Annotated in this window: 39 protein-coding genes and 4 tRNA genes (2 of these 43 running past the window's edge); 19 read left to right on the top strand and 24 right to left on the bottom strand. The window is 43.8% G+C overall.

Annotation, left to right across the window (positions count from 1 at the left end):
- The 4 genes from ccoN to hemN all read right to left on the bottom strand — a co-directional run.
- Positions 1-777, bottom strand: partial view of a cytochrome-c oxidase, cbb3-type subunit I gene (ccoN, locus tag ABDW02_RS00705; RefSeq protein ID WP_343631133.1) — the 5' end (the start) only. 1410 nt of this gene lie to the left of the window's left edge; the window shows 777 of its 2187 coding nt (coding positions 1-777); its start codon is at positions 775-777; its stop codon lies beyond the left edge, outside the window.
- Complete coding sequence (gene ccoS, locus ABDW02_RS00710; protein ID WP_343631135.1) at positions 746-946, bottom strand: cbb3-type cytochrome oxidase assembly protein CcoS; 201 nt, start codon at positions 944-946, stop codon at positions 746-748. Before ccoS ends, ccoN begins: the two co-directional genes overlap by 32 nt.
- A 130-nt stretch (positions 947-1076) precedes the next feature.
- A complete protein-coding gene (locus ABDW02_RS00715) occupies positions 1077-3449 on the bottom strand; it encodes a heavy metal translocating P-type ATPase metal-binding domain-containing protein (protein WP_343631137.1) in 2373 nt (790 codons plus the stop codon).
- 22 nt (positions 3450-3471) lie between these two features.
- A complete protein-coding gene (hemN, locus tag ABDW02_RS00720) occupies positions 3472-4827 on the bottom strand; it encodes an oxygen-independent coproporphyrinogen III oxidase (RefSeq protein ID WP_343631139.1) in 1356 nt (451 codons plus the stop codon).
- A gap of 371 nt (positions 4828-5198) precedes the next feature.
- Here hemN and ABDW02_RS00725 point away from each other — a divergent pair, with 371 nt between their 5' ends.
- The 5 genes from ABDW02_RS00725 to ABDW02_RS00745 are packed head-to-tail and all read left to right on the top strand — an operon-like array spanning position 5199 to position 22994.
- The gene (locus ABDW02_RS00725; protein ID WP_343631141.1) at positions 5199-5600 is read left to right on the top strand and encodes a hypothetical protein; all 402 of its coding nucleotides are present in this window, start codon (positions 5199-5201) and stop codon (positions 5598-5600) included.
- Between the two features lie 28 nt (positions 5601-5628).
- Entirely contained in the window at positions 5629-7416 is a 1788-nt protein-coding gene (locus ABDW02_RS00730; protein WP_343631143.1) for a DNRLRE domain-containing protein, read from the top strand.
- Positions 7416-13832, top strand: a complete 6417-nt coding sequence (locus tag ABDW02_RS00735) for a hypothetical protein (RefSeq protein WP_343631145.1) — start codon at positions 7416-7418, stop codon at positions 13830-13832. The genes ABDW02_RS00730 and ABDW02_RS00735 overlap by 1 nt, the downstream gene beginning before the upstream one ends.
- A 9-nt stretch (positions 13833-13841) precedes the next feature.
- Entirely contained in the window at positions 13842-21905 is an 8064-nt protein-coding gene (locus tag ABDW02_RS00740) for an RHS repeat-associated core domain-containing protein (RefSeq protein ID WP_343631147.1), read from the top strand.
- 15 nt (positions 21906-21920) lie between these two features.
- Complete coding sequence (locus ABDW02_RS00745; protein WP_343631149.1) at positions 21921-22994, top strand: hypothetical protein; 1074 nt, start codon at positions 21921-21923, stop codon at positions 22992-22994.
- A gap of 130 nt (positions 22995-23124) precedes the next feature.
- Here the strand turns inward: ABDW02_RS00745 and ABDW02_RS00750 are convergent, their stop codons facing one another.
- The 7 genes from ABDW02_RS00750 to ABDW02_RS00780 form a co-directional block, all read right to left on the bottom strand.
- Complete coding sequence (locus ABDW02_RS00750; protein WP_343631151.1) at positions 23125-23796, bottom strand: hypothetical protein; 672 nt, start codon at positions 23794-23796, stop codon at positions 23125-23127.
- Complete coding sequence (locus ABDW02_RS00755; protein WP_343631153.1) at positions 23793-24830, bottom strand: hypothetical protein; 1038 nt, start codon at positions 24828-24830, stop codon at positions 23793-23795. The genes ABDW02_RS00750 and ABDW02_RS00755 overlap by 4 nt, the downstream gene beginning before the upstream one ends.
- 312 nt (positions 24831-25142) lie before the next feature.
- Positions 25143-26507 (bottom strand): T9SS type A sorting domain-containing protein, encoded by a 1365-nt coding sequence (locus ABDW02_RS00760; protein WP_343631155.1) that lies wholly within the window; start codon positions 26505-26507, stop codon positions 25143-25145.
- 12 nt (positions 26508-26519) lie between these two features.
- The gene (locus tag ABDW02_RS00765; protein ID WP_343631157.1) at positions 26520-27929 is read right to left on the bottom strand and encodes a hypothetical protein; all 1410 of its coding nucleotides are present in this window, start codon (positions 27927-27929) and stop codon (positions 26520-26522) included.
- A gap of 242 nt (positions 27930-28171) precedes the next feature.
- Entirely contained in the window at positions 28172-28591 is a 420-nt protein-coding gene (locus ABDW02_RS00770) for a hypothetical protein (RefSeq protein ID WP_343631159.1), read from the bottom strand.
- Between the two features lie 130 nt (positions 28592-28721).
- Positions 28722-29087: a hypothetical protein gene (locus ABDW02_RS00775; protein ID WP_343631161.1), complete on the bottom strand. Its 366-nt coding sequence runs from the start codon at positions 29085-29087 to the stop codon at positions 28722-28724.
- A 12-nt stretch (positions 29088-29099) separates the two neighbouring features.
- Positions 29100-29288: a DUF3606 domain-containing protein gene (locus tag ABDW02_RS00780; RefSeq protein ID WP_343631163.1), complete on the bottom strand. Its 189-nt coding sequence runs from the start codon at positions 29286-29288 to the stop codon at positions 29100-29102.
- A gap of 178 nt (positions 29289-29466) precedes the next feature.
- Between ABDW02_RS00780 and ABDW02_RS00785 the strand changes: the two genes are divergently transcribed.
- Together ABDW02_RS00785 and ABDW02_RS00790 are read left to right on the top strand one after the other, a co-directional pair.
- The gene (locus ABDW02_RS00785; protein ID WP_343631166.1) at positions 29467-29793 is read left to right on the top strand and encodes a hypothetical protein; all 327 of its coding nucleotides are present in this window, start codon (positions 29467-29469) and stop codon (positions 29791-29793) included.
- Between the two features lie 59 nt (positions 29794-29852).
- A complete protein-coding gene (locus ABDW02_RS00790) occupies positions 29853-30026 on the top strand; it encodes a DUF6496 domain-containing protein (RefSeq protein WP_343631167.1) in 174 nt (57 codons plus the stop codon).
- A gap of 207 nt (positions 30027-30233) precedes the next feature.
- Here the strand turns inward: ABDW02_RS00790 and ABDW02_RS00795 are convergent, their stop codons facing one another.
- Positions 30234-31529 carry an MFS transporter gene (locus ABDW02_RS00795; protein WP_343631168.1) on the bottom strand — a complete coding sequence of 432 codons (1296 nt, stop codon included), beginning with the start codon at positions 31527-31529 and terminating at the stop codon, positions 30234-30236.
- 130 nt (positions 31530-31659) lie between these two features.
- Between ABDW02_RS00795 and ABDW02_RS00800 the strand changes: the two genes are divergently transcribed.
- Entirely contained in the window at positions 31660-32115 is a 456-nt protein-coding gene (locus tag ABDW02_RS00800; RefSeq protein ID WP_343631169.1) for a YbjN domain-containing protein, read from the top strand.
- Between the two features lie 40 nt (positions 32116-32155).
- Here the strand turns inward: ABDW02_RS00800 and ABDW02_RS00805 are convergent, their stop codons facing one another.
- From ABDW02_RS00805 to ABDW02_RS00815, 3 genes are all read right to left on the bottom strand, one after another.
- Complete coding sequence (locus tag ABDW02_RS00805; protein WP_343631171.1) at positions 32156-32893, bottom strand: histidine kinase; 738 nt, start codon at positions 32891-32893, stop codon at positions 32156-32158.
- The gene (locus ABDW02_RS00810) at positions 32886-33560 is read right to left on the bottom strand and encodes a hypothetical protein (RefSeq protein ID WP_343631173.1); all 675 of its coding nucleotides are present in this window, start codon (positions 33558-33560) and stop codon (positions 32886-32888) included. The genes ABDW02_RS00805 and ABDW02_RS00810 overlap by 8 nt, the downstream gene beginning before the upstream one ends.
- 98 nt (positions 33561-33658) lie before the next feature.
- A complete protein-coding gene (locus tag ABDW02_RS00815; protein WP_343631175.1) occupies positions 33659-34531 on the bottom strand; it encodes an alpha/beta hydrolase in 873 nt (290 codons plus the stop codon).
- Between the two features lie 365 nt (positions 34532-34896).
- Here ABDW02_RS00815 and ABDW02_RS00820 point away from each other — a divergent pair, with 365 nt between their 5' ends.
- From ABDW02_RS00820 to ABDW02_RS00840, 5 genes are all read left to right on the top strand, one after another.
- Positions 34897-35544, top strand: a complete 648-nt coding sequence (locus ABDW02_RS00820; protein ID WP_343631177.1) for a response regulator transcription factor — start codon at positions 34897-34899, stop codon at positions 35542-35544.
- Between the two features lie 60 nt (positions 35545-35604).
- Complete coding sequence (locus ABDW02_RS00825) at positions 35605-36519, top strand: tetratricopeptide repeat protein (RefSeq protein ID WP_343631179.1); 915 nt, start codon at positions 35605-35607, stop codon at positions 36517-36519.
- 67 nt (positions 36520-36586) lie between these two features.
- Entirely contained in the window at positions 36587-37300 is a 714-nt protein-coding gene (locus tag ABDW02_RS00830) for a hypothetical protein (RefSeq protein ID WP_343631181.1), read from the top strand.
- Positions 37301-37575: 275 nt separating this feature from the next.
- Positions 37576-38604 (top strand): DUF4852 domain-containing protein, encoded by a 1029-nt coding sequence (locus tag ABDW02_RS00835; protein WP_343631183.1) that lies wholly within the window; start codon positions 37576-37578, stop codon positions 38602-38604.
- Positions 38605-38635: 31 nt separating this feature from the next.
- Entirely contained in the window at positions 38636-38923 is a 288-nt protein-coding gene (locus ABDW02_RS00840; RefSeq protein WP_343631185.1) for a hypothetical protein, read from the top strand.
- A 354-nt stretch (positions 38924-39277) separates the two neighbouring features.
- Here ABDW02_RS00840 and ABDW02_RS00845 read toward each other — a convergent pair whose 3' ends face one another.
- The gene (locus ABDW02_RS00845; RefSeq protein ID WP_343631187.1) at positions 39278-40315 is read right to left on the bottom strand and encodes a WYL domain-containing protein; all 1038 of its coding nucleotides are present in this window, start codon (positions 40313-40315) and stop codon (positions 39278-39280) included.
- 246 nt (positions 40316-40561) lie between these two features.
- Here ABDW02_RS00845 and ABDW02_RS00850 point away from each other — a divergent pair, with 246 nt between their 5' ends.
- The 6 genes from ABDW02_RS00850 (at position 40562) to ABDW02_RS00875 (ending at position 45982) form a co-directional block, all read left to right on the top strand.
- On the top strand, positions 40562-41980 hold the full coding sequence (locus ABDW02_RS00850; protein ID WP_343631189.1) for an RtcB family protein: 1419 nt from the start codon (positions 40562-40564) through the stop codon (positions 41978-41980).
- 917 nt (positions 41981-42897) lie between these two features.
- Positions 42898-42968, top strand: a tRNA-Gln gene (locus tag ABDW02_RS00855).
- A 14-nt stretch (positions 42969-42982) separates the two neighbouring features.
- Positions 42983-43056: transfer RNA gene (locus tag ABDW02_RS00860), tRNA-Pro, on the top strand.
- Positions 43057-43120: 64 nt separating this feature from the next.
- Positions 43121-43193 (top strand) — tRNA-Leu (locus ABDW02_RS00865).
- 262 nt (positions 43194-43455) lie between these two features.
- Positions 43456-43578: transfer RNA gene (locus tag ABDW02_RS00870), tRNA-OTHER, on the top strand.
- A 166-nt stretch (positions 43579-43744) separates the two neighbouring features.
- On the top strand, positions 43745-45982 hold the full coding sequence (locus tag ABDW02_RS00875) for a hypothetical protein (protein ID WP_343631191.1): 2238 nt from the start codon (positions 43745-43747) through the stop codon (positions 45980-45982).
- A 342-nt stretch (positions 45983-46324) separates the two neighbouring features.
- Here ABDW02_RS00875 and ABDW02_RS00880 read toward each other — a convergent pair whose 3' ends face one another.
- The 8 genes from ABDW02_RS00880 to ABDW02_RS00915 form a co-directional block, all read right to left on the bottom strand.
- The gene (locus ABDW02_RS00880) at positions 46325-47626 is read right to left on the bottom strand and encodes a hypothetical protein (protein WP_343631193.1); all 1302 of its coding nucleotides are present in this window, start codon (positions 47624-47626) and stop codon (positions 46325-46327) included.
- Positions 47627-47634: 8 nt separating this feature from the next.
- The gene (locus ABDW02_RS00885; protein WP_343631195.1) at positions 47635-48942 is read right to left on the bottom strand and encodes an ATP-binding protein; all 1308 of its coding nucleotides are present in this window, start codon (positions 48940-48942) and stop codon (positions 47635-47637) included.
- Between the two features lie 7 nt (positions 48943-48949).
- Complete coding sequence (locus ABDW02_RS00890) at positions 48950-49480, bottom strand: DUF4157 domain-containing protein (RefSeq protein WP_343631197.1); 531 nt, start codon at positions 49478-49480, stop codon at positions 48950-48952.
- 15 nt (positions 49481-49495) lie between these two features.
- Entirely contained in the window at positions 49496-50314 is an 819-nt protein-coding gene (locus ABDW02_RS00895) for an HNH endonuclease (RefSeq protein WP_343631199.1), read from the bottom strand.
- Between the two features lie 72 nt (positions 50315-50386).
- A complete protein-coding gene (locus ABDW02_RS00900; RefSeq protein ID WP_343631201.1) occupies positions 50387-53296 on the bottom strand; it encodes a contractile injection system tape measure protein in 2910 nt (969 codons plus the stop codon).
- On the bottom strand, positions 53293-55263 hold the full coding sequence (locus ABDW02_RS00905; protein WP_343631204.1) for a hypothetical protein: 1971 nt from the start codon (positions 55261-55263) through the stop codon (positions 53293-53295). The genes ABDW02_RS00900 and ABDW02_RS00905 overlap by 4 nt, the downstream gene beginning before the upstream one ends.
- A 3-nt stretch (positions 55264-55266) precedes the next feature.
- Complete coding sequence (locus ABDW02_RS00910) at positions 55267-55998, bottom strand: hypothetical protein (protein ID WP_343631206.1); 732 nt, start codon at positions 55996-55998, stop codon at positions 55267-55269.
- A 12-nt stretch (positions 55999-56010) separates the two neighbouring features.
- Positions 56011-57671, bottom strand: the final stretch of a protein-coding gene (locus ABDW02_RS00915) for a hypothetical protein (protein ID WP_343631208.1). The gene runs 1675 nt beyond the window's last position; 1661 of the gene's 3336 nt are visible here — the last part of the coding sequence; its start codon lies beyond the right edge, outside the window; the stop codon is at positions 56011-56013.

Here is a 57671-nt window from a genome sequence, read left to right on the forward strand (position 1 = left end):
ATGAGGTCCGGCCCAGATGTAAATGAAAATCAGCGCCCAAAAGTGAATAATGGATAAACGATAGGAATATACCGGGCGATTGGCTGCTTTCGGAACAAAGTAATACATCAGTCCCAGGTAAGGCGTTGTCAGGAAGAAAGCCACCGCATTGTGTCCGTACCACCATTGAACCAGGGCATCCTGAACTCCGGCATACCAGGAATAGCTTTTTAAGAAAGAGATCGGTAGTTCGAATGAATTAAAAATGTGCAACATGGCAACAGTCACAAAAGTGGCGATGTAAAACCAGATCGCTACGTATAAATGCTTTACGCGGCGATTCAGAATGGTGGCAAACAAGTTCCATCCGAACAGCACCCAGATGATGGCGATCAGGATATCAATCCACCATTCTAGTTCTGCATATTCTTTGCTGGAACTGATTCCAAAAGGCAAAGTTAAAACGGCACAAACAATGATAAATTGCCATCCCCAAAAATTCAAATAACTCAGTTTATCGCTCCACATACGTGTTTTCAACAAACGCTGGAGTGAATAGTAAACACCCATGAAAATACCGTTCCCCACAAAGGCAAAAATCACTGCGTTGGTATGCAGGGGTCTGATTCTGCCAAACGAAATGTACCGGAATCCCAGGTAATCATTGAAAAATTCTGGAAAAGCCAATTGCAGGGCGGCAATTAACCCCACAAGCATCCCGATAACGCCCCAAAGAATGGTGGCGAATGCGAAATTTTTGACAATCCTATTGTCGTACTTTACTGTTTCTATTTCCATCGTTGTTTTGATTTGTTTCATGAGCAGTCGAGTCGTCCTCGTAAAGAATGCGGACGCTCGGGGAATAATCGTCGTCATACTGTCCGGTTTTGGCGGCCCAAAGAAAGATGGCCAGGAAAAACACCGCCAGACAGAGGCTTACGATTAGCATAATGTAGATCATTCCCATACTGCAAAGAACACCACCAAACGCCGATTAAAATATGATCTATGTAACCGGAAAAACTGATTTATATCATGTTTAAGAAGTAACTGGCAGGAATGACCTGTTTCAAGCATTTTTTCCTGTTTTTTGCGGACTATAAACCAGCGGGAGGAAGCTTTTTCCGAAGAGTCAGGAAGGTTGCCAGTCCGACGACGGTTACGGAACTCATCGGCATAAGGATAGTGGCTACAAACGGAGTGAGCTGGCCGCTTACGGCGAAACCTATTCCGGTCAGGTTGTAGCATAACGAAAACGCAAAACAGATGCGCAGGAACGTTTTCCCACTTCCGATGTAGCGGAAATAGGACGCTAAATAAGGTAAGTTCCCTGCTTTCAAAATGGCATCGGAAGCAGGTGTGAAACGAACCAGGTCTTCCGAAAGGGCAATACCCACAAAAGCTTCCTTTAAAGCTCCGGCGTCATTTAACCCGTCGCCGATCATGAGGGTATAATTCCCGTTTGCCTGCAGCTGTTGAATGAATTCCTTTTTTTGAAGCGGTTGTTGTTCGAAAAGAAACGTTGTTTTCGCAGGGAAAATAGTTTGAAGTAAATCCAGGTCTTTGGGTTTGTCACCTGAAATGACCGCTAATTGATAATGCGACCCCAGGTTCGCGATCAGTTCTTTCAATTGCGCCCGCAATTTCGATTGAAATCTGAAGGTTCCCAATAATTTTCCTTCAGCAGCAAAATAAACAAGGGATTCGTCGCTGGTTTGTTGCTCCAGTCCGATAAAAGCAGCCGAACCTAATTGAAAACCATTCATTGAAATTCCTTTTCCGGGAACTTCAAGTGCGGTTTCAACGGCAGGTACTCCAGGAATTTGTTCTTGAAGTAATTCGTGAATGCCTTTTGCATAAGGATGAACCGCGTGTCTGGTCATCTGGAAAAGTGCCTGTTTTTCGAATTCCGACAGTGCTTTTCCGGTATATTGGATGTGTTTGTGATCTTGCTCCGTTAAAGTTCCGGTTTTATCGAAAACCAGGTAGTTGCATTGCTGGATCCGTTCGATGATGGCCGTATTTCGAAGATAAAACCCTTTTTTACCCAGCACGCGCAACATGTTTCCGTAAACAAAAGGTACGGATAAGGCCAGAGCACAAGGACAGGCTACGATCAGGATTGCAGTGACAATTTCAGGAATCTGAACCGGGTCGATGAATATCCAGGCAATGGAAGCCGCAATGGCCAATCCAATTACGGCAGCGATAAAGTATTTTGAAATGCGGTCCTGCCGGGTTTGAAAGAATAATTCAGTTTTTTTGGAATGCCCGTCATTCCACAATTGGGTAAGAACACTGCGTTCGGTGGTTTTGGAAACAACCAATTGAATGGTTTCTCCCATACATTTTCCCCCGGCATACAGCAGATCGCCTTTTTTCTTTTCAATCCAATCCGCTTCACCGCTCACAAAACTGTAATCCAATGTGGCTTTTCCGGAAAGCAGGATACAATCACAAGGAATGATTTCTTCGTTCCGGATGGAAATTTCGTCACCGACCTGTAATTCGTCTATGGGACAAAGCACCGTGGTGTCATTCATTTTTTTGATGACTGCAACCGGGAAATAAGACCTGAAGTCCCGTTCGAATGACAACCACTGGTAGGTTTTTCCCTGGAACCATTTACCGATCAGCAGGAAAAAGATAAACGCGGCAAAAGAATCCATATAGCCGGGGCCGTCATTGCTGAAAATAGCGACACAACTGCGGATGTAAAGTGCCAGGATACCGATTGCAATGGGAATATCCAGGTTCAGGCTGCGCATGCGGATTCCTGCAATGGCCGATTTGAAATAATCCTGTGCTGAAAACAGCAGTACAGGAATCGACACGGCAAACGAAAGGTAAGAACTCAGATTGCGAATTCCCGAATAAGTACGGTCAATGCCCAAGTATTCCGGGAAGCTCCAGAGCATAATACTCCCGAAAGCAAAACCGGCGATTCCCAATTGAAATAAAAGACGCTTGTTGAACGTACCGGTCGATTTATCTATAGCCTTGAAATTCGGTTCGTAACCGATCCGGGTTAATAATAAAGCCAGTTCTGAAAGCTTTATGAGTTCCAGGTTCACGGTAATGGTAGCGGTCTTTTTCGGAAAATGGATCGTGGAGCGCAGAATCCCCGCGTTTAACCGGTGCAAATGTTCCAGCAAAAAGATACAGCTTGCACAATGGATCTGAGGGAGATGGAGTGTAATCTTTACAATACTTCCCTCTTGAAAATCAATGTGTTTTTTGCGCAATTCTTCATCGTCCAAAACGGAGAAAACCTCCCGGGGCACCTGGTTCGGCCGGATTCCTGCCTGGTAATCCTGCTCATAATACCCGCCAAGGGCATGTGCCGAGAGCAACTCATAAACCTGTTTGCAGCCGTTGCAGCAAAATGCATGCTGATCTGAATAGAGAACAGTCCCGGGCAGAACATCGTGACAATGATAACACGTCGTTTCTTCTGTTTGATTTTGCATATGGCTTCTTTCAGGTGTTCTTTCAAATCGTCATACTGAATTGCTTCACCGGATTCAGGTCTTTTAAATAGGCGTCGAAAGCCATGCAGCAATTCCTCACGAAGGGAATTCCTTTGGGAAGAATCCGGATGGTATTTTGTTCCCACTCAACCAGCCCGTCGGAAATAAGCTCCGATAACTGCAATTCCAGTTCCAGGCGATTCAGCAAAGTGTCTTCGGGAATTTCCGTTTCAAAACGGCACATCAGGTTCAGAATGTGTTGCCGGATTTCCATATCAGGAGCACTCATTTCATGCCCGCGGGTAACAGGCAACAGGCCGCTTTCTACTAGTTCCAGGTAGCGCGCGGTACTTTTTTCGTTTTGGGCGAAACCGGATTTGCATTCTGAAATGGCGGACATTCCCAATCCGATCAGTAAACCGGAAGATTTGGTAGTATACCCCATGAAATTCCGGTGTAATTGCTTTTCGCCGGCGGCTTTTGCCAAAGAATCACCGGGTAATGCAAAATGGTCCATTCCTATTTCCACGTATCCGTTCGTAACGAGCATTTGACGGGAAACTTCGTAAATTTCCCGCTTCAGGTCCGGGTCCGGAAGGTCTGACTCACTGTACCCGCGTTGCCCGGTTCCTTTTATCCACGGCACATGTGCATAGGAATACAGGGAAATGCGGTCCGGTTTTAATTGCAGCGTGCAGCGAATAGCATGCTGAAAACCGGAAAGCGTTTGTTTGGGCAGGCCATAAACCAAATCGTGGGAAATGGCAGTGAATCCAACCTCTTTTGCTTGTTTGTGACACGATTCCACCAATTCGAAAGATTGCATGCGATGAATGGCTTTCTGAACCACGGGGTCATAATCCTGGATCCCGAAGCTAACTCTCCGGAACCCTTGTTCGTGCAATACCTCGAGGTGTTTCCGGGTTGTAGAATTCGGATGAGCTTCAAAGCTTAAGGCTGCAGATCCGGTAAACGGAAAAACAGATTTGATTCCTGCGATGAGCCGTTTCAATTCTTCCGGAGCGAAAAATGTGGGAGTGCCACCACCCAAATGAAGTTCCTGGATGGAGGAATGTTTGTCGAGCGATGCTGCTAAAAGCTTCCATTCTGTGAGTACCGCATCAATATACCTGCTTTCCACCGCGTGATTGGTGGTAATGTGTTTGTGACACCCGCAGAACGTACACAGAGAATCGCAGTAGGGAAGGTGAATGTATAAAGCCAGGAGTTTGACCGGCTCTTCCTGTTGGGAAAGTGCAAGGAACTCACACCATTTCCCGGGATCCCATTGTTGCTTATTCCAGTAAGGAACCGTTGGATAAGAAGTGTATCTGGGGCCGGGAATATTGTATTTTGCAATCAGACCAGTATCTGTCATGGCTTTTTTTTGCAAAGCTAACTGGCAGCAACCCCTGAAAAAATGATGTACGTCACCTTTCGGGATTCAATGATCTGATGAACGTATAGGAACGTGAAAAGAAAATTTTGATGTGAAAAAGTAGTTCGTAAATAGGTTACGGGGTGGGAGGGTAATTTTGTGTAACTAAACTGGGAAAAGGTTGTTAGCACTACGAAGAGACAGAATCAGATTTGTGCTCGTTAGTTATCAAATGATTACCAAATAGAGATTATTTAAAAAAAATGGAATTATTTTAAAATCATATAGTAACTTTATCGTGGATTTTCAGGCCTAAATCAAAAGCAAGTACCTAAAATCACAATTTATAGCAATTTATTACAACTTATCTTATGAAAAAAATCCTCCTGGGATTGATACTTTTCGTGTCTTCCTCTGCGTTCTCTCAATTGGACAGTGTTGACTTTACTATGTCGTTTGTTACGAATCCGTCGTTTACCGGTGGACTTGATGAAGCTGCTCTTCAAAGTGATATCTTACAGGTAAAAGTTAATCAGGATTTGCTGGATTCTATTGGACGTATTTCAGTAGTAATTTATCATTCAGAAGACGAATCTTTTGCAGCTGCACGGATCATGGACAGGGCAGAACTAATAGGAAGTGATTTTGTTGAAGCTGGCAAATTGGTCCTAAACTTTCCTTATCTAGACCCGCAAAAATCATATTTCGTTATTCTTGATAGCCAGGATTTAAATCTGGCTTATTTACTGAGAGTTACCAAATACTGGAATTAAATCTACATCACCATAAAATCGATTATTTATGATTCGTATACCAATTTTTATAACGTTTGTCGCCTGCATTTTTAAGGGGGTGTTTGCACAGGTTACGCCTGTCACTTTGTATTCAACTGAAGATACGCAAACCTCGTCCTTACTTCCGTCAAATATTAATGGAGGAGCAGGGACAACGATCCAAATTTCGGCTACTTCGTTTAATAACATACGAGCTTTTATTAAGTTTGATTTGTCTTCAATTCCTGCCGATGCCGTGATTGTTTCTGCAAAATTAAGACTGACACCTAATGGAACGGAAAACGTGGGTGGTCCATCGGAATTGATTCTGGATCTCTGTAATTCTAATTGGACCGAGTCTACACTAAGTCATGATGCGGGTGTTTCTAATAACACCATCCTTAATAATGTAAGTAGTTCAAGTATTGTAAACTTGAAAAGGGAGTTTGATGTAAAAGCCCACGTTCAGGCGCTTGTAGAACTAAGGGTTCCCAATTATGGCTGGCGGATTAGGAGAAATCCGGAAGGAAGCACTTCCGGTGTTACTCAATATTTCAGTAGCGAATATGGAACTCTTGCATCTACTCCTGAACTAGCGATATCTTATTACCGCAGAGCATCGGTAAGTGCTGCAACCATTGTCCATGCAAGTACAACAACCAGCACTGACGGATCGATCTCTCCGACTATTGCAAATGGGTCTTCTGCAACAAAAACTTATCAATGGTACGACAATGGAGGAAATACGATAGTAGGGGCAACCAGCCTTAATTTAACGGGGAAATTGTATGGATGGTACGGATTACGTGTAATTGGTAACGGTGATGCAAGTGATATCATGTATTATGGATTCCTGATTGGAGTAAAATGTCAGGATGTAGCAATCACTTTTAGACCGTCATCTGCTTTTGTAGATGATGCCTATTTATATAACTGGGTCAATGGTTCAGGAACAACTGCAGTATATTCCGATCAAATCAATTCCGGGAATTCAGTGACGCTGAATGCCGAAAGAGCAGCCGTTTCATCGGACTATTACAATATAAAATCCCTGCTGAAATTCCGTTTATGGATTGATCCGGTATGCCAGATAAATAGCGCGAATTTAACATTGACAGGAAATGGGCATGCACCTGTGGACAGAACGAATGAATCCGAATTGGACTTGGTTACCAGTGATTGGACCGAATCGGGGGTTGCCTACAGAACACCTTTTACCACTACATCGGTAGGAAAAATCAATATTGCCGCTTTACCTACAGGCAACAGTAATGCTACTGTGGATATAGCTAGCTTTTTCAATACCTGGAAATCAAATAATACCGCCAATTATGGAATGTTATTCCAGTTGCAGTCCTACGCAGGAAACACTAAAACAAAAATGGCATTTAATTCGTCAGATGCATCAACATCCAGTTTATGGCCCAAAGTAGAGTTTAATATTAACGCGGTTGCCGGTTCCTGTGATTATTCCTCTTACGCAGAACTTAGAGATCTACCCGATGCCGGTTATGCAACTACTCTTAATAATATCCTTAAATTCTTTTTCACGGAAGAATATACCATCGATGCAGGAAAAAAATTACCTCTGAAAATTTATGACGAAAACAATAGTCCAATTGCGGGGATAGATTTCAACGGGGCTGCAATTCCGGGAATATCTCTGATGCTTCCTGCTGTCAGTTATGTAACGGATAAAAACTTTGTCTCTCTGTCTCTTTCAGGATTAAGCCTTATAACCGGTAAATTCTACACCCTTGAATTCACCAATACACTCGGAGAGAAAAAATACTTGAAATTTAAATATACCAACTAATGACAATCACCAACTTCAAAAAAACACGGATATTCAAGATAACCAATATCCTGTTGATTTATGCTTTACTTTTGAACATTACGGTCCCGTTTGCACAAACCATGAACGGACTATTGACTGTTTCAATCAGTCCGGATTATACCGGGATGATTCTTCCGGGAGCTTCATCTTATACAGCAGTTGCTGAAGAACAACCAGTTCTTGTTTCCAACGAAATGGAAGCAGTTTCTGACAGAAAGTTGGAGTTGCCAGAAACGGAACAGGTACAAAAATTGGCTGCAGTTTCCACCACTTCAGCCGGAGGATCCGGTTTTTCGCTCAATACCGGTGATGATCTGGTAGATCCCTTTACGGGAGACTTTTCCTATTCGATCCCTTTAATGGACGTGGAAGGTTATCCGATTGCACTGAGTTACAATTCGAAAGTCAACATGAACACAGAAGCTTCCTGGGTTGGATTGGGCTGGAACCTGAATGTAGGTTCGGTAGAACGCGAGATGCGTGGTATTCCGGATGAATTCGATGGATCACAAAGTGTTACTCGTGAGACAAACCAGTTGGATGACAATACAACCAACGGTTACAAAAAAGGAAAATACTGGAGCGGTGGAGCCGATATGAATCTAGTCAATTACGCCAATTTAAATTTGGAATACAGTAATTCCAAACTGAATGGAACATACAACAATACCTATCTCGGATCAGGAACAACTTATGATAAATCAAGTGGTTGGAGTGTAGGTGCAGGAGGAACTATTTATTTTGTCGGTTTGAATATCGGCGGAAGCTGGGGGCATTATTACAGTTATGACTCTAAGCGCGGAATAAACACCGGAGCTGGCGGAGGTTTGAGCGGAGGTATCAGTGTGTTTGGTGTTGGTGCAAATTTCTCTACCTACTCCAGTACGAATTTTAATAGCCGGGAAGGAATGACCGGGAAAACAATCATCAGGGGTTGGGGAGTTGGTGCTACTTATACATCAGAGTGGGGAGGATCAGCCTCATCCGCACTGTCATTCTCACATACAAGTACCATTCCTTACGGTTCGCAAACGCAGGTTCCGAGAGTACAGCTTAATTCGACCAACTTTGCGCTCAGCAATACCATTGACCGTTATTTTGTCTTTGGGGCAAGTGCTGGGCCATATGCTACTTTTGGAGCTACTTTTGGTAAACTGAAGCAATTTTATACGTCTTTACGATCTGAAATTAAAAATGGGAATACCATCATTCAACCCGCAATAGGTTACCTGCATTCATCGCGGAAAATGGTTGCTTCCGGGTACACCCTTCCGATCATGGATTTTAACCGCAGCAACGATACCCGTTATTCGGAGGCAATGACAACACTTCCGTTTTCCATGCAGACTTTTGACATTTTTCATGCAAATGCGATGGGAATGCAGGGAACTTTCCGGGCACATCGTACCGATGCAGGAACATACCTGGATGCAAATGCAACAGATAATGGCCTGGAATCAAGCAGTGTGGATAAAAAAGGAGGGAGTTTGATAACTTATGAAAAAGAAATCGGTTACGGATTTACAAAAGAGAATACTTCCAGTAATAATTTTAGAAAACCTAACGGCACCAATGTGCTTGAATTTATGCAGGGATCAAACCTTGTAAACGGATTTGACAACGCAGTTTATTTCAAAGGAGTTGGGGAAACAACCCCTGTAGATGCGTCTTTATATAAAAACCTGGGCGGGCTTTCAGCATCGCGAGCTACTCTATTGAATGACGGTGAAAATATTGCACTGCAGGAGGTGATGGTTCCTAATACAGGACCAAGTTACACCCTTCCCCCAGATGGAAAAGTAACCCTTTTCAAACCAACAGTTGCCACTTATTTTCGACCGAGAACGGCTAGTGAACTAACAGCCGCTCCAAATGATTATGAAAAAAACTATTACAGTTATTCAAAAAATTATGTGGGAATTATTGGGGGAGGAGCTAATCCCGTGATAACTCCTATCCTGAGAACAACCAATGTACCCAATGTTATTTCCCGTGTTGAAATAACAGGGGCCGACGGAGTTTTCTACGGTTACGGTATTCCAAGCTTTTCGAATACTTCTTCACAGGTCTTATTCAATATCGGAAGCAATTCAGGAGCTCCTTCAATTGTAAGAGATGCCCAGGGGTTGATTACTTATTCTGCAGGTGACAATTCCGTTTCAAACAGTAAAGGATTGGCACATTATTACGATAAAACAACAGTGCCAGCCTATGCAGAATCATTCCTTTTGACTGACATGTACGGATCGGATTACGTGGATCGTACAGGTAATGGTCCGACACCGGATGATATGGGTATGTATTTCAAGTTCAATTACACCCGATTGTATGAGCATTACCATTGGCGTTTCCCGGTTGGTAATCAAAAAGCTTTTTACATGGAAGGTACTGTTGGTTCCGAACTCGATGATATGGCAAGTTATTCCGCAGGAGACAAGGAAGTATGGGTAACACATTCTGTAGAGTCTAAGAACTATATCGCTGAGTTTGTTTTGGATGCGACTCCACGACTGGATGGTTATGGAATTAATGAAAGTGGGGTTCAAATATCAGGAGAACCGACCTATGCACTGAAACAGATCAAATTATATGCAAGAGCTGATCGTAAAACTTCGGGATCTGCTGCAATACCACTTCAGATTGTGGAGTTTACGTATAACTACGAATTGTGTCAGAACTATCCAGCCAATTACAGCACAACTTCCGGACAGAAAGGAAAATTGACTCTGAAAGCAGTTACCGTATATTCCGGTAAATCCTTTGAAAACCAACATAGCTCTTACCAGTTTGATTACGGAACGGGATCCGTTGCCAACCCGGATTTCAACTATGCAACTATTGATGCGTGGGGAGAATTAAAACCGGGAGATCCAACCTTTATTTCCCGTTTCCCATATGTTGTCCAGTCTCAGGTTGCTGCAGATAATAATGCACAAGCGTGGAGATTGAAAAAGATCATCAGCCCGAACGGAGGTTCGATGACTATCAGTTATGAGTCTGATCGGTATGGATTTGTCCAGAAAAAAAGAGTCATGAAGCACATGGATTTTGAAGGATTAACGAATATTTATGATCTGTTCAGTATGAAGAACAACAATGTGCTTGATGCTTCGAAAATCAGACAGACTATGAATACGAGTGCAATGTCAATCTCTCCTTATGCTGCCGCTGCTTCATTGATTAGCTTGGTCTATAACCTTTTCTATGGAAGATTTGCCCCGAGCCAGGTACCTAACAATATCGTTGTCTTTGAATTGGAGACTCCTATTCCTGTAAGTAACACTGCTGCTAATGAAAAAGTAAAGAAGGATTATTTTACAGATAACAACGGAACTGTCATGAAAGAATTGTATTTAAAAGCACACATGCGTGTGACAGACAGTGATACAAGAACAGAAATTGTTCCTTTGTTTGCAGCTATTTCAAATGACTTGACTAATGCATTAAGCAATACCTATCCGATAGATGATGCACCTGCAATCGGTGTGCTTCCTCCTGCTTCAGGAAGTTCGGATTATACTTACGGATACGTGGTATTGACTCCTTACAAAGTTAGAAATCCATCCAACGAAGATTTGGATGAGGGAACCGATATTTTAAATGATAACATCAGTGAAGACGAGGCATTTAACCCGATCCAAAAAGCCGCATTTGATTTCTTCCAGCGTTCATTGACAGATATTGTTTATCAAAACACTGCTTTTTCTACCGGATTGAACGCACTTGATCTGTTGACCGGTGCGCGGATGGACATCAGTAAAGCCATGCGTCGTCTAGGTTTCGGGTCTACGCTGATGGATTTTTACAATACCATGCGTGTATACATTCCCTCAAACATCAAATACGGAGGCGGGGCACGCGTAAAATCCATTGAATTTTCAGATAACTGGCAAGCTATTTCCGGTGAATACAACAGTAATTATAAAATAGATTACCTGTATGATTTTGCGGGAAAAACAAGTGGTGTAGCTTCATATGAGAGTAGGATTGCCAATGATGAAAGTGATTTTTACCAGTGGGATTCTTATTACGATATCCGCGTACGCTATCCGGACAAATTCAATTATACACCAAAACCTGCAATGGAAATCCTGTATCCGAGTGGATCAATCGGTTATTCAAAAGTTACCTCTATGTATAACAATCTGACAGACAGAGGTTACGAGGTTACGGAGTTTTATACAGCCTGGGATAAACCAACTTTGGAAAGTACTACCGGTCTGGATAAGCAAAAAGCGACTTTCCATAAAAAGAATAAAGGTGTTTTATCGAAGATTTACGCCTTTTCGCAGGGATTCTCCCTGGAGACAAATGATTTCCATGGAAAGATCAAATCCAATGCTATTTACAAAGGGTCTCTGGCTGAGATCAGCAATGATGCCATCACAGCTAATTTGCTTTCAAAAACGACCTACAATTATTTCAACGCTGGTGAGAAACAGAAATTGGCGAATGAAAAAGGAGAGATCGAAGAAATGGAAGTTGGAATCGATTATGATATACATGCTGATTCCCGTTATATCGCGCATTTAAGCCGATCTTTTTATGCAGCAGTTAAGAAAGTATGGAATATTCCAAGCATTGTTCCTGCTCCTAACCTTTCAATGAATAGTTCATTTTCGTTAAACGCTTTCGTTTCACATGTACTGGTAAAGCACGCGAACAGATCTGCTATACTGAAAAGTGTGGAAACAGAGTACATGGGGTCTAAAAACCTGGCGGAAAATCTCGTTTTTGACCGTTACTCCGGAGGAGTCATAGTAAGCTCATTGAATGATGAGTTTGACGATAAATTATATTCCCTGAATTACCCGGCACATTGGTATTATTCCGAGTTGCGAAACATTTCTTCGAGCCAGAATATGATGTTCCCGTTAACTCTGGGCTCAAATACGACTATTACGGATCCATTATCCCTCAAACTCCTGTCACCGGGCGACGTGCTCAAATTCCCGGATGAAAGATATGCATGGGTAACAAAAGCATACCCATGGCCGACTACTCCGAAGTATTTCCTCATTGACGAATATGGGAACGAGTTCTCAATTGCCGCTGGTGTTTATAATGTAATCATTCACAAAAGTGGAAGGAACAATGAAGTTTTTGCTGCCATGCAGGCAATCACGACCAAGAAGGATCCTTTGACCGCAACGCAGATAAATTTTCCTGCTACTGACATCCTTTCCGGTGGAGCTGTCACACTGAGAGATCGTTTGAATGTATTGTGTAAGACGGGGGGATATCCCGACGTTGTAAACAACAATAATACTGTGGGAGTTGGAATCGTAAACCCTTATAAATATGGTATTCGCGGAGATTTAGTTTTGGATAACAACCTGAGTTGGCAGGATAGCCGGGTTCAGGCAACGACCACAAATGGTGTCCGAAAAGACGGAGCTTACAGTTCATTTGTCCCATATTATGCAAAAACTTCGGCGGGGGATTGGTATCCGCTGACACATCCTTCCCATCCGAACTACAGTGCAACTTTAGGAATCGATAAATGGAGAAAATCCGGTGAAGGAACGGTATACAACCAGTATGGGGCTCAAATCGAGGTAAAAGATCCATTGCGCATTAACTCGGCGCTTCTTTATGGGTACAACCCGAAATTACAGATCTTGCCGGTTGCAGTTGCACAAAATGCACATAAGCAGGATATCGTTTTCGACGGATTTGAAGATTATTTTTACTACACCTCTCAATTAATGGATGATTATGAACCCCATTTCTCATTTACCACTGACAAATCTTACAAAGTCGAAATTGCTAATGATGTACGTCACAGTGGGAAGTCTTCAGTAAGGGTTGCACCGGCTAAAGTATTGACGGCAACCCGTTCGATCAAGGCGTTCCAGGAAGCAAAAACCGTTCACGCTGACAATACAACCAACACTGGTCAGACAAAAAGCTGCGATTGTATCAACAATTTTAGTCCTACTCCCGGAGAATATGTGGTGGGCGCATGGTTGAGACAACGTGCTGCCAATACAGGTATTATAAAAGTTGAAATACTGGACGCTTCCAATACATCCCTGCTTTTAACAACATTCGGGGCAAGCGGCACAGCACTTGACGGCTGGCAGCGAATAGAAGGTACGTTTACAATACCTGCAGGGGCTGCAACAATCAACGTTTATTTGGTAAACAATGCCGCAAGCGATGGTACTGAAGTTTATTTTGATGATTTCCGAATACATCCTTTCCAGGCAAGTATGGCAACAACGGTTTATGATCCGGTTACCCTCCTGAAAATCGCTTCGCACGACGGGAATAACTATACTACCTTCTACAACTATGATGAGAATAATCAGCTTGTTCGTGTAAGAGTTGAAACTGCTGAAGGCATCAAAACAATCAGCGAATCAGAAATGTCTGTTTACAAACAACCATAATCCACTTAGATGAAAACGATTTTAAAATTAATGACCAACAAGCTTCAAAGCTTTTCGCTTTTCATGGCTTTATTCATGGCTGTTTTGGCTCCTGAATATCTGAAGGCTGCAGACGAACGTGCAATTAACACCGCTCCGGTAGCTGCCAGTACTTCTTTTTGGGTATACGACGGACGCTATTCCGATATGGCTCTAAATCCGAGTACCTGGTCCTCCTCCTTTACCAATAAAAAGGTTACGAATATTGTAAGAGTTTCTACGCTACCGGGACTTACAGCCAATTTTGACGTGAAGGTAAATGTCACCATCCTGAGTATGAAATGGGACCCTGCAACTCTGAGTTTTGTTCCTTCTACCATAACGACCGATTTACAGGTGGGATCTTCAACAACAGGAACAAATAGTATCAATGATAAACAGGCGATTGTTCTTCAGGACGCACATGCTGTAAAAGTTACCATTAACTCTGTCAATTTTGTTTCGGGTTCAACTGCTCTCAGTAATCTGACCATTACTTCAGAAATTATTGTGGACAGGCAGTATTTTATGAATACTACTGCGGTAACCGGACTGTCACATACTCCGTCTGCTGCGTCACTCATTTTGACGGCTTCCGAACTGGACCTGAACTGGGATTACAAAGCCGGGGCAGAATGGTACGAACTGGAATATGTGCATATCAGTAAATTAGGCTATGGAACGGCGGTTTTACTATTGAATGACCCAACGCTGAACTACAATTATTACCTGAACTCCACCCGGGTGGAAGTAAAGGGGAATCACTATACGATTCCAAAAATCTATGATAAAGGATTTCTGCTTTACCGTGTACGGGCAATCGGGTTTAACGGATCTGCTTACAGCAGTCGTGTAGAATCCAACTGGACTTCCGTTGAAAGTGGACTTTTGACCGCGCATACCGCTGCGAATGTGATCGACATAGACAACGATTATGATTCCCAGATGAACTGGTCCCACATAGCAACATTTGCGGAAGATGGTAAACGCGGAGACGTTCTCAACTATGCAGATGGTATGGGTCGGGGCCGTCAAAGTGTTTCGTCGAATAAAGCGACTAACCAGGTGGTGATCAATAACATTTATTTTGATGAAATGGGCCGGCCTGCTGTTAGCGATCTTCCTACTCCGATGGATATGACTGTCTTTAATCACCAGCCGAATTTCAACCGGGCTGATGACGTGTCAAATACAACTTTCAATTATACGGTTTTTGATGCATCCGTAACAAGTTGTGCGGCTGTACCCAATGCATTTTCAACTTCCTATGGAGCCGGAAAATATTATTCAGCAAACAACCCCGATAAAGATGGTGCAAATGCAGGGATTCCGGATGCTGAAGGATTCCCTTATAACCGCATTACCTATAAAAAAGATTTGCTCGACAGGGTAGATAGAGAAGGGGCTGCCGGAAACACCTTAAAAACCAATGGTGGTAAAGAAGTTCGTTATATAGATCTGACCTCTGAACAGGAAGAACTGAACCTTCTTTTCGGCTCGGATATAGGCTGGTCTGCACATTACCAGAAATCGGCAGTTATCGATCAGAACGGACAAGCAATGGTCAGCTATACTGATATGGTCGGACGAACAGTGGCAACATACTTGACAGGACCTACACCACTTTCATTGGATGCACTTCCTGACAATGTAGTAACAACTTCTACTTCTTCCCTGATTACTAATGGAGTTGGAGATGTGGATAACCCGGCAGGGCCTTCTTCTTCTTTGTCCTATACCAAACTGGTTACAAATACGGGTAATTATTCCTTTCATTATGGATTTACTCCACAGGAATATACCAAAGTATGTGGCTCCAATTCGATCTGCCTGGACTGTGTATATGATTTCAATATGAAAATCACCGATGAATGCGGAACGGTTTATTTCAACAAAACCAAAAAGATCAGCGGAGAAAACCTGGATGCAGCATGCAGTGTAGAAACATTTTCAGCGGATACTACCGTTTTCCTGAATAGTCAGATCGGTCAGCTTACCGGTGTAAGTTATATCATTACGAAAAACTTATCTGTAAACAAGGATGCTATTGACGATTACTGGTGTTATTACCTGGAAGTTGCCTGTATCGATGATGTACCGGATATCTTCAACGAATTGTACGATGATGCTGCATTCACAGATTGTGAGCCGATGCTTACGAGTACTGAAACCGGGCCGTGTGATACCTGGAGAGATATCATGCTGGAAGACATGTCACCGGGAGGGCAGTATGCAGCTTATACGCTCAATGGAACCGCTTATACTTATACAGATCCGGTTTCGATCCTGAATCTTTCCGGTACCGGAACCAAATATAATACTGTGACTTATGAAGATGCGTTTGGAGCACCGATCACGGTTGTAAATAACGCCGGGGCTACGGTTTCCCCTGCCGCACTTCCTGAAGCTGAATTCATTGAGAAGTTCCAACCTGAATGGGCGTTATCCCTGCTTCCATTGCACCCGGAATATTGTTTCTACAGAAATTGCGTAGTAGCAAACTCCGGTCCATCATTAGCTTTTGATGAAGCTATGTTGAATACACATTCTTTCCAGGATGCTTACAATGCGGGGTACTTCAATCCGGTTCCGGGTGGTACTATCGTTAGTAATCTGACTGATTTCATCGGGGCGGCTTCAACAAGTGATCCTTATTTTTCAGCTCATCCAACTGCGGCAAGTTCAATGAACACTAAGATGGACGATTACATCGTGGTAGGAGGAGTTACTTTTTCCATGTGGGAATACGCGATCCTTTTGGCTATGCCTTGTACGGATCCTGCCCCTCAGAATTGTTTGCGCAGCAAATCCATCGAATCCTGTTCCCTGGATTATCTCTGGATGGAATTCCGCAGGTTATACCTGGAGGCAAAGCGCAATGTCATGTACGAGAATCCTACCTATACCTGTTCGGACAACTGTACGATCGGAGTTTCCGGAACGTATGCGGCCAAGCAACGCAGATGGCCATGCTGGAATGACTTGCTGGCAGGTAACCCGAATTTAAGCGATCCGGCTGCGGATTACAGCAATGCGATCCAAACGATGTGTGATGAAACATGTACCGAATACGCGGATGAATGGCTGGTAAAACTGGCTGGATGTTCCATTTCTCCTTCTATTCTGACTGCTTTGCGTCAGGACCTGATCAACTTGTGTAAAAGTGGGTGTTCTGCGAGCAATCCACAAGGATTTGCCAGCGATATGAGTGGAAACACCATCAATACCGTCCTGGCTTCTTATGGCATTGCCGAAACAGATCTGTGCAGCGAGTTATTGATCTCGGAACCTGGCCTGTACCAGAGTCCGGAATCCGTGTTTGATGAAGTACAGGTGCCTTTGGATGTCTGCGGATGTGACGCTGTGATGCAGGCACAAACGGATTTGACGGCTTACCTGGCTACAAATCCTTCGCCAGTATTGTATAGTACCGTGGAAGAAATGCTCGCACACAATACAGGCATCTCTGTCGAAGAAGCGGATCCTTTGCTTTGTGCTTGTGATAAGGTTAAGAATGATACCCAAAAGGAATATGTTTGGGAACCGGGAAATACAATCACCCAGGAGGCTCTTGATGTATTCCATTACCAAATTCCGGCGGCTTTGTCTTGCGAAGATGCAAACTGTCCGGATTGTGAAACAGTTGATGCAGCGATGGATAACCTGGAAGGAAGATTCCCCAATTTGAGCTCTTCTCCGAATTATACAGTGATTGTTACCAATTACCTGAATAATCTTTACGATAAGGACTACGACTTCTTCCAGTACCAGGATTTCTTCGCAATGTGCAATGCTGCAACTACTACGTTTTGTTCAGAAAACCCGGCAACAAAAGGATTCCTGGACATGCTGACACTTTTGGCATACCGCGGACAGTTTACATCGGCCACACCGATTGACCTGTTTACTAACAATGCGGTATACGAATACGGAACCATCAGTGATTACTTACCGGCACCGGGTACGGCAGATTACACCTTCTCCCTTTCCGGCACTACGGCTACATTAACTTTTGGAACCGGAAGTGAAACCTGCACTGCAACGATTACAAATCCGGACGGTATCGACTACGCTTCGATTCTTTCCTTCGACCTGATCGGGAATAATACCCCGGGATGCAGTTCCGACCCGGAGTACAGTTTACTGGTTACTTACCTGGATTGCGGACAAAAACGTACAGGGACCCTTACGATCAGCAGCACTTGTTTCTCTTTTTACAACTGTATTTGCGACAATTCCGCTGTTACGCTTTGTGATGTTCCGGAACCATTGCCGCTGGAGTTCTGTTATACGAATTTACTGAGTGAATTGTACAACGCGACCATGGATACCTACGAAGTCGAATTGGCGGAAGCTTACGAACAATTCTCTGCAGAATACCTGGCAAAATGTGCCCAGGCATTCACCAGCGAAAATCTAACAATGACAGGATTCTCCAATAATTACCAATATACTCTATTCTACTACGATCAGGCAGGAAACCTGGTACGCACAGTTGCTCCTCAGGGAGTCAATATGCTGCTGCCAAGCCAGAATGCAGCTGTAAACTACGCCCGTTTGCATGCAAATGATCTGCCAACTCCTGCTCCGCGTGTGATTCCAACCCATACCTTTGAAACGTATTACACCTACAATTCCTACGACCAGGTAGAGAGCACGGCTAATCCAGACCAGCCTGTGTCAACTGTTTATTACTATGACTTTTACGGACGTGTGGCAGCCAGTCAAAACCCCGAACAGGCAGCGGTTAAGATGTATTCTTATGTGTTGTATGATACCCAGGGAAGACCGGTGGAATCCGGGCAGATCTGCCGAGATGTACCTGCCGTATTCCAGGGACCTCCGGGATATACGCTGAATCCTTTGACGGATGCTGAACTCAAAGCAGACGACCTGGGAGCAGCCTTTAAAGCCTGGGTCTATAACGGAGCGCGTTCTGAAGTAACCATTACCACTTATGATAAACCGCTTTCAATTACCATTGCCGCTAAATTTAAATCCGGGGTGCAGCAAAACCTGCGCCTGCGTGTGGCCACTGTGGCTTATTTTGAGTATGTTCCGCGTCCGATACCGGCCGATTTCTTCAAGACCGGTTATACCTCCGCCATCCATTACTCCTACGATATTCACGGGAATGTGATAGAACAACTACAGGACTTGCCTGAACTGGCTCCTGTAAAGCAGGACATCAAGTCTACGCAGTACGATTTCGAACTGATCAGCGGGAATGTGAACAAGGTAACTTACCAGGCAAACGAGGCAGACCAGTTTATTCATACTTATGATTACGATGTGGTGAATCGTTTGAGTGAAACAAGTACTTCACCGGATGGATATACGTATTCCCGCGAAGCACATTACCAGTACTACGATTACGGCCCGCTGGCCCGCAAAGAAATCGGGGAATTGAAAGTACAGGCAGAAGATTATACCTACACGATCAACGGCTGGCTGAAACTGAAGAACGGGACCAAGCTGAATCCGAACTCCGATGCGGGGAAAGACGGCCGCAACGGGTATGAAACTGCCAACACGGGTGCGCATTTGAACATTCCTGCCGACGTAACGGGGTATACACTCGGTTATTTCGAAGGAGATTACAAACCGATCAGCGGCGGGCTGATGGAACTTCCTACAGCCGGAAGTGCATTCTCTGCCAGTGCTGCCAACCTCTACAACGGGAATATCCGTTTGAGCACAACCGCCATCAAAGATGTGCAGGCAGGAAGCCCGGGGGTGAACCAGGTTGTTGGCGCCAGTTACCGCTACGACCAGCTGAACCGTCTGAAAGGCATGAAAGCCTACTTTGGATCTTTACTGGATAACGGAACGGCTTCCAATTGGAATGGAGCAACAACAAGCAATTCCTACAGTTCTGCGATCACTTATGACCGCAACGGGAACATCAAAACAATGAACAGGTATGCTTCTTCTCCATCTGCGATGATGGACCAGCTGACCTACAATTATATCACCAATACCAACAAACTGCACCAGGTAACAGATGGAGCGGGAGCAGCTGCATTTGACGATATCAGCAATACGCAGAACCCGAATAACTACGTGTACGACAACCTGGGGCAAATGACCAAAGACATTTCCGAGGGAATTACGGATATGGACTGGCGTAAAGGCGACCGTAAACTCCGCCAGATGAAGCGCAGTACCAACGTGACCAGCTTCCTGTATGATCCGTTAGGGCGCCGTATTGCAAAAATTTACAAACCGGCCGGTACCAATGATAAAACACAATGGGTCTACACCTATTATGCCAACGAATCCAATGGACAAACCATGGCTGTGTATGACATCAAGTACGCGACTAATTATGTATATTTAAAAGAACAGCATATCTACGGAGGAGAACGTTTGGGCATGGTTCAATTGAATAAGACCGTTTATGCAAACGGAACCACTTTACCGACGGATAATTATTCCACCAATACCCTGGGGAATAAACGCTATGAGTTGGTGAACCATTTGGGGAATGTAAATGCGGTGATTACCGACCGGAAAGTGTTGAACAGCAACTATTCTGCGCTGTCTTATTACTTTGATTTTACCAGCACCGGCAATACCGGTTGGACTACCACCGGTTGTTCGGGGTCAACAGTAGCACTGACCTCCGGAAGATTGCGGATCACTGCAGGTTCTTCCTGTACTTTTGATACCTACAAGAGCTTCCAGGTAGCACCTTCCGTGCCTTATACGGTAACTTTTGACCTGGACCGCACGGACATTGCTAATATGAACGTGCTGATCTATGCAGGAACAACTGCTACCGTGGGATCTGCCAGTTTGCTTACAACCATTACGAACCCGGCAAACGGAACTATTTCGTATACGTTTACACCAACTGCTACCCCAACTACCCAGAATTACGTATTTGTGTATTTCAAGAAACTTTCTACAGAGAATAAAACGTTCTTTATTGATAACCTGCAAATCCAGAGTGCCGCTTCTTCACCGTATGCTGCGGTTACCGTAATGAGCTCGGATTATTACCCGTTTGGAATGCAGATGCCGGGCCGCCACACCAATGACGACAAGTACCGCTACGGCTACAACGGCATGGAGAAAGACAAGGAAATGCACGGTGAAGGAAATTCGTATACTACTGAATTTAGACAATACGACCCAAGATTGGGGCGCTGGCTGAGTTTAGATCCGTTGATGGGGGAATTTCCATGGATGAGCCCTTATGTGGCATTTGATAATAATCCGATTTTGTATATTGATCCTTATGGTTTAGAAAGCACTTCAAAACCTGGAGGTGGCTTCCATAAACGAAAACATAGATGGACTCATTTAAGAGGGAATGATAAATTCGGATCCATTGCAAAAAGAATTGTAGGTGGTATTGTGCGTGGTTTTCAAACTTTAGTGAGAGCCCTGCATGGAGGAAAGCATGCTAGAATACCAATGTCTGCAGGACATAGAAGGTCTACTTTTACAAAAACGATTACTATCAATATGCGAGCCGACAGAACAGAATACCTGATGTTGAGAGGAGAAGATGGTGAGGGTCTTTTACCTTCCGATCGCATAATCTCAATTACCGCAACATCCATTGGAGACAAACAACGACGTCAGTATTGGCCATTTGGACCAGCTTTTGAAATTACATCATGGAATGAAAAAAAATACAAATTTGAAGGAATCGGTATGAATTCCGGTTGGTTCAGTAAATTAGTAGAAAATAATACAGGATTGGCAGGAAATGTTGCGGGGACGCATTATATTCCAATGTTACCTATTGTAATGGCAGCAGGTTATACCGTGATTAAAGGGGCATTGGCAGGAATTGATTTAACAATGAAATTAGTTCAATTGATTACTTACGGTACAGAAGCATTGTTTACCCTTGAGGCTTTTAAACTCATAAGGAATCAAAATTTGAGTTTTTTGCCTTTCTGGAAGCAACAACCAGACTTGTTGAAAATTGATACAAAAGGAAAACAAAATCAAAGTATTGATATTACTATAAAGTATAGACGTATCGATAAGACTAAACCTAGGGGATTACTAAATCGCCTTTTAGACATGGGATTGTAAATTTTTTAATAGGTAATGAAATTAGTATTGTTTGTTAGCTTTTTACCTTTTTTTATTAATGCACAAAATCTGGTCATAAATCCAGGTTTTGAAAAGGTGGAATCTATCCCGCTACTCTATGGGAGTAGCGGGAATCTGCCTAATGATATGAATTGGTGGGCAGCAAATAATGCAACAATTGATTTATATAGCCTGAGAACAATGAATAGCCTTGTTAAAGATTCTTTTCTCATGACACCATTCCATGGTGACAATTACTTAGGTGCAATAGTTAGTGAGAAATCAGTTATCAATTACGGTGAGATCTTGCAAGGAGAATTGACTCAAAAATTACAGAAAAATAAAAGCTACCTGATTGGAGCATATTTAAGGTTCGGAGTTTTATCCATGTATAAAAGCAGTGATTACTCCTTTGGTGTTTCTAAGAAAAAACAATATGAAAAGCTTTTTTTTAAACGGTATTTAATACGTAAAACCCTTAAAAATATCTCCAGAGATTCAATTCCGGATGTATGGAAATTCAACTCCTCTATCTACAAGGCTCACGGAAATGAAAAATATGTGGTATTTGGTAATTTAAGACAGCGAATAAATATTCCGAATACCATTCAGGCTAATCCTGCAGTTTTGAATTTAAAAAGCGGCTTGATCAATCATGCCTATGTGGATATTGACGATATTTTTGTAATTGAAATACCTGAAAATTACGATTCAATAAAAAAAGAAACCTTTCACTTCTCATTCAACCAGAAATTGAGTTTGCTTCCGTCAGTAGGGGATTCTGTTTTTACATATTCACAGGGATTTTATAAAGAACAATGGAAATTAACGGACTCCATGTCCAATACCTTAAACGAATTGGTAAATTACTTGAAATTAAATCCATTTATTACTGTTGAATTATCGATTCCTTTAAATGCGGAATCAAAAATGTCACAACTTGACAGGCTGAAGAACAAACGTCTCCAATCCCTCGAACTGTATTTTGAAAAAAAAGGGGTCAGTTTTAACCGCATACATCTTAGCTGGAATGAGACTACTGAACGATCTTGTGTGGTAGTTAAAATTCATGATGTATTATTGCATTGATGATTAGGGTATTGTAATCATCATTATTCCAATCCGGTTTCTCAAACAGACATTTTCGACAGTACTGAATGAAAGAGAATGGAAAGAAGGGTTTATAAGTTGGGATGAAGCGATGGAGTAATTCAAAACCTCACTTCTCCTTATCAAACCACCTTTTGCCCATCGTATAGTAAAAACTGATAGATCCGAAGTCTGAAAAAGTTCTTATAGGGTAAGTCGTACCATTGCTAAGTTCTCTGTCGAAATGAAGTTGGGTGAGGTATCCGTAAACACCGATCCGGAAATAATCCATACCGAATTCCAATCCGAAAACAGGCGTGTTGTAATTGTATTCGCTTCGTACCAGGCGATAACCACCCAATACAGATACATGGAATAGTTCCCAAAGTTTGCAACGTACATAGAGCAATCCGCTGAGATCCATGACTAACGTACTAACTTGTTTATGAGCTTCGAGTGTATTCCAGTTCACGCGCTCGTTGCTCCTCAGGATCCCGATACCGAATTTGGGTTCCGCTCCAAAACTCACTCGTCCGATCTTTGCAAACGGAACGGATATCCCGATTTGTCCCATGAAGGTATTGCAGGTATAAGCCTTGGTTTCGGTACTGAAATTGTTTCCGTAAGTTACCTCGTCTTCATTCCAGGATTGGTTGTAATAGCCCATAGTGGGAGGGACCATTTCATTATTCGTCATAGTAACGCGTCCCAGGTTTGCTGCAAAAAGCACCCGGAAATGATCGTCCTGCGAAAAGCTGCTGAATGAACAGAAGATAGCAATCAGTAAAACGGTAATTCTCATTTGAAAGTTCCTTTAAAAAATAATCCCTTATCGCCGGAAACATAAAAATAGTCACCTGCTATTTTTTTGACTTTCCGGAATACTTCCTGTTGACCGCTGAGATCTGTGTTAAGCGCTTCTTCCCATTTTCCATTGATATTGGTGCTGATTGTTTGGTCTCCCACGGCAATGTAGTAATTGCCCATATATTCCCCCGAATAATAATCCCTCGAATGAAAGTTGTAGAACGAATAATCGGTGAAAGTGTCCGTAAGTGACTGGAAATTCACTTTACCTTCCTTTCTTATCAAAAAAACGCGGTTCCCGACACGCATAGCGTCAAGCGGGTAATCGTATCCGGTGGCTGAAATGGGGATCGTTTCATATTCTCCGGTTAAAAGATCGAATCCATGTACACAGCTGTAATGATAGTCATTCTCATAATCCAGTAGCATGAGGTAATTCCCGTACAATCTGCCGACATCATAGTAACTAACCGCCGGAGGCAATGTATCGACGGTATAAAATGTCGAAGACGCATAATCCGATTTATAGATCTTGCTCACATACCAGGTTGAATTGTAATCTTCGATAAAGAGCAATTTTCCGTCATCTCCCTTACCTGCAAAAAAGATTGGAAGTTCCTGGAAGCCATTGGTGGTAATGGTCCAGTTTTGTCCGCCGTCATAAGAACGGTATAAGCGATTGTCGGCAACAAAAGCCAGGTTGCTCTCGTCCATGTAGACGATAGATTTTACTGCTTCAATGCTCTGGTTCCAGGCAGGATTAAAAGTACTGGTGATATCCATCCAGGAAGTTCCTCCGTTAGAGGATAGAAAAAGACCAACGGACCCCTGAAACATTCCGATGGCAAAAATGTGATTCTCATCATAAGTGTCGAAATTCACTATGTTGTAATCCGTAGGGATATTCCTGCTGGATTTTGTAACGACCAATTGGGTTTCTATAACACCGCGGTCTTTCTCGCAGGAAAATGCCGTTAAGATAAGCAGCGCAACAAAAAAAGGTTTTACTTTGGAGGCAAGTGCAGGCATGATTCAAATTGTTTGGGCAAAAGTAATGAAATTGGCTTATTGTTCCAATCCGGAATCAAATTCCCCACGCATCTATCATTAAAACTAATTCACTACATTTAGCAAAAAGAAAAGCGAATTACGGTAGTAGTTCGCTTTTCTTTTTCCCTCAATCCTCACTCTCAAACTCGCTCCGTTTTTCAGGGCTTTTTCTTTAGTGTGAGTGTGAGCTTTGAGAGTGATTAGATATGAAGTAAGCTTTTCAAATCTTTCACCCAATAGTTAGAACGATCAGACATTAGGATTCGAACCTGTTTTGAAAATCAACAAGGGTTAATCCCGCGAAATCACCACCTTTTCAATAAACGTTTCCTTTAGCGTCTTGATCCGGATGAAATAAACCCCATTCGGCAGATTCCCGAAATCGAGTTGTTGGTATTTGTAATCGACCGGAACGGCAACTTGCTTTCCGGCCGGGTCCATCACGCTGATTGCACTGATCTTTTCTTCCGTCAGGATATTGACCGCACTGCTGGCCGGATTCGGGTAAATGCTCAGTTTGCTGTCGATCTCCGAACAGTTCTGGAGGTATACCAGGTCGTGGATCGTTTGTTCGCCGTTGTAGTCCGTTTGCGACAAGCGGTAATACATGTCCCTTCCTGGATTAGAAGGATCGGTCCAGGAATAGTTTGTCAGCACGGTCGTCGAGCCGCTTCCGTCAACAATTGCTGCGGGCTGCCAGTTTTGGGCATCGACGCTGTTCTCAATGGTGAAATAATCATTGTTGTATTCACTGGCCGTTGTCCAGCGCAAGACCACTTCTTCCTGCTCACAATATGCCGAAAAGGCTACGAGTTCCACCGGCAATGGATTGGTAAGGGTGGAAGAGGACAGCGTGAAAGGCCCGAAACCCGTTACTGCCGCCGAAGAAACAACTGTTCCGGCTGCTGTGCTGCCTGTTGTTCCACCGTTTCCTTTGTCCGTCCACTGCGTACCGTCCCAGCGGGCAACTCGTAAATCAGCGGGTGCTGTCACTCCGCAGCTGCGGGTATCCCAACTCAGCGTTACCGGTACATTGGAAGAACCGGTCGTGCGGTCGAGCATCCAGTATTCGCATTCGGAAATGTGGTTCAGGGTTGCTTCCATACTCGAAGTGGAATACGTCGGGTTGGGCGATACCTGGAAGTATTCGGCCGTGAATATGTCCGTTACAACAGCCGGAGCACCAATAGCAATCGGAGCGTAAACAACGTTCTTTCCCGTAGGGAAGACAAAAGCCGTATTTCCGGTCTTGGCAACGGGGCCGGCAACAAAACTGGCATTGCTCGCACTGCTGACTGCTGAAGTACTGGTCATCGTCAAAAGATTGACAGCTGTCGTATTGAGGTATCCGTCCGTAAAAGTCAAGGTGCCTCTGACGTTCAGTGCCTGGGCAAGTGTTAGTCCCGGTGCGCTGCTGTTGTTGAGTCGCAGGTTATTCAAAGTCGTAATGCTGCTTCCGCCGAAAGTCTGAAGGCTGGAACCGGCAAGTGTAACGAGCGTTCCGGAATCAACAAGGGCGCCGTTATTGGTTACGTCTCCGTAAATCGTCACATTCGCGCCGGTAAACAGGCGCATATTGCCCGAATTGGTCAGCTGGGCATAGATGCTACCGGTACCTGCGAGAAATCCGATACAAATAAAAATGAACTGTTTCATAGCTCCCGGTTTTTATTGGATCGAAAGATTTAAAGTCTGCACGGTAACATCGGTAGTTGCTGTTTGATTTGCTACCCAAACTTCGATGTAATCACCGGGTGCGAGCGTTGCACGACAGGAAATGGGAACAGAAACCTGGTCTGTGCTGTTAACCACTTTGATATCCATCCGCGATTCGGGCAGAATTACTCCGTTTTTAGCAATGTAAAAGGAGAAAAAACGGTTGCTATTGGGTTGTGTAATACTCAGTGCCCCGGAAACATAGAAAGAACGTGTTTTGTTTCCGGCATAAGTCAATCTGTTATTGGTAGGACTTGTAACACGAAATAAATTCGTCGAAGTAGTAGTTCCCTGGACTTTTACAGGTGTACTGATCGCTGCAAATGTGGTTGCTGCAGGTGTGGAGATATACATATTTCCACCGGCAACGTCGTCCTTCTGCGTATTCAAACCGGTAGCTTCCACTTCCCAGGCGTTGGTAAACGTTCCCACCACATAAGTACCGGTACCCACAAACATGATCACCTTCGCAGATCCGGCATTGATACTCGTTATCCCACTGATGTCAAGCGCTTTGGCCGAGTTTGCGGAAGTAGTCAGCCGGTCACCTCCAAGTAGCTGTATCACGTTGAAAGTACCAACGAAACGTTCGTAAGTGTTCGAGTTGGAAGCATCCCAGAGTGTATTACTCATGACCACGTTATTGTCGTTTTGAAAGGTGATTCCATTGGTATTGGAGAAATAGGCATCTGTCGAAAAGAAAACCGTTCCGCCAACACCGGCGATGGTGCCCACACTGCTGCTTCCCAGGAAAAAACAGTTTTGGACAAGCATGTTTTGAGGTGTTCCCAAAGCGTCTATATTGAAAACACTTCCGGACGCTGCTGTCATAGTCAAGAAGCGGATATTACCGGTTTTGTTCCCCGTGAATAAAGCACCTGATCCGGTGTAAACCAGTTTGTCATTTCCCGAATCATCTCCTTTTAATGTACAACCGTTCAGGTTGATGGAACTTGAAAGTGTAATCGTCCCGTTGATTTCGTATTCGACTCCGGCTGCCAGCGTAATCACACCTGCAACAGGCGCCGGAAGATCTGCCGTGGATTTTACGAGTACGTAATTGTCGCGGGCTATGCGCAACATCACCCACCGGCTGGAATTCCAGTAATAATACCCGTTTGGAAGTGTACCACCGAAACTGTAGACCAATGTTCCTTCCGCAATCGTAGCGGTCATAGGAGCAGTGGCTGTGAGACTGTTCAATGCTACTCTCGGTGGTAAAAACCCTTTGTTGGTGCTCTCCAATTCGAGCATCGAATTGGCGTTAATCGTGTTGGGATTATCCCCGATCTTAACCTGTGCCGTCAGTTGGTTAACACACCCGGCAGCGAGAATAGTGAGAAGAAATAGTTTTTTTTTCATAACCTGTTGCTTAATTCTTTAATAATGAACCATTCATTACTTGTTCACTTACGCAAGCATAGTTAGTGGAAGAAGTGATAGTGTATTGTTAAGAAAGTTACAAAAGGAAACATTAAAAAACAAAAAAATGTTGCGATGGGCCACGATTTACAAATTCTCAGATGAAACAAATGGTTGAGGATAAATCTGATAAATATTTTCAAAAAAAAAGAGTCCTTAATCGGGACTCCTTCTTAATCTTATTAACCGGCTTCCTGGTCTTCCGGTTTGCCGTCAATCGGCGGATTCGTATTTGCTTTCTCAATTTCTTCTACCTGCTTGACAAATTCGGAAACTTTTAAATCCGTATAGACACCGTAAGCATCGGTCAGGGTTCCTTTTTCGCCTTTACTGGTTTCGATCACATACAAAATAGCATTGTCGGAAGGATCAGATTCTCCTTCAAAGCGGTAGAAATTAATGATCTTCACTTCTTCCGGTGTGTACATTTCATGTGTTTCCAGTGATTCCAATCCGTCTTTATGAGCTTTGAACTGGGTTACATACCCGTTTGCAGATAATTTTCGGGTGGTGGAAGAAAGCGTTTTCATGGAATCGTGATCGCTGCCTTCGCCTTTATCCGGTCTGTCCTTAAATTCATTGAAGTTGTCTGTTGTTTCCATTTTTTCGTCATTTAAACAATTAATAATGCAGATAACTATGAGGTTCGAGTGTCTTCTAAAGATAAGTCATTCAACCTCCCGGAAAAAGTCTTTTGTGATCATTTAGGATAATTTGGGACTTCCGGGGGAATCATAGTTTACGCCTGAAAAAAAGGATCCACCAAGCGATGAAAACCAGCTGGAAGAGCCCGTCAGCGAGATAAACCTTGCTGATTACTCCGCTCAGGCTGTAATAGAGGTCTATTGCAAAAAGCGCGGTCGCAGTACTTAACGATAAGAAAGTAACTCCCAGCGAATATTCACGAAGACGCAGATCAACAACAAAGGTAAGCGCTGCGCAAAGGATCAGTGCACCTACTGTTTTCACCAGCCACACATCTGTTTTATAACCCGAAACTTCCATGAAGCTGGTAATATGGACCAAAGGCCACAACCCCGTTAAGAAATAATACGCGGTTTGCAGCGTCAATAAAGACTTTCTTCCTGTGCGTTTCATCGATTCCAAGGTTTAACCTGCATTCGGATTATTTAAATGTGCTCTCACTTTCTCTGCAGAATTTCCTACAACCTGGATGGCTTCTGCAATATCGTTTTCAGAAACTCCCAGTTCTTTAGTCCAGTAGGCAACTTCCCACTCCTCGTTCAGATTAATGAAATTTCTGTCCGGGTTTCCGCGATCATTTAAATTGTCTGCCATCTCTAATCGGTTTATAATGAATACTTTTTCACCATGCAAAGATCTCCGGATAACTGGTGGAAACTGTTACAGAAATGGAGGAAAGTTTACATAATTCACACGATTTGCATCCGTTTTCCCGGATTTTACAAATGTTTTGGATTTTTGGATTTGGCCCGAAACGCTCCTATATTTAAGTATGGAGTTTGAAATAAATGCAGTACAGTGGATTGGGATCTGTTTGCTGATAACAGGTCTGGTGTTGAATACAGCGATCTTTATCTTTTCATATTACAAGATCGTGACGGTTATTCACGAACATCAGGAAAAGAAAGGTTACGAGAAAAAAAGCTTTCCCGTCATCCGGTTCATTTTCCGTTTTAGAAAAGTGTTGAAGGAACTCACGGAAGAGGAGGAGGAACAAAATTTTGAATTGATCATATCCTTTCTCAAATGGACCTTGCTGATCGCGGTGATCATGATCCTTCTCGGGCTCTTGTTATTCCTGATTGGTTTCTTCTTCTGACAACTTTTAAGTCCTGAAATCAGGCTATCCTTGGATCCTATGTCTTAAAAATTAAGATTATGGCAAAGTACAGTAAGAAAGCAGGCGAAAAAGTAGAAAAAGCGATGCACGAAATGAAGGAGGGAACATTGAAAAGCGGTTCCGGGAAAAAAGTAACCAGTAAAAAACAGGCCGTAGCCATCGGGCTCTCCGAAGCGCGGGAAGAAGGTGCGAAAGTGCCGAAGAAGAAGTAGCGAAGCTACTGAAGACTGAGGCTCCGTCTGGCAGAGACGGAAAAGCCGATGGAAAGCGAAGCTACTGAAGACTGAGGCTCCGTCTGGCAGAGACGGAAAGCCGATGGAAAGCGAAGCTACTGGGGGCTGAGGCTCCGTCTCGCAAAAAGGAAAAAGCCGAGGAAAATGAATGCATCTCCCGCTGATAGCGCAGGTTTTGGTTATAAATTAGTCTTTGATCAATGAAATTCTGTGCCGTCTGCGGGAGTTTTTTTGAGTAGATAGCCTGTAATAGCGCCAGCCCGCCACCGCTCCCATCAGTGAAAAGGCAGCCAGCATCCAGAATACCTGCTGATGTCCAGCTATTCCTTTGGACCCATCCAGCAAATAACCTATAACGGGACCGGCAAAAATATCCGGCGTATATCCGATCAGTGAAATCAATCCGACGGCTGTTCCGGTCAGTTCGATGGGTATTCTCCCTTTTTCCATGACTGCAAAATACAGGCAGCGGGCGGCATAAACGCCACAAGCTACAATCAGGATCGAAATCAGGAACAGGATGGTTGTGTGCGCCGAAACAAAGCCCATGGCAAAAAGTAAGGCGCCCGAAAAGGAGATCACGAAACTCACGAATAACAGTGTAGTCGTTTGCCAGCGGTCAGCCAGTATCCCGATAAGGACTCCCACAACCGGACGTATGAACAGCAGGAAAGTCCCCACTTTTGCTGAATCCACCGAATTGTATTTCATAACATCCTGCGCATACAGCGAAAAAACGTCTGTTATTTTATAGCCGACATAGGCGCAAAGAATGATGATCATCAGAAGCCACACTGCCGGCAGCCGGAGCACGCGCTTCACTTGTGAAAAAGTGATCTTGTCGACTTTGAGATCCGCTTCTGTTTTTTCGTCCAGTTTCATGAAAAACCAAACCAATATCCCAACCAGGATGATCATTCCTGAAGAAATCAGGATTACCTGCCTGAATGCTGCTTTACTTTCCGCAATACTGGCTTCGGAAACTTCCGTTCCCAGGAAGAAGGCAAAAACGACTACTCCCATCGTACCGAATAATGCCCCGACCAAGCCGCGGCCTCCGTCCAGGAATCCGAACGCTTTTCCCTGGGAAGTTGTTCCGCCCCAAACCCGCGTGGCTTTGATCATAGGTGCCCAGAACAGGAAAATAGTCGTAAATCCCCAATAGCCGTAAAGGATTTTCAGGACAGTAAAACCCGGGAATGCTGCATAGACAAAACCTCCCAAAGCGGTCATCCAAAGTGCTGTGGCAATCAGCTTGCGGGGAGCGAACCGGTCGGCGAGCGGCCCTCCCAGCAGGTAGGAAACCAGGGCAACGATCCCGTAAATCGAAAAGCAAATCCCCAACCGGAAATTATTCAGATCGAAAGCTTCCAGTACTATCGGCCGGAAAACCCGCGAAAGCACGAAAGGAAGAATGAATACCGATTCACCGGCTAGGATAAGCAAGAATAAAAAGTACCAGGGAGCCTTTTTCGGATTCATCTTTTTCAGGATTTTTGAATCCTAAACTTACGGATAATTGATTGAAAACGTAGGGGCGTAAAATTTTACGCCCCTACGTTTTCAATTGTGAGGTCTTGACTCACAATACTTTTTTTACTAATTTTCCCTCATGAGTTTTGATGCATCAGCTTTCCTGGTTGAGCAAAGTATTGCTGAGTTGGGAGTAGATCCGGGATTATGCCGCGGCGAAAAACCCGGACAATGGAATTTGACCTATAAAGGGTCTACCGTGTGGATTGATATTTTCAACTTTCCGCAAAATCCGGATAAATACTATTTCCAGGTAATGAGTCCTTTGGTAGCGGTTCCGGATCGCAACCAGGAATCTTTTTTCAAAAACTGCCTGGAGATCAATCATACCATGTACGGTTCGTGGATCAGTATTAAGAATGACTGGACCTATGTTTTGTGTTTGCGCGAAGCTGATAACCTGGATAAAAGCGAAATCGATGCAACGTTGGACCGGGTGGCGTTTTATTCGGCCGATTACCATGGTAAACTGACCTTCAAGTTCGAAGGAAGCTGGGATCCGAAACCCAATGACAAACCGGTAAATTTTAATTAATAAAAAGGGTAGGGGCGTAAATTTTACGCCCCTACAGTCTTTACAGCGGCACCATAATCTGCAAATTCATTCCTGTACCCAGTTCTTCATTCCAAAGTTGTTTGCCCCCGATAATCTCGATCCGTTTAATGATGTTCTGGATGCCAAGTCCCGAATTAACCGATTTCATCTCGAAGCCTCTTCCGTTGTCCCGGTATATGAAAAGCAGGTAATCGCTCGTTTTTTCAATAATAATAGTCACCTGCGTAGCCTCTGCATGCCGGATCGTGTTAACCAATAATTCCTGGAAGATCCGGATGAAAGAAGTGGCCTTCACCGGGTCGATTGGCGGAATATCTGCCGCAATGTCCAGTTCAATTGCGATGTTCCCCAATTCATGAATATAGGCAACCTGTTCCCGGAGTACTGTTTCGAAGGATTTGGAATGATCAACCTCGGAGGAAATCATGTGCGAAATATTCCGGCATAATTTGATGGCATCCTGCAGTTGATGCTGGATTTTTACCAGGAGTTCTTTTTTGCTTTCCTGCTGTACCTGTTCAATCAGGTAGCCAACCTGCATTTGTGTGATGGAAAGCATCGGGCCAAGATTGTCGTGTACTTCCCTGGAAATACTAGTGCGTTCACGTTCCTGTGCGGCAATGATCGATTCAATGGCTTCTGTTTCCCGCTTTCTCAACTGCCGGTAGAGCCTTGTAATCACATAATAAATCCCGACCCCGAAAGCGATGATCAGGAGTATAACAACAACGAGTATGATTACAATCAGATTATCCACGACGCCTCAAGGCAATACTTTCAGAAACGAATACAAATACAAACGAAAAATAAAACAGCAGCATATTGATGTTCTGTATCAGGAAAGAAGCAAAATTAACTGGATTACCTGATGAAATGTCAAACCAATGCACAGTAGAAAGAATACTCGCCAGCAGGGCAAAAATTAAAACCACCAGGCTGATTTTTAATTTTAATTTGAAATGATCTGTTTTGGAATGCATCAGCAAATCCGTCAAATGTAATAAGGCTATCAGGAAAAAAACACTGTTCAGGATCAAAGAGATACTGATGTTTGGAGCTCCGAACGGGTTAGCATATCCTTTAAAGATCAGGAAACCGATAAGAGTAGCATGTAAAGCAATATAGCTGTAACGCTTCCACCTACTGTGTGTATGCATGAACATAAAAGCGAACAAGGGAATTGGCCCGAATGTAAAGCAAATACTAAATGCAAGCCCGTTATCTATGTGATGTGAGGCAAGATAATAAAGAACAACCTGGTTAATAAGTATTAGCAGGAGAAAGAGCATCAGGAGATAAATACTGAAATTGAATTTCTTTTGGGTAGAAGATTTTCTCCATGCTTCCGGCAACTTGTTGGAAGATTTCTTCAACTGCACCAGGTAAATAACCGCCGAAATAATTCCCAGGGAATTCACAGCCATGTATATAGGAAATAGAAAGAGCACCTTGTTTTTTAATCTTAAGTTGCCCAAAGATAGGCAGAATTCAAAACCTGCCTATACTTAGTTCTAAGCATTTTTTAAGGGAAATAGGCATTCACAAACAACACAATTTTGGCCACACAATCATTCGATTGTTGCGTGTTCCAATTTCCGTGTCCGGCTCCCTGGTACATGGTTGCCTGGTTATAGACTCCATTTGCATTCAAGGCATCGTGCAAACGTGTCATTTGCGTAGAGGGAACGAGCGGATCCGAATCTCCGTAAAAAGAAATGGTTGGTGGAGAAGCCGGTGTTACATGAAGGGCCGGGCTCACAGCTTCAATTCCTGCCTGGTTTTGCGCACCTCCACTGATCAATGTCGGGTACACAGAGGCATAAACAGGATTGTTCAGGTAATTCGGATCGGTCATATCACTCGGGCCAACTGTGTTGCAAACTCCTTTTACATGATGGTTCGGATCGAATCCGTAAGCATAAAGCATGGAAAGATGTCCGCCGGCAGAAGCTCCGAATAGCAGGTACTGGGAAGAAACGCCATATTTCTCAAGACTTATTTCATTCAGCGCAGCCTGGATATCATCGATCTGTTTCGGGTAGGCAGGACTGGATTGAGTCGCCAAACGGTAATTGATATTAATGATCGCATGGTTCGGATAATAGGATTTCAGGGAATTCAATAAATAGGTGAAATCCGCTTTATCGCCGCCACCCCAGCCACCGCCATGGATCAGCACAAACACTTTCGTATTGGAATTCCGGTTTGCGGGCAGGTAAATGTCCATTTTTTGCTGGTTGTCCGTTCCGTAGGAAATATCCTGCAAATTATACTCCTGTGTTACTTCATAACCAGGTTCCGGATCCGGGTTTTTCTTTTTGCACGCAGCAGAGAAAAGAATCAGCAAACCAAACAGCGGTGCCACGAACTTTTTGGAGAAATTGAAAACCATCATAATGGAGACTTTGCTATTAAAAGTACTGTTTTTTATCCGGATTAAAAAACAAGTTTTCATGAAAAACCCCGGTTCGTCTGACAAACCGGGGTAAATTAATTGAGGTGTGTGGTTATTTTTTCGAGTGCTCGGGTATTTCTTTTAATCAGATTTCAAAAAAGTAAAGGATTGCCCCAAAGAAGCTTTTTATAACACATTTGAATTATTTTTAGCTCCGGAACAAAAGTAGAAAAACGGCAGGCGCGATAAAATGCTTACTTATAATCATTTTTTATTTGATCTTACAAACCGATCTTTGGCAAACTTTAAAACTCAGCGGTCAATGAAGAATCTGTAAATCGCTCAGTGTTAATCAGAACAACCCAATGACATTATTAATAGCAGACGATCATACGGTTTTCCGGGAAGGACTTTCTAATTTGCTGTTCCAAATGAAGGAAGTGAGACAGGTACTCGAAGCTTCTAACGGGGAAGAGGTACTTGAGCTCCTGAACATTCATAAAGTAGATCTGGTTCTGATGGATATTTCCATGCCGGTGAAAGGTGGAGTGGAAACCATTCGTGAAATGAAAAAAGGAAAGTTTGCAGAAGTTCCGGTAATCGCCTTAACCATGTTCAACCGGAGCACCGATATCCTTTCGTTGTACGACCTGGATGTGAATGGTTATTTATTGAAAGACAGCGCTATCAGTGAGGTCTGGAAGGCAATAGTGGAAGTGGGGAAAGGCGGTGAATATTACGCAGCTCCCGTCAAGGAAACATTGTTGAAAGCCTTGCAGGAACGGGAGAAACTGTCAGCGAACGTACAAAAGGAAGAATTGACCAACCGCGAGAAAGAAATTTTGGTGATGATCTGCCGCGAAATGAGTACCGAAGAAATAGCTCAAACACTTTTTGTATCTCCGCTCACAGTCAATAATCATCGAAGAAATATCCTGCTGAAAACCAAAGCGAAGAATGTGGCCGGCCTGGTTTTTTATGCCTTGAAGCACGGAATCTACAAAGAAGAATAAAGGTAGAAATAAGCGGAGTTCTGGCATTAATTTTGTTAATTAGCCTACTTTTTCGGGCTTATGAAACAGTGGTTACTTGTATGTAGCATATTTCCTTTTTTTACAGCTTTTTCCCAGTTTAATATTGGGGTTGGAGGAGCATATCAAATTGTCAATGCCGTTTCCACTTTCGGAAGAGAAGTCGTAACTGCTGCACAATATAAAAAACAGAAAAAAGAGCAACAGGCACATGAAGCGGAATATATGACTGCGATCCAAACCGCAGATTCCTTATTTGTTCAGGCGAAATACCGGGAGGCGATCGATCAATACAACCGCGCTCTGCAATTCCGGCAGGATGAATATGCCATCAATCAAATCGGCCGGTCAAATACCGAGCTCAATCGCCTCACCGAACAAAACTACGAACGGTTCCTGGATACTGCAGATGCGGCCTATACCGGTTTGAATTATGCGGAAGCAATCAAATATTATGAAAAAGCACTGGAACTAAAGAATGAGGAATACCCGAGAGCCAAAATCGAACGGGCAAAATCCCGACAGGAACTTTGGAAAACCGTTCACTTCAGCAGCGTGCTCATGTCGGATTCAAGCATGGCAGATCTTTCCTCGCAGGCATTTGTAAGTGATTCCTATTCGAATTTCATTCCTCCGGGACAATACCCTGTATTGAACGGTTTTTCCTGGGGAACCAACGATCAGACACCCAATGGGATCGCAATTCCGGCTCATGTCCGTTTCGTGATTTACAGCGAACCTTATCTGAAAGGAAAAGTACTGGTAGATGTCACCGGCCCGGCAATTATCAATAACAGCAGAATGAAAACTCAAATTACCTCCGTAACAGCACATTCAAAAACATTCAGTCCGGCGTTGCAGCAAATTTTCCCGCAGGCAGTAAGAAGCTGGAGCGCGAATGACATGAAAGAATGGTACAAGGGATCGATGGAGATCCAGGCCCTTCCTTCCGAATAGTTAATCTTTTCATGCTATGTGTTCGTATTAAAGGAAAAAAGATACCTTTAAACCAACTGAAACATGCATGAGAAAACTACTGGTTGTTTTTTTATTCCTCCGGCTGACTTCCTGGTCCCAGGATGTGGATTTGTCTGCTTCCGCGAACAACTACAGGTTTGACAGTCAGATCTGGGCGAAAGCAAAAGCAACGCTGCCGCTCAATAAGAAAACCGAGATCAGTGCACAGTACATTTCGCGGATTTACCTGGATGGAACAACCAATCCCGGGAGTTATTTCTACCTCTCCGGGAAACGCAGCCTCAAAAAATGGCTCGCTGCCGATTTTACGACCCGTTTTGTGATTGATCAGGGATACAATATGTACCGGTTGGAAGCAGGATTAAAAGTGAAGAAAAACGTCAAAGACTTTCAGTTTGCTTTTCGCACGGCAGGCTTCCTGGAAAACAGGACCATTGCCTTTACAAATGTTTTGTCGCGCTCAACCTACTACTTCTGGCGAAACCGGGTAGAAGCATCCTGGAGCCCGAAAAAGAAATGGGAATTCGGGGCCTCTTTTGAAACCTGGAACGTCTTCAACTACCGCTACAACGGAAAACTCGATAAGGCCTGCGTAACTGTCGATGCAGAATACAAACTCACCAAACACCATGCTTTAACGCTTGCCTACCAAAACCAGTTCGACATCCAAAAAGCCCATAAAACATCCCTGAACATGTATGTGCTTGGGTATGAGTATACCTTCAAACGGTTGAATGAGAAAAAGAAGAATCAGCACTAGCCGAAGTAAAGCTATAATCTGCTCGCCTTGACAAAGACCGGGATATCAATCTGGGTAATTCGGAAAAGAAACCTGCTCACAGCAGTTAGAGATAACAAACTTCTCCTTCTTCCGTGTTCTTCCGCGTCCATCTGCGGGCAATAAACAAGGGCCACCGCAGGTGGACAATAATTCTTATAAATCTGCGCGATCTGCGTGCTATTAAAATCTTCGATCGAAATCACTATACCATTATCGGCACGGAATTAGTAGATTTGAGAAAGAAACCTGAAATTATGCGTCATATATTCTTGTTAATCATATTCTTTACAGGCTCCATCCATTCATTCTTTGCCCAGGAAGCTGAAAAACTGAAAAAGTACCAGTCAACCGTTTCCAAACAAACCTATGCCAAAGGAGATACCATTGTTGTCGGCGAAAGCGGAAAGAACGTATTCAGTGCCAAAAAGAAATACATCGGGATCTTTGTCAAAGACAAGAAAAACGTATGCGGATACACCGAACTCGATTCCACGATTTCCGGTTCCAAATGCATCATAAAAAACATTTTGTCATACCAGGAACATTGCTCGTTCGATTTTAAGCATTCAGTCGTGTTCGAATTGCAGGGACCGAATAACAAAATCCTGTACATGCCGATCGAAAAAGCCTTGCAGGCAAAAGAACTCATCGTTTTCACCAAACCGCATTCCTGGAAAGGGATCGACTTCCTCGATGACCGGACAATCTTTTTACTGAACCTTGAATACAGCAAGGGGGCTTCTGTGGATAATGCTTTAAAATATTGCAAGTTGGCAGATCCTGCAAAAGGAAAGGCTTATGAATTCAATCAGGACGAGTTTGAAAAGGAAAAAAACGAATGGATCAAAAAACTGGATGCAGCCCGGAAACAGGTAAACCTGAAAGATACCTTCATTATCCGCGTTCCGGTTTACTTAAACAAATACCTCTTTGAAAAAGGAGAGTTCCAGGTCTTCGATAACCCCGATGCATACGGATCGAAACCATTGAAATACGCCAGCGACAGCAAAGTGCTTTTCGACAATTACAAAGCATTTTCAACCATTAAAGCAGCCAAACCCAATGCAGATTTCTTCCTGAACGTCAACACGGCAGATTACAACGGGAACCGGAAGGCTTACGGCGAGATCAAGGCAATCTGTACATCCATCACAAAAGATCCGACGGTAATGGTAACGGCAGATAATCCGGGAATCAACATCCTGCATTTCACCATCCTGGAAATTTCAGTAGTCGATTCTGAAAACCAGAACTACAATTATATCGGAACAAAGAAAAAATAAGTTTGCTTAGCAAATCAAAACATAAGCTAAAATGGAAAACAAAACTCCTGCATTAAACGCGCTTCCGAAGAAAGCCCGTATCCTGATCATCGTCGCTATTGTGGTACCTGCAATAGTTGCGTTCATCTTTACGGAAATGCAATGGTATCCCGCAACCATTATCATTGAAAAAATAAGCGATGAAAACGGCATGTTTCGAATGAAACACGCAATTCTGTTAAATATGGCGGCATTAATGCTTTGCGAACTGGCACTGATCCTTCCCATCCTGCTGATTAAAAAACTCTTCTTTAAGCCAAAAAGTAATCAGTCCCAATAGCAAAAAATAAAGCTTTGCGTTCTTATTTTCTTGCGGTAAAAAAACGAAGCTGCACCTCTTTGAATCCATCAATGCTTTATGTCTTTTGCGTCCGTAAACGGTTAAAAACAACGCAATTGCCAATCCTGCATAATCAAAAACGCTGCGTCCTTCCTTCTCTGCGGTAAAAAAAAGCGAAGCTGCACGTCCCTTGAGGTTAAAAACAGCAACGCAGTTGCCAACCTACGCCTTTCACCCCCATAAATCTTCTAAGAATAACCTCGTGAGCAGAGCGAAACTACAAATCATCTTCCCTGAAACACCGATAACCTAAATCTCCTCGTGTTCTGAAAGATATAGCTACGGAAAGTCTGCTTATGTCTCCGTGTCCCTTGAGGCTCCTCCTACATACTGCTCATAAGCCAGCTTAAACCGGTTCCGGATCCGGTTTCGTAAGATCTTCGGCTTCAGCACTTCGATACAAGGCCCGAATCCTAGTATCAACCGGTCGAACTCCATATTCAAATGAACCCGCAATTGAAAGATCACGGAGCCGTCTTCGAAAGTCTTTACAAGTGTTTGGGATTGATGGAGCGGTTTGGTAATAACGTAAGGAGCGTTTTCACGGTCAACCTTTAAGACCACGTCCATCAGCATCGAATCACCCAGAACCGTTACGCCATAAGTATCCTTATAGTACAGATCGCCGTCAAAGTCGTCATTGGAATAATCCAGGTCCAGGTCGTAATCAATTCCTGCAATACGATCCAGCGCAAACGTTACAATGCGCGAATGTCCTTCTTTTCGTCCCACAACGAACCAGCGGTTATTGAATTGCTTCAGGATATACGGATGAAAGTGTGTTTTTGTCGGCTCGTCGGCTTTGAAAGATTGATAATTCAGGATCAAACAAATCCGCTTCACGATGGCCTGGTAAATCGTATCGAAATGCTCCAAACCTTTCAATTGTTCATTCTTATCCAAATGAATAATGGCCAACTGATGGGTCTTTTCCACGTAAATGGTGTCCTCCAAACGCTGGATGACTCCGTTCAAATCTTGGAACAACGAAAAATTCTTGAACTGTTTCAGCATTTCTACCGATTCATTGAGGATCGTCATGTCATTTTCCGTCAGCGGAATATTCGTAATCGAATAATCGGGATCCGAGTAGCGGTAAAAACGTTTATCATACACTTCTATCGGGGCATTGTAACCCAGTTTGTCGCTGCGCATCAATTGAATGTCCAGCTGGGTGGTACGCAAACTCACGTTTACATCGCGTCCTTCGTATTCATAAAGTGCATCCGAACAGGCATCTACCAGGTCCTGGAGCGTCCATTGACGGTAGTTGTTCTGCAAACATTTGTCAATCGTCTTGTAGCGGATTAAAGCATTTTTATTTTGAGCCATAATATAATCTGAAAACAGGTGTTTACTAACCGCTGCGTCTATCTGCACAACGTAAATTCCGCGAAGCGAATCTGCGTGCTAAAGACCAGTTTACGCTTATAATTTGCGACGGGAGAAAACAAAATTAAAATTTATTTTTACCTACGCAAAATGATTGCGTAGTAGCTTCCAACCTTTGTTTCATCAAAATAAAAACAACACTACACCCCCTGGCGAATAGACGTCAGGGGTAAAAAACAAAAAAAGATGGAAAATTACAAAAACATATCCGGAGACACATTGATCGAATTGGGATACCGCCCTGGAAAATGGTTTAAAGAAGCCATTGAGTATATCAATGAAAACCAATTGACAGCAGAAGCAATGAACGAATATTTATTGCCTTATGTTTCACAGCCGGTCATTCCCTTGAATGAAGCAGGGGTTCCGTTCTCGGTAAACATCCGTGCGGAAGAAGAAGTAGAGATTTCAAATGTTGAAAGCGTGATTGCATCGATGAAAGAAATTGTAAAAACACCAACAGTAGTAGGTGGAGCAATCATGCCGGATGCTTGTCCGACAGGCCCTATCGGAACAATTCCGGTAGGTGGAGTGGTGGTGACAAAGAACGCAATCCACCCGGGAATGCATAGCGCGGATATTTGTTGTTCGGTGTTATTGACGGATTTCGGGAAAGTAAATCCGCAGGACGTATTGGATGCAGCACATTCCGTAACGCATTTCGGGCCGGGAGGAAGAGACCGGAATACACAGTTCCGTTTTCCATCAGATTTGCTGGAAGCATTTGAACAAAACGCTTTCTTAAAAGACCAGCAGATGATTGCTGCGGCAAGATCTCATTTGGGAACACAAGGCGATGGAAATCACTTCCTGTTCGTGGGAATTTCCAAAGCTACCGGGAATACGATGATGATTACGCACCACGGATCACGTGGAGTAGGAGCACGTCTGTACGATAAAGGAATGAAGATCGCGGAGCGTTTCAGAAAAGAGATCTCTCCGGATACCCTGAAGCAAAACGCATGGATTCCGTTTGAAACAGAAGAAGGTCAAACCTATTGGGACGCGTTGCAGGTCATCCGTTCCTGGACAAAAGCGAATCACGAAGTAATCCATAACGCAACAGCCGAAAAGCTGGGAGTGGAAGTACAAAACCGTTTCTGGAATGAACATAATTTCGTTTTCAAAAAAGGAGATTTGTTTTATCATGCAAAAGGTGCAACTCCATTGGATGCAGCATTTATGCCGGATATTACAGGTCCGCGTTTGATTCCGTTGAACATGTCTGAACCGGTTTTGATCGTGGAAGGCGAAACTACGGACTCCAATTTGGGATTTGCACCGCACGGAGCAGGAAGAAATTTGAGCAGAACGCAACACCGTAAATCAAAAGGTGAGCAGACTATAGAATCTATTTTCGCCGAGGAAACTGCCGGATTGGACGTTCGGTTCTTCTCGAAGGAAATCGATATCACCGAATTGCCATCTGCTTATAAGAATGCGACAACTGTGAGAAATCAGATGAATGAATTTGGTTTGGGAACAGTGATCGATGAGGTAATGCCTTACGGATGTATCATGGCCGGAGACTGGGAGAAAAATGCTCCGTGGAAACAGAAGAGACGTCGTAAATTGGAGCAACGACAAAATGAACAAATAAAATAATGACTTATATTTACCGCTGAAATGAATTCAAAAATGACATACAATTTCCAGGCTCAGCAGCTGATACTCCCGATTCTTCGTGGAGAAAAGGACTCGTTGTATGTGCTGTTTGGGAATGAATTCCGGTAAAAGAAAGCAAGATTAAATACAAATACAGGCGTCCAAATAAACTTTGGACGCTTTTTTTTTTGAATTTTTTTGAGGTAAAAATGAAACCGAAAAACGAAGAATAGAAATAAGCATTGATACACAAAGCAATTGAGAGACAGTCGGTTGCCCGAAAGGTGAAAATCTGCAGTATGCGGACAGGAATTCTATTGCCTGACAATTTGATTTAACTGATTGATAATCAATAAAATAAATTCAAAAATAATTTGGTAGATTCAAAAATAGTATTCAACTTTGCCTCACCGAAAAACAAGTTGTTGCGGGAATTAAAAATGAATAACATGAAACAAGTATTTATATCAATTATGCGACCGGCACTCTTTGGCCAACTCAATGTCCCGGCATTACTGCAGGATACTTGTGCAAGATTACAACACATACATGGAAGGTTTCGATGAAGCGGCTATAAGCTGAACATTCATTGAAGCATCTCCATCCGGGATGCTTTTTTTGTGCCTGGATTTTTAGAAAAATCTTCGTACTGAACATGCGAAAAGTTGCTTAACTGTCTCTTAAGTTCTTTTTAAGGAATCAGTACGATTTCTCCGGAGAGATAACGGTGGTTGGTTTATCCCGACGGTACCGTTGGGAAGGTCGTGGGTCCTTAGATCCTGACCACCAGCGTCAGGGTTCGAATCCCACTCTTCGGACTGGTTCAGAATGTGGAACAGAAAAAGAGAAGTTAATCTCTTTCTCGCTTCGCTACCGCTATAACTTTAGCGAACGCGGCCTCATTCTCATACTGATACTGTCCTGTAGTGTAATGGCAACACACAAGATTTTGGTTCTTGTACTAGAGGTTCGAATCCTTTTGGGGCAACAATACATATAAATCCGGAGAGATAACGGTGGTTTAGTTTACCCGTTTTGGAAACGGGAGGTCGTGGGTTCGAATCCCACTCTTCGGACTGGTTCAGAAGGAGGAACAGAAAAAAGGAAGTTAATCCTCTTTTCTCATTCTATTCTGAAAACGCGGGAATGGCGGAACGGTATACGCGCCTGATTTAGTATCAGGATTTTAAGGGTTCGAATCCCTTTTCCCGTACGAAAGATCAGTCACCTGAATCTTTTTTACAAAGAAAAATTTATCTACGCAAAATGATTGCGCAGATTCTTTTAACCTTTGTCATGTCAAAGAAAGAGAACAGATTAAATGCTCTGAATGCTGATAAAAACAAAAGTTCTGAATAAGAATTTCTTTTCATCATTCTTGCTCTCATGCTCTTTCTGAGATGCCCGGGTCAAAAAGAGGTTACTTCTGTTTTAATTGAACCTTAAAAGTTTACCTCTTTGATTACCCGGAAAACGAGATAGTAGCTCAGTTGGTAGAGCAATGGCTTTTTAGTTTTTAGATTACCGCTTAAACGGTCAATAGGAACTTACTACTTCTGTGGTTCCATGGGGCACGGGTTCGAATCCCGTCTATCTCACAATTAGGTCAAAGGATGCTTACTTCATTGGTTTAACGGTTCGAGTCCGTCTTTAGAAGCTTGCTGATTACCTAAGGAAACAGGTCAATTATTTCTTACTTCTGGTGCAAGCACCACGTGATTGGATAGAAATAAGATTACCGTTTTTTAATTAATACATATTACTATGAGAAAAGAACTGACAAAAGTAGCGTTGAGACACAACGCATTGTTCCTGGAAAATGCTTCGCAGGAGCAAAACCAGGGAAAAACCCTGAATGAAACAACCGTTGTCCTGGTGGCAAATTGCAATAAATTGGGATTCACTTTTTCGGAAAACTTGCTGGCGAAGGTTAATACCCTGACTCCAATGGCAAAATTGGAATTGCTGGAAGATCTGAAGGAAGCTGCCGGTGTCGGTAAAAACTGGATGCCTCTTGTGAAACAGTGGGATAACCCCACAGGAGAAGGTTTTTTAGACCATGTATTTACCTTCCTGGCGAATGTTTTCCAAAGCAAAAAAGGAACAAAACTGGCTTGCGGACATGTCATCCCGGAGGGAACTTTCCCGTTGGAACGATACAATGGTTGTCCTTACTGCGGAACACAATTCGAGACTTCCCTGGAGTTGGATCTGAAAGCTCCTGCAAAATTGAAAGTATTGGAATTGTGGGGTGAAAACGATTTGAAAAACCTGTTGCTGGATTTACTGAAATCACCGGTTGCTTTGGACGCTACACAAGCGGAAAGCCTGGAAATCCTGGTTGCGAATTTCGGGGTGACTGACTTTTCCGTAATCGGGATGAAAGAAACCCAGATGATCGTTATCGACGTGTATTGCGCGAAAGGAGAATCCGAGCAGGTTTCTGGCCTGTTCTCAACCCCGAACGATATCCTGCGCTATATCTGGTACAAGCATACGGGTTACCTGCAATTGGTGGAACCAAAAGTGATCCTGCGACGAAACGTAAGAAATACGCATATGTTGGGTAGAGCAATGGTTTCCGGTATCGAAAAACAGGAGAAAGAAAAACTGAAATTGAAGTTTTCGAGAACCGAATGCAAAATGTACGCGGAATGGCTGAACGGTTTGACGATGAATACCGAAGCGCAATGTGAAACCATGCACCCGAAAAGAGAAATCTGGGTACGTGTGATCCGTGCACTGCGATTGGCTGAATACAGCAAACGAAAAGGATTCGACCGTTTGAGAACCTTGCTGGATGTTTTCTACAACGAACGTTATGTAGTGTGGAACGGGGGAGTAAACCATTTCCGCTTGAAAATGGATGCGGAGGAAACATTCCGTTTGTTGAAACAGCGTCCGGGATTGTTTGCCAGATCTTTGTTTTCCAACATGCTTTATTTCGGAGCGGATGAAACGCTAGCAAATTTTAAGGAAGTCATGCACCAGGTTCCGGCCAGACTGATCTACAGCCTGAATATGTATGCGGAATATTACTTCGTGAAGAACAGTTCCAGAACAGTGAAACCTTTGGGTTCCGTTTCAAAACGTGTTCCGACCAACAAATTGCTGAACCTTTACTCAAACCTGGATTTGGAGCGAATGCAGCTGAAAATCGAGGAATTGAGCCTGGAAGTAATCACCAAACGTTTGGGAGAAGTACCAAACGGGAATAAGACGATGTACATCGATGATGCTTTGTTCCGGATTCCTTTGGCTATCGGAGACCGAAGCAATCATGTCCAGGATATGATGGTAACTCCGATGGGAACACGCTTCAAGGTGGAAGGTGAACAGGTGCGTTTGTTCATGCATTGGGGAGAAGGTCTTCCGGCGCAACACCTGGATATGGACTTGAGCTGCAGCGTTGTTTACGAGAAAGAAACAGACTATTGTTCGTTCTCGAACCTGAACACGATCGGGTGTAAGCATAGCGGCGACGTGAGAAATATCCCGGACAATGTAGGAGCAGTGGAATACATTGAACTGGACCTGGAAGAACTGGCTAAACGAGGCGCGAAATACGTGAGTTTCACTTGTAATGCTTACTCGAGAGGAAGCTTGTCTGTGAACATGAAAGTGGGATGGATGAACAGTGCATTCCCGATGGATATCCATTCCAACGGAGTGGCTTACAATCCGGGAGATGTGCAGCAGGAAGTCCGTATCAAACAAAGCCTGGATAAAGGAATGGTGTTTGGTTTGCTGGATATTGCCAACAAAGAGATCATCTGGATGGAAATGCCGTTTGGTGGACAGATCGTTCAAAATATGAATGCAGAAACCGTACTGAGCTTCCTGCGAAAGTTGGATGCAAAACTGAAAATCGGTGATGTACTCAACCTGAAAGCCGAAGTCCAGGGATTGGAACTGGTAACCGATCCTGCGCTGGCAGATGAAGTTTACGACTTGAACTGGGCCTCCAACACTGCGAAAGTAACAGGTTTACTTTTGGGATAAACAATCACACTTCCGGATTCCTATATTCAACTTTTATCGGAAGTGCCACGCCTCGGGATAATCCGGTCCTGGGGCTTTGTACTGTTTTACATGAACTTTTAAGTAAATAGAACTCTTCAGAAGGAACATAGCTAAATTAGATTCATTCCTATGTGTAATCTGGGTGATCTTCGGGAGAAAAACCAACTCTGCCGCAGGTAGAAACCTGGGCTGATCTGCATAATCTGCGAAACGTAAGTTCAGCTAAGCTAAAACGTGCAAAAGAGAAAGAGCTCACAGCAGGTAGAGATTAACTACTGCCATATTCTTCAGCGCTCCTCAGCGTCCCCCTGCGGGACATGATCAAGGAAGTTTTTTATTCCGCGTAAACTGCCGCATCAATGGCAATACCACCACCATCAAAATCGGCATGCAGAACATAATCCAGGTATTCTTGCTGGATGAAATTTCATCATCTTCCGTACACATGTAGTTGAAAAGAGCGGCTAATAAGATGAAGAATTCAATGATAAAAATAATGGACGAAGCCAAAACAATTCCCATGTTCTGGTTTAATAAATAGGAGAAGGGAGGGTAGAACAGGTATAACAGGATAATCACAACAACGAGGCAGATCAAACCGATCAGGAACCATAAATAAGATTCCCAGTTATTATCCGGACTATCACCCATGACAACAGGCCGTATGTCTTTGACGGAAAAATTACTCAAAGTGCCAATGTAGGAAGCCGTATCGCCGGTACTAAACTTTGCCAGGTAAAAATGGCTGTTAATCTGTGTAAACAAACTGAGATCCTGAATTTCCGAATAGCTGAAAGGATCGCCATTCACATAATAATCATCCATGATATTGGTCGGATCCAATAAGATCACATCATCTGCCATAAGGATCAACGCATACATGAAATCGTCACCGATTATATTGCGATCCTTCGGTTCATGAAAAAACAGTTTGAGCTTCATATTCCTGATTGACGGATATGTTGAAGCATCCATCACTCTGCGAATTGATTTTACGAATTGGGCCATCGCTCTTTTTTCCTTGAAATTGAAATCTGGAAAATATAAGCTGATCGTTTTGATTTTGGAACTGTCCGGTTGAAGTGCCGTGAATATGTATGAAATGGCCCGGATTACAGCTTCATCATTGGTGAGAAACCGATTGGTACGGGAAGCCCCGTTGAAACGAAAAAGAAGCCCGTCATTTAAATTTCCGGCCCCAGCATATTCTTTGTCCTGGAATCGTTTTATGAATTGAAGGTTTTCTCCCAGTGAAAATTCCTTGATCGAAATACTGTTGGATAATGCTCGCGGATAACGGTGGTTCCCAAAGTAATTGTAGAAGAGTTCTTTCCCGGAAACCTTGCTGAGATCCCGTAAAATACTGTCGAGGATTTTCTGGTTTTTGACCAGTTCGTTCAGCGTGATCTTTCCCTTGTAGTATTTTTTCAGGAAAGCATCCGCATTGGAGACATATACGGTGTCGTGAATGTAGATCGTGTCGAAATAAGGCTCAAAAAAGTAAGGATCTTCCAGTGCGGGAATATCCCAGGGAGCCACATAGGTTTGCCCGCGCTGTCCTTGCCCGGCCGACTGGAAAACGATGGTAAATACGAGCAACAATCCTGCAATATAATTCTTCATTCTAGTTCTTAATTAACAAGTTTTCCTTCCTTCTCCAATTCCTTTTTAATCGTGTTTTTCAGCATTTCCAGGTTCAGTTTGTTCGAATGCTTCGGGTCAAAGAGTTGCAAGGCACACGATTGCACCACGTTAAGCATGCTTCCTCCCGAGAGCTTGATAATGGCTGCTTCGCGCAACAGTTCTTCCGGGTTGTCATCCAGCCAATCCGAAGGAATCAATCGCTGCCACAGATCGTAGCGCAATTGCTGGTTCGGAACCGGGAAGTACAAAATGGATTGGAACCTGCGGAAAAAGGCTTCGTCCAGGTTGTCTTTGATGTTGGTAGCCAAAATCACCATTCCCGGGAAATCCTCAATGCGCTGCAGCAAATAAGCGACTTCCTGGTTGGCATGCCGGTCGTTGGAATCCGAGGTTTCCGTTCGCTTTCCGAATAAAGCATCGGCTTCGTCAAAAAACAGGATCCAGTTTTGATGTTCGGCGCGGTCGAAAATCTTTGCCAGGTTTTTTTCCGTTTCCCCGATGAACTTGGAAACAACCATCGACAAATCGATCCGGTAAACATCCATTCCGTGCTGTTTTCCCAATAGTGAAGCCGTCAGTGTTTTCCCGGTTCCCGGCGGGCCATGGAATAAACACCGATAACCGCTTTTCAGGAATTTATCCAGTTTCCACCGTTCCCGGATCGTACTTCCGTGTTCGAGCCATTGGGTAATTTGCTCCAGTTCTTCCTTCAAATTGTATGGAATAACCAGGTCTTCCCAGCTCAATTTGGTTTCCATGCGTCGTGCCGGAAAATCACTGCTGTAATCCGGACGGTAATTTCCATCGCGGAATACTTTTGCCAGGAATTCATCCGAAACACACAGTTTCCCGCTTAAATAAGGTTCTCCGGGACCCTGGCCTTCCAAACGGATTACATTTTCCTTATAAAACCAATGTTCCTGGTCAAACAGGTTTACCACTACTTTCCGTTTTTCCGGGGAATTCAAAGCAATCAGGAAAGCAAGCGTTTCACCGGTGGGTAAAAAACCGTTGTGCGAACTTCCTTTCCAACCACCGAATTCCGTATAGGGCCGGTCCAGGTTCTTATTCAAAATGAAGAACAGGTCCAGGCTCTGCGGGCTCACATGCGGCATTAACGCTAGCAATAAAGCTGTTTTTTCTTCCCAGCTGAGTTCTTTTCCCGTCCAGCCGGAGAGCTCCTCACTTTCCGGAAAAGGAATTTCTTCCAGCGATTGAAACTCATTTTCCTGCCCGAAATAAAGTGCCAGCGCCGTGTGAAGCAAGGTTTGAAAGTAGTGGATGAATGCCGTCATTCAGAAACTATTGATGGATTTGATTTGCTTTGGCGCCCATTACATCCGCTTCGTTTTCAAGACCCGGATCATCATTGATGCTGGCATTTTCCTTCAACTGTTTCGTTGGCCGGACACGTCCTTCTTTTTGCTGGACCACATGCCAGGCTTCATGCGGAAGGTGCTTTTCCTGTCCGGGTGCCACGTGGATATCCGTTCCCTGTGCAAAGGCATGTGCCTGAAGTGCCGCCGGTTGTGAAGAATTGTAATGCACTTTTACGTCATCCATGTTTTGCCCCGATAAATTTTCAACTCCTGATTTCAGGTTGTCGGGTAAGCCTGTCTTATTCTCTTTAAGCTGGGAAGGCTCTTCTTCCTCCTCAGCAGCCAGTTGAGCGGTTTCAAACTTTCCCTGAACAGGCTCTTCTTCTTCCATGGATGCCAGTTGTGCTGTTCCTTTTTTGTAAGCCTGAAGAATGGAACCTTCGTTTGCCTGGTTTTTAGCCTTTGCCTGAACAGAAGGACTGTTTACCTGTTTTGCGTTTGCATGTGTTTTCATAAGCGTTGTTTTTTATTACCACAAATGGACTCCTCCATTGTGACCGTGTTTTTGATGAACGAGCATATTTACCAATACCATTTTATACTTGTCTTTCAAATGGTGCCACGTCCATTTCGATTTTCTGTAATTGGTTACCTGGGATGCCTTTGCAGTGGCTCCGAACTTGGTTTTCGCCAATAAGTGATCCCCGATCGCGAAGTGCTGTGCCCGGTCTTTGGTGTTGATCGTTTTCCCTGCTTTGGATAATTCTACTTCGGTTCCGGGGTCTACCGGATTTGCCCATGCTGTGGGTACGCCATGAGTAGTACTAAAATCAATGCAGCCTTTATCGTCCGTTTTGTAGGCAACATCCTTGTAAGCGCCGTAACTTTTCGGACCGGAAACTACATTGGGTTTTCTAGCGAATTGTGTAATACTTTTTTCTTCAATGTACTGATCAATGGCCTTTTCATCTTCATGGTTTTCCAGACCCTGATGATCTGCCCAATTGACAGCTTCCTCATCCTCTTCAGAAACGTCTGAACTTTCTTCGGTTCCCCTGAAATCACCATCCAGAAATTTGTTGATGATTTCCTGCAAACGATCTTCGTACCCTCTGTTTTTAAGGAATAAGATCAGTGAATCCATGTCTTCAGAGGTTTTTAACCGGGTTTCAGACAAGACTTTTGAAATAGATCTCGTGATCGGTTTTTGCTGGATCACACCGCCGGATATCTGGGACGTACTTGTTTTGTAAGCCTGAAGGATGGTTCCTTCTTCTGCCTGGTTTTGCGCTTTCGGCTGAACCATTGAATCCTTCCCGGAATGGATATGTCGGTTAGTTATCTTCATATTGTTCCTTTAAACTTCGTCCTTTTAAACTTTTACTTTTCACATTTACCTTTTTACCATTTACCTTTTAAATTACCTCCACTTCACCTGAAGCCCTTTTTGCATCCAGCTGAATTTGATCGTCCGGAAATTCCAGGGGACATGATCCAGCAACATATCATAACCTTTCGCCTCAACGGTTAATAAAAAAGTATCTTCCAGTTCTTCCAACCTTCCTTCCCGGCGAAGAAATCCTTCCTGCAAACCGGCAATGGACGTGTTTGCCAAACGTCCCCAATTTTGCAGTACGCCTTCCAGCATTCCGTCCACCGTTTGTTTGTCTTCATCGGTCAAAACAGATATCCGGGGAATGGGAATCCCGGTTTTGAACCGGGTCAGGAGTTTATTCAGTTGCAGGGCATATTCGGGGAATTCCCCGTCGCCGAAAACTGCGTATTGTGTTAGGAAAATAGCTTTGATCTGTGCGTCGCGGTCCCTGAATTTTCCGTTCTCCGTGAGTTCCAGCATGCTAAACAATCGCGGGAGGAATGGAGCCAGGAGCACCAAACCTGCATTGTCTATAAACTGGACTTTTTTCCCGGTTTCTTCTTCAACTGCTTCTTCCGGCAACTCTTCTTCGTCCATAGCTTCCTCAGCCAGGGCTTCTTTTTGTGCAGCAATCAGTTCCGGATCTTTTTCGAGCAGGATGCTTAATTGCTTTAAAAGGATTCCGGGTTCATTCGGACTCATGAGTTCTTTTACCAACTGAACTTTTTGAGCACGTGTGAGACTCTTCTGGATGAGGTTCCAGACTTCAGCCATTAATTCGCGCTGACTGCGGTGTGTGGCGTTTTTGGAGAACCTGAAAATTGTTTGCAGCAAGAATTGGTTATTAATGCGCACGTTCCATTTGCGCTGGATAAAATCAACGATCCGTTTGGCAGCATCGAGGATCGGTGAAAGGAAATCCATCCACTCTAAATCCTGGGAAATTGCATTGATCATCGGCATGTTTTGCGCATTTTCAGTGAAATAGTGTACCAATAATTTCCTGTTTTCCAGTTGCTTTTTCGAATAGGATTTCAGCCTTTCTGTTCGGTAAGTGTCACCCGGTTCGATCTTCAACCGGATGGAAGACAGGGTCTTAAACAGGTTAAAAGGTAAGGAGAAATTTGAATTTCTGAAATCCAGGTAGAAATAATCGATCAATTGGTTTAAAGTGAGGTTGTAATGTGCTCCTGTTTTCTCTAAAATGCGCCGAACAATGTGTTCCTGGTTGAAAACCTGGCCTTGCACTTCTTCCAGTACGTCGAAGAGGAAACTCCATTTCAGCCGTTGAATGGAACCGATGGTACGGCCTTCTATTTTCGCATCTTTTCCGGAATGGTTCAGCACGTACATGAATGCAGATAGTTCAATGGCTTTGGAAGGAAGAATAATGGCCAGCAAACGGTGTCTTGCCGATTCTCCCAGGCGGTCCAGCAGCAATTCACGGAAAAGCAATGAACTTAATTTCGTTTTTAATTCCCGCAGCTGGTCCTTGCTCAGTTTCGTTCGTTTCTCCAGCAATTGAAGCTGAAAATTGATGGAATCGAAGGTCCTGGTTTGTTCGGATTTGGGTTTCCCCTGAACCAGTTCCAGGTAAAACTGTTGAATGATTTCCCGCAGCCCGTGGTGAATTTTCCACGTGCCGGTTTCGTTGTAGGCAAAGGTGATGATTTGCCAGATTTCAATGTTGTAGCGGGCGGAAAGCCGTTTGAAAACCTGCCAGACCAAATACTCCCGGTTAACTGCCGGACTTTTGGAAAGCGCCAGGATAGGAAGGATAACCTGCCACTTGAACAGCAGGAATTCACCGCTTGATTTTCCCTGCAGGGCTCCGCTTTGATGCTGTTTGTTTAAATGTTGTGCGTATTCGATCACGAACGTTGCATCTGAAGGAACGAGTAAACGCACCAGGTCGAAAATTTCCGTTTCGCGAAGTGGTTTGATGATCTGAAGCACGTTTTTTTCGTTCTCGAGTAAAACGCGTAATTGGTCCAACTCATTTTCATGCAGTTTGATTGCCCGCCCGGAAGCTTTCATTTCACGCAGGATGTGCGGCCATTCATCCGGTTTCTGCACGCGAAGCGCCATAAACGAGGTTGTTTCTTCCTGCTTCAGTTCATTCAGAATAAGCTGCAAACCCGAAGGAATAACACTTCCGAATCCTTTTTCCAATAAGAAAGTAAGCGTTTTCAGCAGTTCTCTGTAACTCACATTGATGTGCGAAGCCAGGTTCCCGATGGTTTCCCGGACAAACAATTTTTTATTGAACGTAGCGCTCTGGTTGCTCAGCAAATACCCGTAAACGACTTTCCAGATGACCACTCTTCGTTCTTCTTCCCGGATCGCTATGTTGGGAATTTCGGCATATTTGACCCGTAAAAAAGTGATATACGACCGGATGAACGAAAATTCAGACGGTGCAATGAGTTTTACGGTGTCGAACAAACTGGCATCTTCAAACTGGTAAATCATGCGGTGCTGCAAACTGGTGAAATGCCCGTAGGATTTCAGAAAAGAGCTCAATTCCTTGGTACGGTTTTTCAATACCTGCCGGAACAATTCCGTGATATTGCCAAAGCGTCTCGCCAGGTTCCAGTTCATGGTTCCGTGCAATAGAAACTGCTTCAGTGCTTCGAACTGATAATCCGCTTCTTCTAACCGTTTGTCTTCTTTTTTTGCAGGATAAAGGATCTCTTTCAACAAGCTTTCCTCCAGTTTTTCTTCCAGTATCCGCTCGAAATCCTGCTCAAAGTCTTCTTCCGGGATGTTTCCCAGGTCAATGTCCAGCCTGGAAATCTCGATTTCAAACCCGTATTGGTCGCAACGCATTAACACGCGATCGGCCACAGCCGTAATGTGCTTCTCGGCGAAAAGCTCAAAATCGCGGTACCAGTTCTGAACGAACGATTCGTTACTGGCAGTTACATGGAGCGATATGGACGAAATACCATTCATTGAATATCTATTTCTTTTCGTTCGATAGGATCTTTCGGTGTACTAACGGTTAAAAATGCGTTGATCGATTCCGAGAAATGAATGATTTTTTTGGTGTCCCTCACGGCCAAAGCTTCACGCCATTTGTAATAGATTTGTTCGAAATCGTAAATATGGTCCGGTTTTACCTGGTATAATTTAATGCTCAAATGTGCCGGCAAACGTTCGCGCAGCAATTGCTTGAGGCGTTCTTTCATTTCGGTGTTCTCAAACCGGTTGGAAGCAATGATGGATAAGGTGTTTCCTTCATCCCGGTGTCTTTTCGGATGCATAAATTGCAGCAAGCGGTGTTCAACCAGGTAAAACAAATGTCTTTCCGGGTTCAGAAAGCGTACAAATGCCCAGAAACGGTTGGCCGAACGGATCAAATGATCACGCGTTTTGTAAGTTCCCAGGATCATCCATTCTTCTTTGCCGGGGTAGCGGAATACCAAAATCCAGCGACTGTTTTCGCTTAGTTGGATCATGCGGTAATTCCCTGCATTTGCACCCACTTCCAGGAAACTTTCAAATATGGCATTTCTGCGAATCAGGTTGATCTCTGTTTGCAGCGAAGCGAAATACTCTTCTTTCCAGTCCATTTCGTGGGCCGGGATATTTTGAGGTGTTTCATTAAAGATCGGGTCGTAGAATACGCCTGAAATCGGGGCAATGTCCAGGTATACTTCGTATTGGTCAAAGAACACGGAATCGGGAAGAAGTTCCAGGTCGTGTTTTTTGAGCAGGTCGCGTACCGGTATCTCGGATTGGATTTTACTGCCGTGAAGCAGCGAGAACAATTCTTTGAACACGATGTTGCTTTCGGTCGGTTTTAATTTATTGAAAGAACGGAAACGGTTCCTGTTTAGTTCCGGTAGTTCTTCCGTAAGTGCAGCCCGGTAATTCAGCCGCGATTTCGGAGGCTGGAAATCCAGGAAGAATTGGTCCGTATCTTCTCCGTACAAGGTGTCCAGGATATCCAGGAACCCGGATTTTTTCTTCTGGATAGCGGCAGTTGTATGCAATTGATTATTCTTGTTGAACTTTTCTTTATCTACCACATCTTTGACATCCGGAATGGAAATCAAAGGAACGGTCCCGGAAGGTGGAGGAGCCGTAAAGCTGATTAATTGCGGAGTGCTCTGGATTTGTTCGGTGACATCAGCCATCAGGAAATCCATCATCAGCAAATAGCCTTTCAATTGCCGCACGTGGGCGATATTCCGGTTGTTGGCTTCCAGCGGAAGTCCGCGGTGGCCAATGCCGTATACATCCGGAAAATCCAACTGGAAAGAATGGTAATCGTGAATTTTGATCGGGCCATCGGCGTTGTCCAGGTCGTAGGTTTTCTCAATCTGAATAGGCTGTTCTTCCGGTTCTTTTTTTCGCTTTCCAATGACTTTGGTGAGGATTTGAATGTCCTCCCAGCGCAGGTCTTCACAAAGGTTCCGGTTGGCATGATACAGTTTGAAGACTTCTTCTTTGATGTGTTCTTCGCTGGTAATGGCAGTTTTGCTAAGCGATACGGAAGCTTTAACGGTGTAAAACCCATCTGAAAATTCGACCAGGCAGCTTTCAAGGATTTTGGCATTTTTCAATACCTTTTTGTTGTTCTCGATCACTTCGATGGGCATCACTACTCCGTCCAGAAACAGTTTTTCATAATCTTCCGTGGTAACGATAGACGGGGAGAAAATGAGATCTGCCGGTAAAATCCCCTTACTTGCATAGTCCGCTGTGTCCGGACCCAGGAATGAACGGAAGGGAAGTTCCAGCTTGTACTGAAGTTCGAACAGGGCATAATTCATGTTGTCCGAAATGGTCACACCGGGATCATGGATGTTGAAATCAGTCCATACATCACCGCTTAATTCCTGCAGGCGTTCCAGTGTTTTTTCCTGGAGTTCCTGGTAAAAATTGTCCGTACGTTCGCGTTTTCGGATAAACATAGCCTATTGATTTTCCAGTAAAGGGTTATCCCAAAGTGAAGTAATGGATCCGCGGATCAGGATGTCGTTTGCAAGCATGAAGCGCGTTCTTACCTGTAGTTTACAGGCACGGTCACTTTTGGATTTCACCCAGCGGATCAGTAATTTATTTCCAAAAATCCCATAGTGGGACCTTACTTTTCGAATGCGTGGTTTTGCCCCGAAACAGTGGGTGGCATGAGCGATCAGAACGGCATGTTTCCCCGTGCGGCGTTTTCCCATCACACAAATCACTTCCAGCGCGTGTATTCCTTCCAGGTAATCGGTCAGATCCTGCCATTTTCCGTTGGCAACCATGTGTTTGGTAACTGTTCTGCCGGCTCGCTGTTCGGTGTGCAATGTTCCTTTGATGGTCGTTCCGGAGCCTTCTTTCCCGATCTCAATTTCCCCGTTTTGTTTCAATAGGATCGCTTGACCTTTTCCGGTATCGTTGACATGGCTGATCTTGAGGTCGTTATTCAATATGTCGAATTCCCATTTTCCGCCCATGTCATCCGTCATGTTCTGTAGAAAGGTCATAACGGTTCCTTCCTGCTCGGAAATAGGAGCAAGCTTAATTCCGGACTGTGCATCTTTCGAAAAACCATCGTCCAGGATATTAACGGTCGAATCAATTAAGTTCTTAAAATCATCAGCAGACGGACGTTGTCCCTTACTAAAACCCTCAATGAGTGTATTTCTGTTTCTGATAGCCATGATGCTGTTTTTTTACTCAAGGATAAATGTTTTCCCGATTTCCATATCGCCCAGGCCGTATGGATCGGCAGTGTCTCCTTTTTCTTCTACTTGTATAATGTGCGTTTCCGCCGGAACGAATAGTTTGTAAGGCTTGTCAGGGAATAAAACCTGTTCCTTATCCTCCTCTTTATATAAATGGTAATAATTCCGTTTGCCGGTTTCGGTATTGTCCTGTGATACACGGATAACCGCAAAATAATCGATTGCAGCTACGTAGTCAATTTCTTTGATCGCATTGTAAATCCGGGATACGTGAAGTGGTTCGCCGAATTTCGGAAGGGTATCTTTCGCTTGCCACGGGGCAATAAAATTGTCGCAAATTTCCTGGATCGCTTCCAGGGAAACAACCTGGTTCCGGTCCACCAAACGGATGACGCATTTCACCTGGATTTCTTCGTAAACCGGGTTGATCACATCCACGGTCACGTTTTTCGAGGCGCGGTCGCTTAAAAAATCTTCAATGTTCGTAAGCAAACCGGAAGGAACCATCGGTTTGGAATTATCCATGGTTTTCAGTTTGTTTTGAGGAATGACTACGACCGTCACCACGCCTTGTTTGTCGTTTTTAATGTTCGTATTCGGAAGGCAAAGCACTTTCCCGATATCGGAGAATTCCTGCAGTGTCAGTAACTCAAAGTCACGTGGTGTTACAGCCCGTCCGCGGTGTGTTACATATTCAGAAACACGTACCTGCATGCTTTTCAGGTCTTCCATTTCCTGGCCGTCATAGAACGAGGTGATTTGCTCAATACTCGTAATCCCGGGAAGTTTTTTCTCCGGTTCAAGCGGACCGCTGGAGTTCTTGAACGATTGCATTTTTTCTACCGAAGCATCATCCGTTTCAAGGACCACCAAACCGGCATTGTTGTAAACAGCGCGGATTTCCGGAACAAATTCGTGATTCTTCACAAAACCGGTACGGATCCACAGAATCCCGTCTTTGTCGTATAAATTTGGCGGAATGTGCAGTGGAAAGTGGTAGACGAGGTTTCCGCTGATAGTCATTTGTTTGGTATCGTCTTTCAAGATGAAACCGCGCGGAATTTCTTCCCAGTAATACCCGTCTCCCCAATACATCACAATTTTGGGAATATCATCAATGGTCATTTCATTGCTGATTGCTTCAAATACAATGAATGTTGAAAAGGTTTCTCCTCCTTTTACGTTTTTGAATCCCATGAGAAGACTGGCATCCGTTTCCTGTGAGAAAACAAAAGGAATCCCGGTATTGGTACTGGAATCCAGTGAAGAAACCACTCCGAACGGGTGAAGCTGGTCCACAATGACATTGCTGTTGCGCGTGTTTTTGCGCAGGTCAATGATGTCTTCCGACTTGTAATTCAAAGTCATGTTCTCTACATGTGGAAAAATAGGAGGAAGCAGCGGCGGAAGCCTTTTTTTTCGCCATTTCTTCATCATCATGCGTTCCGTAAACAGGTCGCGGTATTCCTGGTTCCCGAATCCCATTTCCGGTTCTTCCAATGTCAACTTCACAAAACCGGTGCGGGTTTTAATGGTGTATTTATAAGCTTCTTCCGAAAGTTCGAACGGAACCATTTTCTTCACGGATATTTTCTTGAAATCGCTTTCATCCGCTACCGGTTTATCCATTTTTGCAGTGGTCGGATCTT

Source organism: Fluviicola sp., from assembly GCF_039596395.1.
Taxonomy (GTDB): domain Bacteria; phylum Bacteroidota; class Bacteroidia; order Flavobacteriales_D; family Crocinitomicaceae; genus Fluviicola.

What these genes read in the sequence shown, in the direction of transcription:
- ccoS (WP_343631135.1), bottom strand. Translation starts at nt 946, where the DNA reads ATGGGAATGATCTACATTATGCTAATCGTAAGCCTCTGTCTGGCGGTG.
- ABDW02_RS00715 (WP_343631137.1), bottom strand. Translation starts at nt 3,449, where the DNA reads ATGCAAAATCAAACAGAAGAAACGACGTGTTATCATTGTCACGATGTT.
- hemN (WP_343631139.1), bottom strand. Translation starts at nt 4,827, where the DNA reads ATGACAGATACTGGTCTGATTGCAAAATACAATATTCCCGGCCCCAGA.
- ABDW02_RS00725 (WP_343631141.1), top strand. Translation starts at nt 5,199, where the DNA reads ATGAAAAAAATCCTCCTGGGATTGATACTTTTCGTGTCTTCCTCTGCG.
- ABDW02_RS00730 (WP_343631143.1), top strand. Translation starts at nt 5,629, where the DNA reads ATGATTCGTATACCAATTTTTATAACGTTTGTCGCCTGCATTTTTAAG.
- ABDW02_RS00735 (WP_343631145.1), top strand. Translation starts at nt 7,416, where the DNA reads ATGACAATCACCAACTTCAAAAAAACACGGATATTCAAGATAACCAAT.
- ABDW02_RS00740 (WP_343631147.1), top strand. Translation starts at nt 13,842, where the DNA reads ATGAAAACGATTTTAAAATTAATGACCAACAAGCTTCAAAGCTTTTCG.
- ABDW02_RS00745 (WP_343631149.1), top strand. Translation starts at nt 21,921, where the DNA reads ATGAAATTAGTATTGTTTGTTAGCTTTTTACCTTTTTTTATTAATGCA.
- ABDW02_RS00750 (WP_343631151.1), bottom strand. Translation starts at nt 23,796, where the DNA reads ATGAGAATTACCGTTTTACTGATTGCTATCTTCTGTTCATTCAGCAGC.
- ABDW02_RS00755 (WP_343631153.1), bottom strand. Translation starts at nt 24,830, where the DNA reads ATGCCTGCACTTGCCTCCAAAGTAAAACCTTTTTTTGTTGCGCTGCTT.
- ABDW02_RS00760 (WP_343631155.1), bottom strand. Translation starts at nt 26,507, where the DNA reads ATGAAACAGTTCATTTTTATTTGTATCGGATTTCTCGCAGGTACCGGT.
- ABDW02_RS00765 (WP_343631157.1), bottom strand. Translation starts at nt 27,929, where the DNA reads ATGAAAAAAAAACTATTTCTTCTCACTATTCTCGCTGCCGGGTGTGTT.
- ABDW02_RS00770 (WP_343631159.1), bottom strand. Translation starts at nt 28,591, where the DNA reads ATGGAAACAACAGACAACTTCAATGAATTTAAGGACAGACCGGATAAA.
- ABDW02_RS00775 (WP_343631161.1), bottom strand. Translation starts at nt 29,087, where the DNA reads ATGAAACGCACAGGAAGAAAGTCTTTATTGACGCTGCAAACCGCGTAT.
- ABDW02_RS00780 (WP_343631163.1), bottom strand. Translation starts at nt 29,288, where the DNA reads ATGGCAGACAATTTAAATGATCGCGGAAACCCGGACAGAAATTTCATT.
- ABDW02_RS00785 (WP_343631166.1), top strand. Translation starts at nt 29,467, where the DNA reads ATGGAGTTTGAAATAAATGCAGTACAGTGGATTGGGATCTGTTTGCTG.
- ABDW02_RS00790 (WP_343631167.1), top strand. Translation starts at nt 29,853, where the DNA reads ATGGCAAAGTACAGTAAGAAAGCAGGCGAAAAAGTAGAAAAAGCGATG.
- ABDW02_RS00795 (WP_343631168.1), bottom strand. Translation starts at nt 31,529, where the DNA reads ATGAATCCGAAAAAGGCTCCCTGGTACTTTTTATTCTTGCTTATCCTA.
- ABDW02_RS00800 (WP_343631169.1), top strand. Translation starts at nt 31,660, where the DNA reads ATGAGTTTTGATGCATCAGCTTTCCTGGTTGAGCAAAGTATTGCTGAG.
- ABDW02_RS00810 (WP_343631173.1), bottom strand. Translation starts at nt 33,560, where the DNA reads ATGGCTGTGAATTCCCTGGGAATTATTTCGGCGGTTATTTACCTGGTG.
- ABDW02_RS00815 (WP_343631175.1), bottom strand. Translation starts at nt 34,531, where the DNA reads ATGATGGTTTTCAATTTCTCCAAAAAGTTCGTGGCACCGCTGTTTGGT.
- ABDW02_RS00820 (WP_343631177.1), top strand. Translation starts at nt 34,897, where the DNA reads ATGACATTATTAATAGCAGACGATCATACGGTTTTCCGGGAAGGACTT.
- ABDW02_RS00825 (WP_343631179.1), top strand. Translation starts at nt 35,605, where the DNA reads ATGAAACAGTGGTTACTTGTATGTAGCATATTTCCTTTTTTTACAGCT.
- ABDW02_RS00830 (WP_343631181.1), top strand. Translation starts at nt 36,587, where the DNA reads ATGAGAAAACTACTGGTTGTTTTTTTATTCCTCCGGCTGACTTCCTGG.
- ABDW02_RS00835 (WP_343631183.1), top strand. Translation starts at nt 37,576, where the DNA reads ATGCGTCATATATTCTTGTTAATCATATTCTTTACAGGCTCCATCCAT.
- ABDW02_RS00840 (WP_343631185.1), top strand. Translation starts at nt 38,636, where the DNA reads ATGGAAAACAAAACTCCTGCATTAAACGCGCTTCCGAAGAAAGCCCGT.
- ABDW02_RS00845 (WP_343631187.1), bottom strand. Translation starts at nt 40,315, where the DNA reads ATGGCTCAAAATAAAAATGCTTTAATCCGCTACAAGACGATTGACAAA.
- ABDW02_RS00850 (WP_343631189.1), top strand. Translation starts at nt 40,562, where the DNA reads ATGGAAAATTACAAAAACATATCCGGAGACACATTGATCGAATTGGGA.
- ABDW02_RS00875 (WP_343631191.1), top strand. Translation starts at nt 43,745, where the DNA reads ATGAGAAAAGAACTGACAAAAGTAGCGTTGAGACACAACGCATTGTTC.
- ABDW02_RS00880 (WP_343631193.1), bottom strand. Translation starts at nt 47,626, where the DNA reads ATGAAGAATTATATTGCAGGATTGTTGCTCGTATTTACCATCGTTTTC.
- ABDW02_RS00885 (WP_343631195.1), bottom strand. Translation starts at nt 48,942, where the DNA reads ATGACGGCATTCATCCACTACTTTCAAACCTTGCTTCACACGGCGCTG.
- ABDW02_RS00890 (WP_343631197.1), bottom strand. Translation starts at nt 49,480, where the DNA reads ATGAAAACACATGCAAACGCAAAACAGGTAAACAGTCCTTCTGTTCAG.
- ABDW02_RS00895 (WP_343631199.1), bottom strand. Translation starts at nt 50,314, where the DNA reads ATGAAGATAACTAACCGACATATCCATTCCGGGAAGGATTCAATGGTT.
- ABDW02_RS00900 (WP_343631201.1), bottom strand. Translation starts at nt 53,296, where the DNA reads ATGAATGGTATTTCGTCCATATCGCTCCATGTAACTGCCAGTAACGAA.
- ABDW02_RS00905 (WP_343631204.1), bottom strand. Translation starts at nt 55,263, where the DNA reads ATGTTTATCCGAAAACGCGAACGTACGGACAATTTTTACCAGGAACTC.
- ABDW02_RS00910 (WP_343631206.1), bottom strand. Translation starts at nt 55,998, where the DNA reads ATGGCTATCAGAAACAGAAATACACTCATTGAGGGTTTTAGTAAGGGA.